Source organism: Pseudomonas sp. FW215-R2 (assembly GCF_058789255.1).
Genome location: NZ_JBYTBO010000032.1, coordinates 1 through 53,730, shown reverse-complemented (window position 1 = coordinate 53,730; position 53,730 = coordinate 1). Strand labels below are relative to the sequence as shown.

Below are 53,730 nucleotides of genomic sequence, written 5' to 3'. Positions count from 1 at the left end.
TGGGTGACATGGCCGTCGGGATCGACCGCTTCGGTGACATCGCCCTGGGCATTACGCCGGTAGGTCCACTGCGCATCGCCACGTGAGCGGCTGTGCAGGAAACCGTTGCGGTACTCGTAGGATGTCGGTGCATCGTCCGGCGGAATCAGCGCGATCAGCCGTCCGACGTCGTCGTAGCGGTATTCGGTGACCGCCCCCAGCGCATCCTGCTCGGCGACCAAGCGGCCCTGCGCGTCGTAGGCCTTGAGCTGCTCGCCACCGTCAGCGGCGACCTGACGCACCAGCCGCGCGGTGTCGTCGTGGACGTAAACCTCTTCGCGACCGTCGACGTACTGCACGGTAACGCTGCCGGCGTCATCCCAGACGTAACGCGTATCCATCTGCGAGAACGACGCCCAGTGCCGCACGCAACGCGCCGCCTTGCCAGCACGCTCCCACTCCCAGAAGAAGCTCGCGCCACCGCTCAGTTGCCGTTGCAGGATGACGTGCTGGTCGTCGTAGTCGTAACGCTCGCTTTCACCGACGGCGTTGGTCGCTTCGATCAGTCGATGACGCGCATCAAAGCGGTAGCTGACCAGCGTCTGCTCGGTGCGCCAGGCCGCATCGCGCCAGACTTGATAATCGACCGCGACCAGATGCGCCCGCTCATAGCGCAGCAACAGCGAACGACCGACGCCGTTATCCAGCCGCTCAACCCGATCCTGACGATCACGCGCAATCCGCAGCCGGTTGCCGTACGCATCGCTAATGAGCGTCAGACGCCCAGCCCGAAAGTGATAAAACCGCGCCGTATCCCCCGCCAGCGCAACAATCAACTCCTCCGGCTCATCCCCGAGAAAAATCGCCGCCCGCGACAAGCTGTTGTGAATCGCCGGCCGCTCGACACTCGGCAACGGAAACCGCGTGCGCCGGTTCTCATGGTCAACCCAGACCACGCCATCACCCTCGACCTCCAGCCGATGCGCCAGCGAATGGCTCCAGCCAAACCCCAGCCCGACATCGATCTCGACCGCACTGGTGCGATACAACCGGCTGAACTCAAACGACAGCAACCCGTCGAGTACGCCATCGGTCAGCGTCAGCAGCTCTTCGCCAGTGACCATCGACACCGGGCAGCCATTGGTGCAGGTCCTGGGCACGCAGTCGGCGCTGTCGCCGTTGGGGTTTTTCGCCTGATCAGGCTTGTCGTCGTGAGGCTCATGCCGCTTCATTTGCGTCATGCCCTGAGACTTGTTGCGTGCAATGGCCGCCGGATTGGGCACCGTCAGTACCAGTGCATCCGCCGTGCGAATCTCCAGCGGAATGGCAGGTGTCGGTCGCAGCGGTGCCGGACGTGCATTGATCATCAGCGGTTTCAAAGCACTCGCATGCCGGGTCAGATCGGGCGCCGAAGTCAGCTCTGCCAACCGCAACGCCGACGCCGCCAGCCACTCCCGTGCACGCGGCGACTTGATCTTGCCCAGCACTTTGGCACTCAACCGCAGCGGCACACCCATGCCACCCGACACACACATCAGCAAAAAACTGATCAGCAGTTCGGCGCGAACTTCAGCCACCACCTCGGCCAGGTACTGCGGCGGCAGCATCTTCAGCCAACTGGTGAAGGCCGCCAGATGAATGAACAGCAACGGTTCGTCGCTGAGCATCAGCAAGCCATTGGCGATGGCCTCCGTGGACGCCTTGAGCAGGGCTTCCAGCTCAGCGGCGGACAGGTACTGCAGAAGCTTTTCGCTGTTGGCCTGCCAATCGGCGAGCAGGGCAAACAGCTGTTTCACGTCATCCCAGACGCCGTTCAGGGCGGATTCGAAACCGCGCCAGTCAGCCCGTTGCAACTGCCCGTAACGCTCGGTGAAACCAGCGCTGGAAAACTCCGTCCACTGTGGTTGAAAACCTTTCCATTCCTCACGCAGCCAGCCTTCGAGACCATCGATGAGGCCCTGATACGAGGCGTACAGCGTCTGGACATGCGAACTGGAAACATCGGGAAAGAAGGTGATGCGATAACGCTGGCCCCGGTCGCAATCACTGACCTCGAGAATGCCGCTGGGGCCGATGGTGTAATGCTGTGGTTCACCGAAAGCCAGGACACCGTCGACATCGGAAATGACCGGTTCCAGGGTCACCGGCGTATCGCCGATCGGCACGAAGCGTGCGGCTTCGAACATGTGCACCAGTGTCAGGGAGCCGGTGGCGGAACACATGGCCACGGAGGAACTGATGGGTTTGCGGCTGCCAACCGGCGCACTGAGCCGGACATCGTTGCCGATCTGGAACACTTGCTCGACATCCAGCGCGGTTCCTGTCCAGAACTGCTCGGCCCAGCTTTCATAGTTGTTGAGGCAGAGGCGGAATTCCTGGAACAGCTTCTCGGCGTCGGGCTGGTCAGGGTTCAGCGCAGCGACCACCAGCAAACCAATGCTGTTGTTCAGGTACAGGAGCCGATCGGATGGAAGCATTCGCAGTCACTCGCGCGCATCAAGGGAATGGCGCGAAACTTTGCGGGGGATCAAACAGGAAAGAAGTCAGGCAAGTAGGCGATGTCTGTAGGGCAATTCTCTAAATGTGCCTGGCAACGTTCGGCGGACAACCGACATTGCCCGTTGCTCAACCTCGGCGGCGCTCGTTATGCTGCTGAACCCTTTAATCAGATCCGAGCAGCGGTACCCGATGCCGCCTGGGATGTTTTTGATAACGGATCCGATGATGAATGCACCGCTGAAGGCGTTCGGCCCGATCAAGGCCGTGATTTTCGATATGGACGGTTTGCTGCTGGACACCGAGGGCATCTACACCGAGGTCACCTCGCTGATTGCCGAGCGTTACGGGCGGACTTTCGACTGGAGTATCAAGCAGAACATCATCGGGCGTGGCGCCGGCGATCTGGCCCGTTATGTGGTCGAAGCGCTGGACCTGCCAATCACCGCCGAAGAGTTTCTGGTGATTCGCGAGCCGCTGATGCGCGAGCGTTTTCCGACCGCGCAAGCGATGCCTGGGGCCGAGGAACTGATCCGCCATCTCAAGGCGCACAACATTCCGATTGCCGTCGGCACCAGTTCGTCGCGCCAGTCGTTCGGTCAGAAAACCACGCTGCACCGTGATTGGTTCGCGTTGTTCGACTTCATCGTCACAGCCGATGACCCGGAAGTTGGCGCGGCCAAACCAGCCCCGGACATTTTCCTCACCGCCGCTCGCCGTCTCGGTGTGGCGCCGGAAGATTGCCTGGTGTTCGAGGATTCGCCGTTCGGCGTGACGGCAGCGAAAGCCGCGGGCATGACCGCCATCGCGATTCCCGATGCGGCCATGGCCGATGAAAAATACGCACACGCCGACGGGATTCTTCGTACGTTGAAAGCGTTCACACCGAGTGCATGCGGGTTGCCGGCGCTGGACTGGGCCTGATCAAACCGCAGACAAAAAAACGCCGCCCCTCAGTTAAAGGAGGGGCGGCGTTTTTCGTTATCGACAATCTGATCAATCAGGCGCCGAAACCACCGTCGATGCTCAGGCTGGCACCGGTGATGTAACCGGCTTCCGGGCCTGCGAGGTAGGCGACGAAGCTGGCGATTTCCTCGGCTTTGCCGTAACGACCGACCGCCATCAGCGGAATCAGGCTTTCGGCAAAGTCACCGTGGGCCGGGTTCATGTCAGTGTCCACCGGGCCGGGCTGCACGTTGTTGATGGTGATGCCCCGTGGGCCGAGGTCGCGGGCCAGGCCTTTGGTCAGGCCGACCAGCGCGGATTTGCTCATCGCATACACGCCGCCACCGGCGAAGGGCATGCGGTCGGCGTTGGTGCTGCCGATGTTGATGATGCGTGAGCCTTCGCCCATGTGTCTGGCGGCTTCCTGACTGGCGATGAACACGCTGCGCACGTTGATTGCCAGGGTCTGGTCGAAGTCTTCCAGTTTGAAGTCTTCCAGCGGGGCGACGGCCAGCACACCAGCGTTGTTGACCAGGATGTCGAGGCGGCCAAAGGTTTCGACCGTCGCGTTCACGGCGTTGCGGATGGCGCTGGCGTCGGCGCTGTCAGCCTTGATCGCCAGGGCTTTGCCGCCGGTGGCGGTGATGCTGTTTTGCAGTTCTTCAGCCTTGGCAGCGGAACTGACGTAAGTAAAGGCAACCGCGGCGCCTTCAGCGGCCAGGCGTTTGACGATGGCGGCACCGATGCCGCGAGAGCCGCCTTGAATCAGAGCGACTTTACCGCTGAGGTGTTGAGTGGTCATGTTCGATCTCCAGAAATTTCAAGGCAGGCTGCCTTGTTGTGGTGTCGAGTATCTGCCCCTCGCCCATAGGCGGGTAGACCGTGGTTGCTATAGTCTGTGTAAACCAAAAGTTTATAGTGGCGGCCATGGAAACCTTCAGCAGTATCGAATGCTTCGTGCGTAGCGCCGAAGTCGGCAGCTTTGCCGAGGCCGCGCGCCGCCTGAGCCTGACACCGGCCGCGGTGGGTAAAAGCGTGGCGAAACTGGAAGCGCGCCTCGGCGTGAGGCTGTTCCAGCGTAGCTCCCGTCGGTTGACCCTGACGGAAGCGGGGCAACTGTTTCTGAGTGAGGTCAGCGGCAGCCTTACCACCATCCAGAACGCGGTGAACAATCTGGCCAGTGCCGGTGGTCAACCGGCGGGCACGTTGAAGGTCAGCATGGGCACGGTGTTCGGCCGCTTATACATCGTGCCGTTGCTGGGTGAGTTCCTGACAAGGTTTCCGGCGATCAACCCGGACTGGCACTTCGATAACCGCCAGGTCGATCTGATCGGCCAGGGTTTCGATGCGGCGATTGGCGGTGGCTTCGAGCTGCCACAAGGCGTGGTGGCGCGCAGGCTGACGCCGGCACATCGAGTATTGGTGGCTTCCGCAGATTATCTGGATCGGCACGCGCCGATCAGCGAACCGGACGACCTCAAGCTGCACGAGGGCATCCTGATCCGCTCACCGCAGACCGGTCGCGTGCGCTCCTGGCAGTTGACGCATCGCACCCAGCAGCACAGCCCGCTGACCCTCAAGGCGCGAATGACCATGAGTGATTCCGAAGCCGCCTGCGCCACGGCGGCGCAGGGGCTGGGGATTGCACTGGTCAGCATGCCGTTTGCCGTCAGTTATCTTGAGGCGGGAACGTTGCAGCGCGTCTTGCCCGACTGGTACGTCGACGACGGCAACATCTCCATCTATTACGCCGAACACAAACTGCTGCCGGGCAAGACCCGGGCGTTTGTCGACTTCATCATCGAGCAGTTTTCAGCCCAGGGGCTCGCAGAGCGGTTCAACGCGCAAAACGTGCTGGCCAGCCGATGATGGTTTTCGGACGTGGCGTCGCATAGGTCCGCACCTTGGACGTCGACAGACCCAGGCGCACCAGCGATTCGGCGATGGTCACAGCGGCGGTGACGCCATCGATCACCGGCACGCCGGTACGCTGACGGATCTTCTCATCGAGCCCCGCCATGCCGCCGCAACCGAGGCAGATCACTTCAGCTTTATCCTGAGTCACCGCCAGTTCCGCCTGATGTACGATCGCTTCCAGCGCCCGCTGTGGCTCGTGTTCCAGCTCAAGAACCGCCAAGCCACTGGCACGCACCGAGGCGCAGCGGTCCCACAGACCGGACAGTTTCAGTCGATCCTCAATCAGCGGAACGGTTCGATCCAGCGTGGTGACCACCGAATAGGCATGGCCGAGGAACATCGCGGTGCTGGCCGCCGCATCGGTGATGTCTACCACCGGCACATTGAGCAACTCCTGCAAACCTTCACGGCCGTGCTCGCCGTAGCCGGCCTGGATCACCGCGTCGAACGGCTGGTCGTAGGACATCACCCGGTCCATCACGGCGATGGCGGCCAGGTAACTTTCGAAATTGCCTTCCACCGAATCGGCGCCGAAGTACGGCGTGAGGCCGACGATCTCGGTGCCGGGGGAAGCCACAGCCTGTGCCGAGCGGGCGATGGCCTGGGTGATGGATTCGGTGGTGTTGACGTTGACCACGAGAATACGCATGGGAAGTCCTTATTACGGTTGGTTCTGCGGCCCCGCGAAGGGCCGCCAAAAGTTTCAGTGGCTGACGTTTTCGACGGCGATGGCTTCACCGTCCACATCGGCGTAGTGCGGTTGGCGTTTGGCGATGATCAGGTAGAGCATTCCGGCGATCCCGGCACCGATCAGCCAGGAGAAGGGCGAAACGCTGTGGAAGCCCGGCACCAATGCCAGGACGATGGCGATCAGCGCGGCCGGAATGAACGCTGCCACCGCCCGCAGATTGACCCCGCGGCTGTAGTAATACGCGCCGTTCGGGTCTTCGCTGTACAGCTGCGGTACGTGGATCCGGCCTTTGCGGATCAGCCAGTAGTCGACCATGATCACGCCGTACAGCGGGCCGAGCAGGGCGCCGAGGCCGGACAGGAAATACACGATCACCAGTGGGCTGTTGTAGAGATTCCACGGCAGGATCAGCACGGCAATCGTCGCGCTGATCAGCCCGGCGCGGCGAAAGGTCAGGTACTTCGGCGCCAGGTTGCTCAGTACGAAGGCCGGGGCGACAAAGTTGGCCATGATGTTCACCGCCACGGTGACGATCAGGAACGCCAGGCAACCGAGCACCAGGAAGAACGTGTTGGGGATCGAGGCGATGATTTCGGTCGGGCTTTCGATGATCCGGCCGTTGATCTGAAATTGCGCACCGCACAGCAGGACGGTGATCCCGGCGAACACCAGAATATTCACCGGCAGGCCCCAGAAGTTTCCGACCTTGATGGTTTTGCGGCACGGCGAAGAACGGGCGAAGTCGCAGAAGTTGAGGATCAGCGTGCCGTAGATCGCCAGCCACAAAGCGCCGCCGGCAAAAATATTGCGCCACATCTCGCCGCCGGTCAGCGGTTCGCGGATCGACCAGGCAATGGTCGCGTTGGCCTGGGTGTACATCCACGCGGCGAGGCAGGCGACGGTCAGCAGAATCACCGGCCCGGCGAACGCTTCGTAGCGACGAACCATCTCCATGCCGTAGGCCAGAATCCCCAACTGCACGAACCAGATCGCCACGAAACACACCCAGCCCAGGCTCGACAGACCGAGAATCGAGTTGTGGTCGTAGTCGGCGAAACCGGGGTGAACTGCCGTGAGCAACACGCGAAACACCACCGACGCCAGGTACGTCTGAATCCCGAACCAGGCGATGGCGATAATTGCCCGGATCAACGCAGGAATCTGCGCCCCGTGGATACCGAAACTGATCCGGCTGATGACCGGAAACGGCACCCCGGTTTTCTGCCCCATATAACCGGACAGGTTCATGAAGAAATACACCAGCGCCGCGCCGATCCCCAGCGACAGCAGAATCTGCCAGCCGCCCAGACCCAAGGCGTACAGACCGATGGCAAACGAATAGTTGGCGATGTTGTGCACATCGTTGGTCCACAGGGCAAAAATGCTGTATTTGCCCCAGCGCCGTCCTTCGACCTTGGTCGGTGCGAGGTCACTGTTGTGCAGACGCGGGCTCAATTGCAGCGGTTCGGCGATGCCGTCACCGGGCACGGTGTGATCGAGGGTTGAGGAGGAGGGCAGATTCAGCGCGATGTTGTTGTTCGAGAGACTCGTACGCATTCCGGCAGGCTCCTGATGTTCGGGCCGCGATGACTGTGCATGAGCGCTCTGGCCCGGCAGATCTTCGTCGCAGCGGTGAAACATCACAGGTTAGGGGCATCTGCAGCCTGTACGGGATAGGGCGCTTCAGGCTTGCGGATCGAAAGTGTGGGTTCATGTTTCGCAGTTTTGTATACAAAACATGTATGCACTAAAGCCAGATCTGTGCCAGTCAGCGATCTATGAAAATCGCCGTTGATTTCGAATAGTTATTGAATGGCGCTAAGTCGCTGAAATTCAGGCGATATAAATTGACCGGTTGAACAGGTATTTATTTTTCGGGAGGGATTTTGGCGGACGCCGGGAGGGATCGCTTTGGGAGCGGGATGTAACTTTTCAGGGCGCGGAAATGAAAAGTGCACACATAAATGGCACCGATGGTGACATTCGTGTGTACACATTTTTCATGTCTGGCAGAGACAACTGTGGGTCGAACGGTTTACGCCTTGCTGATGATATTCCCGGCATGCAACCCGCATTCTTTCTGGGTCGCCTCTTCCCACCACCAGCGGCCTTCGCGCTCGTGCTGGTTTGGCAGCACAGGGCGGGTGCACGGTTCGCAGCCGATGCTGATGAACCCGCGCTCATGCAGGCTGTTGTACGGCAGCTCCAGCATGCGGATGTAGCCCCAGATTTCCTCGCTGGTCATCTGCGCCAGCGGGTTGAACTTGTACAGGGTGCGCTCCGGGGTGGAGAACGCGCTGTCGATTTCCATTACCGCGACCGCGCTGCGGGTGCCAGGGCTCTGGTCACGGCGCTGGCCGGTGGCCCAGGCTTTGACACCGGACAGTTTGCGGCGCAGCGGCTCGATCTTGCGGATGCCGCAGCACTCGCCATGGCCGTCCTTGTAGAAGCTGAACAGGCCTTTTTCCTTCACGAACGGTTCGAGTTTCGTGTAGTCCGGCGAGACCAGTTCGATGTCGATCTTGTAGTGCTCGCGCACCTGATCGATGAATCGGTAGGTTTCCGGGTGCAGACGGCCGGTGTCGAGACTGAACACCTTGACGTTCTTGTTCAGCTTCCAGGCCATGTCCACCAGCACCACATCCTCGGCGCCGCTGAAAGATATCCACAGGTCATCACCGAACTCGGCGAACGCGAGCTTGAGGATGTCTTGCGCGGATTTGTTGGCATAGGTCGTGGCGAGTTCCACGACGTCGAACGTTGGGCTCATCAGGGCGGCTTCCTACAGGTCGGTGGCGCTGGGCGCTCTATATGGCGGCGATGTTAACAAAAAGCGGCGCAGGCCGGGGGCCACTCTGCGTTGCGTGGCCCGGAACGAGCCGCTAGAGTTCGGGCTCGCTCGACTCAATAAACATTACAAACGGAGTGTCCTGTGGAAATTGCCTGTCTTGATCTTGAAGGGGTGCTGGTACCGGAAATCTGGATCGCCTTCGCCGAAAAAACCGGAATCGAATCGCTCAAGGCCACCACCCGGGACATTCCCGACTACGACGTGCTGATGAAACAGCGCCTGCGCATCCTCGACGAGCATGGCCTCAAGCTTTCAGACATTCAGGAAGTGATCGCCACCCTCAAGCCGCTGGACGGTGCGGTGGAGTTCGTCAACTGGCTGCGCGAGCGGTTTCAGGTGGTGATTCTGTCGGACACGTTTTATGAGTTTTCCCAGCCGCTGATGCGTCAGCTGGGCTTCCCGACCTTGCTCTGCCACCGTCTGATTACTGATGAAAGCGGGCGGGTGACGAGCTATCAGTTGCGTCAGAAAGATCCGAAACGTCAGTCGGTTCTGGCCTTCAAAAGCTTGTATTACCGGGTGATTGCGGCGGGGGATTCCTACAACGACACCAGCATGCTGGGCGAAGCGGATGCGGGGATTCTGTTCCATGCGCCGGATAACGTGATTCGGGAATTCCCGCAGTTTCCGGCGGTGCACAGCTTTGGTGAATTGAAGCAGGAGTTTCTCAAGGCTTCGAATCGCGACTTGAGCCTGTAAGTCATACTGTGGCGAGGGCGCAACCACCCTCGCCGCAAGCGTCAGAGGTTCTGCAAGGTTTCGAGCAGGACCCTGACCTTGGTGATCGACTCCTGATACTCCGCCTCCCAATCCGAGTCGGCCACAATCCCGCCACCGCCCCAGCAACACACCTGCCCATCCTTCACCAGCAGACTGCGAATGGCGATGGAACTGTCCATCTCGCCGCGCACATCCAGGTACAGCAACGAGCCGCAATACAAACCGCGTCGTGTCGGTTCCAGTTCGTCGATGATCTGCATCGCGCGGATTTTCGGCGCTCCGGTGATCGAGCCGCCGGGGAAGCTGCCGGCAATCAGGTCCAGGGCATCGCGATCATCCGCCAGTTCGCCGGTCACGCTGCTGACCAGGTGATGCACGTTCGGATAACTTTCCAGGCTGAACAACTCCGGCACTCGCACGGAGCCGATTCGGCAGGTGCGGCCCAGGTCGTTGCGCAGCAGGTCGACGATCATCAGGTTTTCCGCGCGATCCTTGGGGCTGGCCAGCAGTTCGGCGGCGTTGGCGGCGTCTTCGGCCGGGGTCGCGCCACGGGGGCGGGTGCCCTTGATCGGGCGGGTTTCCACCTGACGCTGGCTGACTTTGACGAAGCGCTCGGGCGACAGGCTCAGCACCGCATTACCGTCGGGCAGGCTCTGGAATCCGGAAAACGGTGTCGGGCAGGCTTCGCGCAATTTGCAGTAGGCCAGCCATGGATCGCCCTGGCACGGCGCGCGAAAACGCTGGGCGAAATTGACCTGATAGCAGTCACCGGCCTGGATGTATTGATGAATGCGTTCGAGTGCTTGGCGGTATTCATCGGCCGAGAGGTCGGCTGCCATCGGGCTGTTCAGTTTGAACGGGGTCAGCTTGCCGACTGCCGGTTGGCTGAACACATCGATCAGGCGTTGTTTTTCGCTGGCGCTGACCGACGGGTGAAACACCAGCTGGCTGGTGGCCTTGTGGTGATCACTGATTAAAGCCCAGTCGTACAGACCAAAACGCGCATCCGGCAGCAGCAGATCATCCAGCGCCTGACTCGGCATGTTTTCCAGATGCCGGCCGAAGTCATAGCTCAGGTAACCGATCAGGCCACCGGCGAACGGCAGTTCATAGGCGTCAGGCAATTGCGCGTCGCCCAACCGCGTCAGATTATCCCGCAGGCGTTGCAGGAAACTCTCGCCGCGCTCGTCTGGCAACACCGCCAGTTGTTCCAGCGGCCAGGCGCTGAGCAGGTCATAACGGCCACGGTCGGCACTGGGCCGGCCACTGTCGAGCAGCACGGCGCCGGGCGCATGGCGGACGGCTGCGAAATAGTCGGCGGGGTTGGCGCGGTAGGGCAGCGGGTGTACGGAACAGGTCAACATGGGCGGGGCAGATCGGCCATCGAGGCGGGGTGGGGATTGTAGTCCCCTCGGGGAATTGCTCCTAGAGGGGATGTCGGGGATTGGCAGATCAGAGGCCGGTAACGCGACTCAGCCCTCGACCGCCGGAATATGCCCAAACAACTCCTGAGCAAACGCCACGCGCTCTTCAACCGTTTCAGTCACGCCACGTGCCTTGAGGTCTTCCAGATGCGCTTCCACCGCATGGGTGCGCGAGGTCAGGCCGCAGTCGTTGGCAATCTGGATATTCAGCCCCGGTCGCGCATTCAGCTCGAGAATCAGCGGGCCTTTCTCCTGGTCCAGCACCATGTCCACGCCGATGTAACCCAGGCCGCACAACTCATAGCAACCGGCCGCGAGCCTCATGAAACCGTCCCAGTAGGGCAGTTGCACGCCGTCCACCGCGTTGGTGGTGTCCGGGTGTTTGGCGATGATGTTGTTCAGCCAGGTGCCGCGCAGGGTCAGACCGGTCGCCAGGTCGACCCCGACGCCGATGGCGCCCTGGTGCAGGTTGGCCTTGCCGCCGGACTGACGGGTCGGCAGGCGCAGCATGGCCATCACCGGGTAGCCCATCAGCACGATGATGCGGATGTCCGGCACGCCTTCGTAGCTGATGCTCTTGAAGATCTGGTCCGGGGTCACCCGGTATTCGATCAGCGCCCGGTCGCGGTGGCCGCCCAGCGAATACAGGCCGGTGAGGATGCTGGATATATGGTGCTCCAGCTCTTCGTGAGTGAGGATCTTGCCCGATACCGTGCGATAGCGACCCTCGAAACGGTCAGCGATGACGATGATGCCGTCACCGCCGGCGCCCTGGGCCGGCTTGATCACGAAATCGCTGCGCCCGCCGATGATCTCGTCGAGATTGTCGATTTCCTTCTCCGTGGAAATCACGCCATACAGTTCCGGCACATGAATGCCGGCCTTGATCGCGCGTTCCTTGGTGATGATCTTGTCATCGACGATCGGGTACAGGCTGCGCTTGTTGTACTTGAGCACGTAGTCCGCGTTACGCCGATTGATGCCCATGATGCCCCGGGCTTCCAGGGCCTTCCAGGTCTTCCAGAAACCGAACATCAGGCGTCAGCCTTCTTCAGGAAAGCCTTGAAGCGCACCAGTTCGGTCAGGCGATAACCGCGATAGCGACCCATGGCCAGCATGAAGCCCACCAGGATCAGCAGGATCGCCGGGAAGGTGAACACGAAGTACACCAGCTCCGGAACGGTCATGATCAGGTGCGCCAGGGACGCCGCGAACAGCGTGCCGATCGCCACTTTCAAGGCATGGCTGGCGCCGCGTTCTTCCCAGGTGATCGACAGGCGTTCGATGGTCATGGTCAGAATCACCATCGGGAACAGCGCCACCGACAGGCCGCGTTCCAGGCCGAGCTTGTGACTGAACAGGCTGATCGCCGCGATCAGCACCACCACGAACGTCAACACCACCGACAGACGCGGCAGCATTTGCAACTTCAGGTGTTCCAGATACGAACGCAGCGACAGGCCCAGCGCCGTAATCACGGTAAACAGCAGGATGCCGAAGCCCAGCTGTGTTTCGCGGAAGGCCAGGGCGATCAGCACCGGAGTGAACGTGCCGAGGGTCTGCAGGCCGATCAGGTTGCGCAGGATCAGGATCACCAGCACGCCGATCGGGATCATCACCATGATCATGAACGTCTGCTGGGTTTGCAGCGGCAGGCCGTACAGCGAGTATTCGAGGAAGTTGGCGTCGGTGTTTTCGTCAGTCAGCTTGGCCAGACGAATCGCGTTCATCTCGCTGTTGTTCAGGCTGAAGGTCACGTTGGCTTTCTTGCCGCCGTCGACGGTGATCAGGTTTTCATCGCCGCTCCACCACAGCAGGCGGTCGGTCGGCAGGCCTTGTTCGCCGGTTTCCGGGTTGAAGTACAGCCAGTCGGTGCCATTGAAGCTGCGCAGCCACAGTTCAGGGGTTTGCGGCTGATCGGCGACGAGGCGGATGGTGTGGACCTTTTCCACCGGCACGTGGGCGATGGACAGCAGCAGTTCAACGATTTTCGCCTTGTGCGGCGTCGACGGATCGCCCGCCAGCAGCAGTTTCACGTTGTCGTCGTTGACGTTGTTGACGCGTTTGATTGCCTCGCCAATAAAGGTTTCGACGTCGGCCGAGTGTTGGCGGATCGGCGCAAGCAGGGCTTCGGCGGCGATTTTTTCCGGGCCTTCGATAGCGATGCTGTCGCGGAAGGTCGGGCCTTTGATCTTGGTTTTTTCAGCGGTGTAGCGCTTGGTCAGCACCAGACGGTAATAAAGGGTCTGGTTGCCCTTGGCCCGGCGTGCCGACCACGTGACCTTGCGGTTGCCGTCGACACGGTTGACCGCCACGCCGTAGTTGTTGGAGATAAAGCTTTCATTGAGGCTGACGTAATCGCGGCTCAGGGGCGGCACGAACATCTGGATCTTCACCGGATCCTTGGTGCTGGCGACGAACTCGACCTTGGCGTCGATGTTCCACAAGTCGTCGGTGGCGTCTTCGGTCACCGGGATGCCGAGCACGAAAATCTGATAGGCCGTAACCGAAACGCCCAGGAGCACCAGAATGGTGATCAGGATTTTCAGGTGGAAGGTTAGAGAACGCATGGAAATTACTCGGCGGTATGAGCGGCGATGGCGCAGGCGGGTTTGCCGGCAGCGTATTTAAGACTGGGATCGACCAGCGCATCGAAGCGTTTCAGCGCCTCGGAGCCGATCAAAAGCGGGTATTGGAACGCACTGCGGTCGGTCAGGTTCACTTCGATGCTGCGCATTGCCGTACCCATGCAGATATCCAGCTCGATCACCGGGCGGGCGGTGTACTTCTTGCCTTCTTCCGGGTCGTAGTCGCCGGCGCGGCGCTTGATCTTGCTGACCCGGGCCAGCGGCCGTTCGATCGGGTGCGAATGCGCGGCGTCGATGGCCAGGTAGAAACGCACCCAGGACTCGCCGTTGCGCTTGAAGCGTTTGATGTCGCGAGCGCTCAGGGAGGCGGTTTTCGCCCCGGTGTCGAGTTTGGCCGCCACTTCCAGGTTGATCCCGTCGAGGGCGGCGTATTCGTTGAGGCCGTACACAGTCTTTTCCCCCGCCACAGCCAGGCTGGGCAGGCAAAACAGATAGAAAAAGGTGGGGAAGGGCTTGAGTCTCATAAATCCTGGCGAGCAGCGGTCCGTTCTCGGTTCAGGGCCACGGCGTCAGGAGATCCTGTCTGCGCGCGCCTTCGTGTGCCTATCAGCTTTTTATGACAAGCCGTGCAAGTGACCAGCAAATGCGGGCGGCATTCTAGCACGGTGGTTTTATGGCGCCAGCGCCCGAGCGGGTCTATAACCCTTGGGGTTGATGCTGGGGGTTATTAGACGATTGTCGACAATATCCATTTATCCTTTGACTGATGAAGGCTGATTCGCTAGTTTTTGCCGAATTGGTTTTAAAGGTGTCGACAATATGCTGGATCAACTCGATCCCCCGGTCATCAGCGGCGACGATTCGGAAACCCTGTCCGAAAACGTCTTCCGACGTATCCAGGCCGCCATCGTCAAAGGCGAGATCGCCCCGGGCAGCAAGATCTCCGAGCCGGAACTGGCGCGCACCTACGGCATCAGTCGCGGGCCGCTGCGCGAGGCGATTCACCGGCTCGAAGGCCAGCGCCTGCTGGTGCGCGTGCCGCACGTCGGTGCGCGGGTGGTGTCGCTGAGCCACGCCGAACTGCTCGAACTCTACGAAATCCGCGAATCCCTCGAAGGCATGGCCTGCCGTCTGGCGGCTGAACGCATGAGCGTCGAAGAAATCGACGAACTGCGCCGGGTGCTGGAAACCCACGAACGCGATGCCGCATTCCAGGCCGGCGTCGGCTACTACCAGCAGGAAGGCGATTTCGACTTTCATTACCGGATCATCCAGGGCAGCGGCAACCGCACCCTGACCCAGATGCTCTGCGGCGAGCTCTATCAACTGGTGCGCATGTACCGCATTCAGTTTTCCACCACGCCCAACCGCCCACGCCAGGCCTTTGCCGAACACCACCGGATTCTCGATGCCATCGCCGACCGTGACGGCGAACTCGCGGAATTGTTGATGCGCCGCCACATCGGCGCCTCGAAACGCAACATCGCCCGTCATTACCAGGACGGCGCCGACAATAAGACAGCCACTGAACGAGGTGAGTCATGAGTTCCAACAAGAGCACTCCAGGCCAGCGTTTCCGCGATGCGGTCGCCAGCGAACATCCGCTGCAAGTGGTCGGCGCGATCAACGCCAACCACGCGCTGCTGGCCAAGCGCGCCGGCTTCAAGGCGATCTACCTGTCGGGTGGCGGGGTGGCCGCCGGCTCCCTCGGTGTGCCGGACCTGGGCATCACCGGCCTGGATGACGTGCTGACCGACGTGCGCCGCATCACCGATGTCTGCGACCTGCCGCTGCTGGTGGACGTGGACACCGGTTTCGGCGCCTCGGCGTTCAACGTGGCCCGCACCGTGAAGTCGATGATCAAGTTCGGCGCCGCGGCGATCCACATCGAAGACCAGGTCGGCGCCAAGCGCTGCGGCCACCGTCCGAACAAAGAGATCGTCACCCAGCAGGAAATGGTCGACCGCATCAAGGCTGCCGTCGATGCCCGCACCGACGACAGCTTCGTGATCATGGCCCGTACCGATGCGCTGGCCGTTGAAGGTCTGGAGTCGGCACTGGATCGCGCCGCTGCGTGCATCGAGGCCGGCGCCGACATGATCTTCCCGGAAGCCATCACGGAACTGGACATGTACAAGCTGTTCGCCAACCGCGTGAAAGCGCCGATCCTGGCCAACATCACCGAGTTCGGCTCGACGCCGCTGTACACCACCGAGCAGTTGGCCGGTGCCGATGTGTCGCTGGTGCTGTACCCGCTGTCGGCGTTCCGCGCGATGAACAAGGCCGCGGAAAACGTCTACACCGCGATCCGCCGCGACGGCACCCAGCAGAATGTCATCGACACCATGCAGACTCGCATGGAGCTCTACGATCGCATCGATTACCACACCTTCGAGCAGAAGCTCGACGCGTTGTTTGCGGCGAAGAAGTAAGCCGCAACCGTACTCCCTAACAAATTCAAGATTGGAGACAACAATGGCCGAAGCAAAAGTACTCAGTGGCGCCGGGCTCCGGGGCCAGGTTGCCGGGCAAACCGCACTGTCCACCGTGGGCCAGGCCGGTGCCGGGCTGACCTATCGCGGCTACGACGTGCGCGAACTGGCGGCAGACGCACAATTTGAAGAAGTCGCGTACCTGCTGCTCTACGGAGAACTGCCGACCAAGGCACAACTCGCTGACTACCAGAGCAAACTGAGCAAGCTGCGCGACCTGCCGCAAGCGCTGAAAGAAGTGCTGGAACGCATCCCCGCCGATGCCCATCCGATGGACGTGATGCGCACCGGTTGCTCGTTCCTGGGCAACATCGAGCCGGAGAAAGACTTCTCCGAACAACGCGACAAGACCGACCGCCTGCTGGCCGCGTTCCCGGCGATCATGTGCTACTGGTATCGCTTCAGCCACAACGGCAAACGCATCAACTGCGTGACGGACGAGCCGTCCATCGGCGGTCACTTCCTGCATCTGCTGCACGACAAGAAGCCGAGCGAGCTGCACGTCAAGGTGATGAACGTGTCGCTGATCCTCTACGCGGAGCACGAATTCAACGCCTCGACCTTCACCGCTCGGGTGTGCGCTTCGACCCTGTCCGACCTGTATTCCTGCGTCACGGCGGCCATCGGTTCGCTGCGCGGCCCGCTGCACGGCGGTGCCAACGAAGCGGCGATGGAAATGATCGAGCGCTTCTCGTCGCCGGAAGAGGCGATCAAAGGCACCCTCGGCATGCTCGAGCGCAAGGACAAGATCATGGGCTTCGGCCACGCGATCTATAAGGACAGCGATCCGCGCAACGAGGTGATCAAGGGCTGGTCGAAAAAACTCGCCGACGAAGTGGGCGACAAGGTGTTGTTCGCGGTTTCGGAAGCCATCGACAAGACCATGTGGGAGCAGAAGAAACTGTTCCCCAACGCCGACTTCTACCATGCCTCGGCGTACCACTTCATGGGCATCCCGACCAAGCTGTTCACCCCGATCTTCGTCTGCTCGCGCCTGACCGGCTGGGCAGCGCACGTGTTCGAACAGCGTGCCAACAACCGCATCATCCGTCCGAGCGCCGAGTACGTCGGCGTCGAACAGCGCAAGTTCGTGCCAATCGAACAGCGCTGACCGGGGAGGGCGCCGGTACAGGCGCCCCCTCTTTGAAACTACCGTGACCGAGTCCTGACCGATGAACACAGAATTTCGCAAGAACCTGCCCGGCACGCCGCTGGATTTTTTCGACGTCCGTGCGGCTGTCGATGCGATCCAGCCCGGCAGCTACGACACCCTGCCGTACACCTCTCGCGTGCTGGCGGAAAACCTCGTGCGTCGCTGCGACCCGGCCACGCTCACCGATTCCCTGAAACAACTGATCGAGCGCAAACGCGACCTCGACTTCCCGTGGTTCCCGGCCCGCGTGGTGTGCCACGACATTCTTGGCCAGACCGCGCTGGTGGATCTGGCCGGCCTGCGTGACGCGATTGCCCAGCAGGGCGGCGACCCGGCGCAGGTCAACCCGGTGGTGCCGACGCAACTGATCGTCGACCACTCGCTGGCGGTGGAAGCGGGCGGTTTTGACAAGCAGGCGTTCGAGAAGAACCGCGCCATCGAAGACCGTCGCAACGAAGACCGTTTCCACTTCATCAACTGGACCAAGAAGGCGTTCAAGAACGTCGACGTGATCCCGCCGGGCAACGGCATCATGCACCAGATCAACCTGGAGAAAATGTCTCCGGTGATTCAGGTGCGCGACGGCGTGGCGTTCCCGGACACCTGCGTCGGCACCGACAGCCACACCCCGCATGTCGATGCGCTGGGCGTGATTGCCATTGGTGTCGGTGGTCTCGAAGCCGAGAGCGTGATGCTCGGCCGCGCGTCGTGGATGCGCCTGCCGGAAAGCGTCGGCGTCGAACTGACCGGCAAGCTGCAACCGGGCATCACCGCCACCGACATGGTGCTGGCGTTGACCGAATACCTGCGCAAACAGAAAGTGGTCGGCGCGTGGCTGGAATTCTTCGGCGAAGGTGCTTCGGCACTGACCCTCGGGGACCGCGCGACCATCTCCAACATGGCCCCGGAGTACGGCGCCACGGCCGCGATGTTTTACATCGACCAACAGACCATCGATTACCTGAAACTCACTGGTCGCGAAGACCAGCAAGTGCAGCTCGTCGAGCAATACGCCAAGCAGATCGGTCTGTGGGCCGACAGCCTGAAAGGTGCGCAATACGAGCGCGGTTTGACCTTCGATCTGTCCTCGGTAGTGCGCAACATGGCCGGCCCGAGCAACCCGCACGCCCGTGTGGCGGTGTCGGATCTGGCGGCCAAAGGCATCGCCGGTCAGTGGGAAGACGTGCCGGGGCAAATGCCCGACGGCGCGGTAATCATCGCCGCCATCACCAGTTGCACCAACACCAGCAACCCGCGCAACGTGATCGCCGCCGGCCTGCTGGCGCGCAATGCCAACAAGCTCGGCCTGACTCGCAAACCGTGGGTCAAGTCGTCGCTGGCGCCGGGCTCGAAAACCGTGGCGCTGTACCTCGATGAAGCAGGGCTGACCACAGAACTGGAGCAACTCGGTTTCGGCGTCGTCGCGTTTGCCTGCACCACTTGCAACGGCATGTCCGGCGCGCTGGATCCGGTGATTCAGCAAGAAATCATCGACCGTGATCTGTACGCCACCGCTGTGCTGTCCGGCAACCGCAACTTCGACGGCCGGATTCACCCGTACGCCAAGCAGGCGTTCCTCGCTTCGCCGCCGCTGGTGGTGGCTTACGCGATTGCCGGCACCATCCGTTTCGACATTGAAAAAGACGTGCTCGGCGTGGTCGACGGCAAGGAAATCCGTCTGAAGGACATCTGGCCGAGCGACGAAGAAATCGACGCAGTGGTGAAATCCTCGGTCAAGCCCGAGCAGTTCCGTCAGGTCTACATCCCGATGTTCGCCATCCATGAAGACACCGGCCCGAAAGTCACGCCGCTGTATGACTGGCGCGAAATGAGCACCTACATCCGCCGTCCGCCGTACTGGGAAGGCGCGCTGGCCGGGGCACGTCCGCTCAAAGGCATGCGCCCGCTGGCGGTGCTGCCGGACAACATCACCACCGATCACCTGTCGCCGTCGAACGCAATCATGCTCGACAGCGCCGCCGGCGAATACCTGGCGAAAATGGGCCTGCCGGAAGAGGACTTCAACTCTTACGCGACCCACCGTGGCGACCACTTGACCGCGCAGCGCGCGACGTTTGCCAACCCGAAACTGTTCAACGAAATGGTCGTGGAGAACGGCAAGGTCAAACAGGGTTCGCTGGCGCGTGTGGAGCCGGAAGGCAAAGTGATGCGCATGTGGGAAGCCATCGAAACCTACATGGAGCGCAAGCAGCCGCTGATCATCATCGCCGGCGCCGACTACGGCCAGGGTTCGTCCCGGGATTGGGCGGCCAAAGGCGTGCGTCTGGCGGGTGTGGAAGCGATTGCCGCCGAAGGTTTCGAGCGCATTCACCGCACCAACCTGGTGGGCATGGGCGTGTTGCCGCTGGAGTTCAAACCGGGCACCGACCGCAAGACTCTGGGCATCGACGGCAGCGAAATCTACGACGTGATCGGCGACCGCAAGCCACGCGCTGACCTGACGCTGGTGATCCATCGCAAGAACGGCGAACGCGTCGAAGTGCCGGTGACCTGCCGCCTCGACACCGCCGAAGAAGTGTCGATCTACGAGGCCGGCGGCGTGCTGCAACGCTTCGCCCAGGACTTCCTCGAAGAGTCGGCGGTTGCCGTTTAAATCAATCGATGTGGGCATGGGACTTCAAGTCCCATGCTTTCGTTAAGGAGCACCATGGCTCACGCACCGCAAATAAAGATCCCCGCCACCTACATGCGCGGCGGCACCAGCAAAGGCGTGTTTTTCAGTCTCAAGGATCTGCCCGAAGCGGCGCAGATTCCCGGCCCGACTCGCGATGCGCTTTTGCTCCGGGTGATCGGCAGCCCCGATCCGTACGACAAACAGATCGACGGCATGGGCGGCGCCACGTCCAGCACCAGCAAAACCGTGATCCTGTCGAAAAGCATCAAGGCCGATCACGACGTCGATTACCTGTTCGGTCAGGTGTCCATCGACAAGCCTTTCGTGGACTGGAGCGGCAACTGCGGCAACCTGTCGGCGGCGGTCGGTTCGTTCGCCATCAGCAACGGCCTGGTGGACGCCAGCCGCATTCCGCACAACGGCGTGGCGGTGGTTCGCGTGTGGCAGGCCAATATCGGCAAAACGATCATTGCCCACGTGCCGATCACCAATGGCGAAGTCCAGGAAACCGGTGATTTCGAACTCGACGGCGTGACCTTTCCGGCCGCCGAAGTGCAGGTCGAATTCATGGACCCGGCGGCGGAAGAAGAGGGCGGCGGTGGCTCGATGTTTCCCACCGGCAACCTGATCGATGAGCTGGAAGTGCCGGGTGTCGGTACGTTCAAGGCGACCATGATCAACGCGGGTATCCCGACGATCTTCGTCAACGCCGAAGACATCGGTTACACCGGCACCGAACTGCAGAGCGCGATCAACAGCGATCCGAAAGCCTTGCAGATGTTCGAGACCATTCGTGCCTACGGTGCGTTGCGCATGGGGCTGATTTCCAATCTGGATGAAGCGGCCAAGCGTCAGCACACGCCGAAAGTGGCCTTCGTCGCCAAACCTGCGGATTACGTGGCGTCCAGTGGCAAGGCGATAGCCGCCGGGGATGTGGATTTGTTGGTGCGGGCGTTGTCGATGGGCAAGCTGCACCACGCGATGATGGGAACGGCGGCAGTGGCGATTGGCACCGCCGCAGCGATCTCCGGCACCTTGGTAAACTTGGCGGCCGGTGGCGTAGAGCGCAATGCCGTGCGGTTCGGGCATCCGTCCGGGACGTTGCGTGTGGGGGCTGAGGCCAGCCTTGAAAACGGCGAATGGGTTGTGAAGAAAGCGATCATGAGCCGTAGTGCGCGGGTACTGATGGAAGGTTTCGTCCGCGTGCCTGGAGATTCGTTCTAACGCACAGTCGCTGAGAGCGAACCTGATCGTTCTCAGCGCTTTACGCATTTCAATAACAAGAAAAATTAGCCCTGAACCGAGGTCCCATCAACGAACCACTTTCAAGAGTGAATCGAACATGAGCGCCAACGTCGACCTGAACAACCGCCCCGACTACGACCGTGTCCTGCAGGACATCGCCGATTATGTCCTCACCTATAAGATCGAATCTGCCGAAGCTCTCGACACCGCCCGCAACTGCCTGATGGACACGCTGGGCTGCGGCCTGCTGGCTCTGCGTTTCCCCGAATGCACCAAACACCTTGGCCCCATCGTTGAAGGCACCGTCGTGCCGTTCGGCGCGCGAGTCCCCGGCACCTCCTATCGCCTCGACCCGGTAAAAGCCGCGTGGGACATCGGCTGCATCGTGCGCTGGCTGGATTACAACGACACCTGGCTCGCCGCCGAATGGGGGCATCCATCGGACAACCTCGGCGGGATTCTCGCGGTGGCCGATCACCTGTCGCAGAAACGTCTGGCCAATGGCGAAGCGCCGCTGACGGTGCGCGATGTGCTCGAAGCAATGATCATGGCCCACGAGATTCAGGGCGTGATCGCGCTGGAAAACTCCTTCAATCGTGTAGGCCTCGACCACGTGATTCTGGTGAAAGTGGCTTCAACGGCGGTTGTCGCCAAACTCATGGGTGCCAATCGCGAGCAACTGTTGTCGGCGTTGTCCCACGCGTTCGCCGACGGTCAGGCGTTGCGCACTTACCGCCATGCGCCGAATGCCGGTTCACGTAAATCCTGGGCGGCGGGGGATGCGTCCAGTCGTGGCGTGCGTCTGGCGGATATCGCGATGCGTGGCGAAATGGGCATTCCCGGTGTGTTGACGGCGAAACAGTGGGGCTTCTACGACGTGCTGTTCAGCCACACCAATAACGACCTGGCGCTCAAGCCTGAAGACAAACGCGCCTTCAGCTTCTCGCGACCCTTCGGCAGTTACGTAATGGAAAACGTGCTGTTCAAGATCAGCTTCCCCGCCGAATTCCACGCGCAAACTGCCTGCGAAGCCGCCGTGACCCTGCATCCGCAAGTGCGCAATCGTCTGCATGAAATCGATCGGATCGTCATCACCACCCACGAATCGGCGATCCGCATCATTTCCAAGGTCGGGCCGCTGGCCAATGCCGCCGACCGCGATCACTGCATCCAGTACATGACCGCCGTGCCGCTGGCGTTCGGCAATCTGGTGGCGGAGCAGTACGAAGACGATTTCCACGCGGCCCATCCGGTCATCGATGTGCTGCGCGAGAAAATGGTCATCGTCGAAGAACCGCGTTTCACCCGCGAATACCTCGAAGCCGACAAGCGCTCGATTGCCAACGCGGTGCAGGTGTTTTTCAAGGACGGTTCCAGCACGGAGAACGTGGTGGTGGAATACCCGATCGGTCACCGTCGGCGCCGGGCCGAGGGCATTCCGTTGCTGGAGGACAAGTTCAGGGCGAACCTGGCTACGCGTTTCACCGGCCAGCGCAGCGCCGAGATCCTTGCGCTGTGCAAGGATCAGGCGCGGCTTGAGGCGACGCCGGTGAACCGTTTTGTTGACTTGTTCGTGATCTGAATCGCCGGGATGGTCGAGGGCTACAGGCTGCCCTCGACATCCTCCAGGCTGAACGTTTCGGTGTGGTCGTCGTAGGAGAAAATCTCCGCATAACGGCCCCAGGCAATCACGATTTCCAGGTTTTTCTCGACGAAGGCTTCGGTCAGCGAATCTTCCAGTTCCTGCTCGAAACGTACCCGTGGCGCCCGATGGCCGTTGCGTTCCAGCAACACCTGGCGGATGCGTGCGGCCAGCGGTATGTAACGGATCAGATGTTCGGCAAACAGGGTCTTGCGTTCCTGGGTGCCGTAGTCCGCAAACAGTTTGCCGGCGTCGGTCAGGGTAATGTCGGCGCCCTTGAGTTCGGCGAAACCCAGGTACTCGAGCATCTCGGCCACCGGAAACAGGTCGTCCACTTCCAGCAAGCGCCGCTCGGCCACGGTGGGCAGGCCGGCGTGGCCGTTGTGGGGTTCGGCCGCGAGGGTTTCGATCAGGCCGGCCATCAGGTTGGTGGACACTTCCTGCAACGGGCTGCTGATCTTCAGCTCGGGTTTGCCGCTGCTGGCGTCGGCGCTGCGGCGGTCGGTCATCTGCGCGTAAATGTCATCGACCATCTGCCGGAAGGCCGGGTCCAGGCGATTGCGCGGGTGGGCGAAGGGCACCTTGATTTCCGCCACCAGCCGCCCGGGGTTGGACGACAGCACCATAATGCGGTCGCACATCAGCACCGCTTCTTCGATGTTGTGGGTGACGATCAGGATCGATTTGATCGGCAGTTGCTTGCCACTCCACAGGTCCAGCAGGTCGTTTCTCAGGGTTTCGGCGGTCAACACGTCCAGTGCCGAGAAGGGCTCGTCCATCAGCAGCAGCGTCGGGTTGACCACCAGCCCGCGAGCGAACCCCACGCGCTGGCGCATGCCGCCGGACAATTCGCGAGGGTAGGCGTTTTCGAAACCGTCCAGGCCGATCAGGTCGATGGCGGCCAAGGCACGCTTGCGCGCTTCCTTGCGTTCGACTTGCAGGGCTTGCAGGCCGGCTTCGACGTTTTCCAGCACGGTCAGCCACGGGAACAGCGCAAAGGTCTGGAACACCATGGCCACGCCTTCGGCCGGGCCGTCCAGCGGTTTGCCGTGATACAGGACTTCGCCGGACGAAGGCTCGATCAGGCCCGCGATGATCCGCAGCAGGGTCGATTTGCCCGAGCCGGAGCGGCCGAGCATGCCGACGATCTCGCCTTCGTGCAGGGCCAGGTCGACCCCGCTGAGCACTTGCAGCTCGTCCTTGCCCTTGCCAAACAGCCGGTTGACGTTGGTGAGCGAGTAGATTTCGGGTGTGGCGCCAGCGTGTTCGGTAAAGGTATTCATCACATCGAATCCCGTCAGTTCAGGCGAAGTTTGTTTTCGGCCATGGCGTACATCGGCCGCCAGACCAAGCGATTGAAGGCCACGACAAAGAACGACATCACCACCACGCCGAGGGTGATTTTCGGGAAGTCACCTGCAGCCGTGGTTTGCGCGATGTAGGCGCCGAGGCCGTGGGCGACGACCTTGTCCTGCCCCCAGGACACGAATTCGGAGACGATGCTGGCGTTCCACGCACCGCCCGAGGCGGTGATGGCGCCGGTCACGTAATACGGGAAGATCCCCGGCAACATGACCTTGCGCCACCACAGCCAGCCGCGAATGCGGAAGTTGGCGGCGGCTTCCTTGAAATCATTGGGGAAGGCGCTGGCCCCGGCGATCACGTTGAACAGGATGTACCACTGGGTGCCGAGCACGATCAGCGGACTGAGCCAGATGTCCGGGTTCAACTGGTAACGCAGGATCACAATGACGAACACCGGGAACAGCAGGTTCGCCGGGAACGCCGCGAGGAACTGCGCCAGCGGCTGGATTTTTTCTGCCAATGCCGGTCGCAGGCCGATCATCACGCCCAGCGGCACCCAGATCAGCGAGGCGATGAAGATCAACCCGGCCACTCGCAGCAGGGTAAACAACCCCATCAACAACACATGCCCGACCTCGGCCAACGTCACTTCGGTGCCGACGTACAGCGCGATGTGGTAGAGCGCATAGGCGGTCAGCAACCCGATAAACGAGCCCCAGATCCAGTCAATCGCCTTGGTGGTGGCGGGGCTTTCCGAGGCCATGACCTTGCGCGCTGAACGCGGCAAGCTCAGGCGCATGTTGCCGAGCCGGCTGATGACGCGGGTGACGGGGCGCAAAATGCGCTGGATCAACCGGGTGCGCTGGATCAGATTCAGTACCCAGGACTCCGGCGCGGCGGTCTGCGATGCGGTGTTTTCCATGCGGAACTTGTCGGCCCACGCCACCAGCGGGCGGAACAGGAACTGGTCGTAGATCAGGATGACCACGACCATCGTCAGGATGACGTAGCCCACCGCGTGCATGTCTTTTTGCGCGATGGCCATGGCCAGGAACGAACCGATCCCCGGCAGGGTGATGGTCTGGTCGCCGACGGTGATCGCTTCGGACGCCACCACGAAGAACCAGCCGCCGGACATGCTCATCATCATGTTCCAGACCAGTCCGGGCATGGCGAAGGGTACGTCGAGCTTCCAGAATTTCTGCCAGCCGGACAGTTGCAGGTTGGTCGATACCTCCACCAGGTCCCGCGGCAGCATGCGCAGCGACTGGTAGAAGCTGAAGGTCATGTTCCATGCCTGGCTGGTGAAAATGGCAAAGATCGCGGCGAGTTCCGCGCCCAGCACCCGGCCTGGAAACAATAATAGAAAGAAGGTCACGGTGAAGGAGATGTAACCCAGCACGGGCACCGATTGCAGGATGTCCAGCACCGGCACCAAGAGTTTTTCGGCCCGACGGCTTTTCGCCGCCAAGGTGCCGTAAAGCAGGGTGAACACCAGTGCCGCGACCATCGCCGCGAGCATGCGCAGGGTGGTGCGCATGGCATATTCGGGCAGGTTGCTTGGGTCCAGGGACACCACTTCACTTTGCAGGGAGCCGATCGGGGCCCAGGTTTCCCGGGCACCGATGGAGAAAAACAGCAAAAAGCCGATCACCAGCGGCAGGGCGATCAAGTCCCAGCGATTGGGCAGCAGGCGCCGTGTCGTGGCCGGGATGTAGTGACGGAACACTTTATTCATAAGCAGTGAGTCCTGCAGCGTTCTGAATGGAGGCGCGGCTGTCTGAGCGTAGCTTCTGTCTGCATTGCGCACCCGGGAACGAGCGGGCGCTCATTCCATGACTTCAAGCAGGAAGTGGATGCTGCGGACCCGGTGAATTCACCGGGTCGAGAGGGTTGGCGTATCCGGTTTCGGGCCGGATACGCAACTTGCGCGGATTGTATATTTCGGAATGTTACAGGGGCGTAAAAAACACCGCCCGCGAGGACTTTGCGTTAGTTCATTCAGCGTGCGTACAGGTTGAGGAACCAGGGGGTTACTTGAACCGCCGCTCCACACCTTTTTCCACCAGGATCTTCGCCGAAATCTCTTCCACCGAAAAATGCGTGGAGTTGATGTGCGGGATGTTCTCGCGGCGGAACAGGTTCTCCACTTCGCGTACTTCGAATTCGCACTGGGCGTAGCTCGAATAGCGGCTGTTGGGCTTGCGCTCGTTGCGGATCGCGGTAAGGCGGTCCGGGTCGATGGTCAGGCCGAACAGCTTGTGCTGGTGGGCGCGCAGGGCGGCCGGCAGTTGCAGGCGTTCCATGTCGTCTTCGGTCAGCGGATAGTTGGCCGCGCGGATGCCGAACTGCATCGCCATGTACAGACACGTCGGCGTCTTACCACAACGCGACACGCCCACTAGTATCAGGTCGGCCTTGTCGTAATAGTGGGTGCGGGCGCCGTCGTCGTTGTCGAGGGCGAAGTTCACCGCCTCGATCCGCTCCATGTAATTGGAGTTATGACCGATCGAATGGGATTTGCCGACGGTGTAGGAAGAATGCTCGGTCAGTTCCTGCTCGAGCGGGGCGAGGAAGGTCGAGAAGATGTCAATCATGAAACCATTGGAGGTTGCGAGAATCTCACGAATGTCCTGATTGACGATGGTGTCGAAGATGATCGGCCGGAAACCGTCGGTTTCAGCGGCTTTGTCGATTTGTTGTACCATGGCCCGCGCTTTTTCCACGCTGTCGATGTAGGGCCGCGTGAATTTGCTGAAGGTAATGTTTTCGAACTGCGCCAGAAGGCTTTGACCCAGGGTTTCGGCGGTGATGCCGGTGCCATCGGAGATAAAGAAAGCAGATCGTTTCATTTGCACCTTGGGCCTTAAGCTAGTGACGAATCTTGGATATGATAGGCGCGATTTGCCGGCCGCCATTGGCCCGCATTCTCACTTATTTTCCAGGTCCAGGCCATACAGCCGGCCAACGCTCCCCCGAGCCGCCGGTTTCTGAGCTTTTCCAACACAGTTAGTGGAGAGATCACCTTGGTAGAGTACGTAGTTTCCCTCGATAAGCTCGGCAAACACGATGTTGAGCATGTGGGGGGCAAGAACGCATCCCTGGGCGAGATGATCAGTAACCTGGCCGGTGCCGGTGTTTCGGTCCCCGGCGGCTTCGCCACGACGGCGCAGGCCTATCGCGACTTCCTGGAACTGAGCGGTCTGAACGATCAGATCCACAAGGCCCTCGATGCCCTGGACGTCGATGACGTCAATGCCCTGGCCAAGACCGGCGCCCAGATCCGCCAATGGATCATGGAAGCCGAATTCCCTGAAAAACTGAATGCCGAGATCCGCACCGCGTTCGCCGCGCTGTCGGCCGGCAATCCTGACGTGGCCGTGGCCGTGCGTTCCTCCGCCACCGCCGAAGACTTGCCGGACGCATCGTTCGCCGGTCAGCAGGAAACCTTCCTGAACATCCGTGGCGTTGAAAACGTCATCCGCGCGGCCAAGGAAGTGTTCGCTTCCCTGTTCAACGACCGTGCCATTTCCTACCGCGTGCACCAGGGCTTCGACCACAAACTGGTCGCCCTGTCGGCCGGCGTGCAGCGCATGGTGCGTTCGGAAACCGGCACCGCCGGCGTGATGTTCACCCTCGATACCGAATCCGGCTTCCGTGACGTGGTGTTCATCACCGGCGCCTACGGCCTGGGCGAAACCGTCGTACAAGGCGCGGTGAACCCGGACGAATTCTATGTCCACAAGGGCACGCTGGAGGCCGGTCGCCCGGCAATCCTGCGCCGCAACCTGGGCAGCAAGGCCATCAAGATGATCTACGGCGACGAGGCCAAGGCCGGTCGTTCCGTGAAAACCGTTGATGTCGACAAGGCCGAGCGTGCGCGTTTCTGCCTGACCGACGCTGAAGTCAGCGAACTGGCCAAGCAAGCGATGATCATCGAGAAGCACTACGGCTGCCCGATGGACATCGAGTGGGCCAAGGACGGTGACGACGGCAAGCTGTACATCGTGCAGGCCCGTCCGGAAACCGTGAAGAGCCGCACTCAGGCCAACGTCATGGAACGTTACCTGTTGAAAGAAACCGGCACCGTGCTGGTGGAAGGCCGTGCCATCGGCCAGCGCATCGGCGCCGGCAAGGTGCGGATCATCCGCGACGTGTCCGAGATGGACAAAGTCCAGCCGGGCGACGTGCTGGTCTCCGACATGACCGACCCGGACTGGGAACCGGTCATGAAGCGCGCCAGCGCCATCGTCACCAACCGTGGCGGCCGTACCTGCCACGCGGCGATCATCGCCCGTGAACTGGGGATTCCAGCCGTTGTAGGTTGCGGCAACGCCACCCAGCTGTTGAAAGATGGCCAGGGCGTGACCGTGTCCTGCGCCGAAGGCGACACCGGTTACATCTTCGAAGGCGAACTGGGCTTCGACATCAAGAAGAACTCCGTCGACGCCATGCCGGAGCTGCCGTTCAAGATCATGATGAACGTCGGCAACCCGGACCGCGCCTTCGATTTCGCGCAACTGCCGAACGCCGGTGTGGGCCTGGCCCGTCTGGAATTCATCATCAACCGCATGATCGGCGTCCACCCGAAAGCGCTGTTGAACTACGACGGCCTGCCGCAGGAAATCAAGGACAGCGTCGACAAGCGCATCGCCGGTTACGACGATCCGGTCGGCTTCTATGTCGAAAAACTGGTTGAAGGCATCAGCACCCTGGCGGCGGCGTTCGCACCGAAGAAGGTCATCGTGCGTCTGTCGGACTTCAAGTCCAACGAATACGCCAACCTGATCGGCGGCAAACTGTACGAGCCGGAAGAAGAAAACCCGATGCTGGGCTTCCGTGGCGCGTCGCGTTACATCAGCGAATCGTTCCGTGACTGCTTCGAACTCGAGTGCCGTGCGCTGAAACGCGTACGCAACGAGATGGGCCTGACCAACGTCGAAATCATGGTGCCGTTCGTCCGTACCCTGGGCGAAGCCAGCCAGGTGGTCGATCTGCTCGCCGAAAACGGCCTGGCCCGTGGCGACAACGGCCTGCGCGTGATCATGATGTGCGAACTGCCGTCCAACGCGATCCTGGCCGAAGAATTCCTCGAATTCTTCGACGGTTTCTCGATCGGTTCCAACGACCTGACTCAGCTGACACTGGGTCTGGACCGTGACTCCGGGATCATCGCGCACCTGTTCGACGAGCGTAACCCGGCGGTCAAGAAGCTGTTGGCCAACGCGATTGCCGCGTGCAACAAAGCCGGCAAGTACATCGGCATCTGCGGTCAGGGTCCTTCGGACCACCCGGACCTCGCCAAGTGGCTGATGGAACAAGGCATCGAAAGCGTTTCGCTGAACCCGGACTCCGTGCTGGAAACCTGGTTCTTCCTGGCTGAGGGTCAGGCGCAGGCCTGATCGGTGAGTGAAGAGGCCGGTCCCTGACCGGCCTCTTTAGGATTCAAGTAGGGCGAGCTCTCCGGATGCCGCCCTTTTTTGTGCAAGAGCATTATGCAAAGCAGCAGTGACCTATTTCCTGTCGCCCTGATCAGCGCCGAACGACGCGGTGATCTGAGCGAAGACGTATACCGCTTGAAACCGGGCAACAGCCCTGACTGGTCCGTGGAAATCGCGGTGACCCGTCTCGGCATGGCCGATGAACCGGCGACACGCGGCGTACCGGTAATTTTGCTGCATGGCAGCTTTTCCAATCGGCGCTTCTGGTTCTCCCCGAAAGGGCTGGGGCTGGGCGCCTACCTGACGCGTCTGGGTTTCGATGTGTGGATCCCGGAAATGCGCGGCCACGGTCTGTCCCAGCGTAACGAGGACTACCGCCGCAACCGCGTCGCCGACTATGCCCGTTACGATTTGCCGGCCATCGCTGCGTTCGTGCGTGAGCAGAGCGGGCAGGTACCGCACTGGATCGGCCATTCGCTGGGCGGCATCACCCTGGCAGCAGCGCTGGGCGGCGAATACCTCGGTGAACCGGCTGTGGCGTCGGCGGCGTTTTTCGGCACGCAGGTCAGCCGCACGTACTGGCCGTTGAAAATTCCGCCGGTGGAGTGGAGCGGACGCTTCATTCTCAAGCGTTTTGCCCAGTTGTCTGGCTCGCGGCTCAAGCGTGGCCCCGAAGATGAGCCGATCGGCCTGGCGCTGGAAAGCATGCGCTGGTACGGCCTGTTCGGGCGTTTTGGCGACAAGGACAAGGATTGGTGGGCGGGGCTCGCCGATGTTCAGGTGCCTGTCTTGGCAGTGACGGCGGCTGGCGATCATCAGGATCCGGCGTGGGCCTGTCGCAAACTGTTCGATCAGATCGGTTCCGAGCACAAGCAATTCATCAATCTGGGACGCGAGCAGGGCTTCAACGACAATTTCGGTCATGTCGAGATGTTGGTGAGCAAGGCCGCCCAGGCTGAAGTCTGGCCGCTGGTGGCGCGCTGGCTGGCGGATCAGCACTCGCCGTTGCTGGGCGAAAAGCCCGATCTGGCAGCGGCGGTGTGATCGGAACACGCTGAAAAGGGCATTTCGTTCGAGTCGGCTTGCGGCTAAGATATGACGCATTGGACGGTTCTGGTCATATTTAGTGACTGTTTCGCTATTACGTTTCAGCCTTTGTTCAGGTTCGGTCAGCGACCATTGCATGGACTAAGGTAAACAGCGACCGCCGGGACTCGTTTCAAAAGAGTGCGACATCCTTGATCGTCTTCCTTGTTACAGGAGTTTTTCGATGAACCATTACCTTACGCCTGACCTGTGCGACGCCTATCCGGAGCTGGTGCAGGTGCTGGAACCGATGTTCAGCAATTTCGGCGGCCGTGATTCCTTCGGCGGCGAAATCGTGACCATCAAGTGCTTCGAAGACAACTCGCTGGTCAAGGAACAAGCCGAACTCAAGGGCAACGGCAAGGTGCTGGTGGTCGATGGCGGTGGTTCCCTGCGCTGCGCGCTGCTGGGTGACATGATCGCCGAGAAAGCCGCGAAAAACGGTTGGGAAGGGCTGGTGATCTACGGTTGCATCCGTGATGTGGATGTCATCGCCCAGACCGATCTCGGTGTCCAGGCGCTGGCCAGCCACCCGAAGAAGACCGACAAGCGCGGTCTCGGCGACCTCAACGTGCCGGTGACGTTTGCGGGTGTCACGTTTCATCCGGGCCAATACATCTATGCGGACAACAACGGCGTGATCATCTCGCCGAGCCCGCTGAAGATGCCTGAATAAAATCGCGGTAAGCACTGGGGTGAGGATGTTCGAGGAAGAAAACGCGCAATGGGGGCTGGTGCATGCCCTGGTGCTGGACGGTAAAGGCGGTGCGCGTTCGATAGCCCGGACTGATCTCGACAGTTTGCAGCTGCAGGCACACGAAAGCCTGTGGCTGCACTGGGATCGCAGTCACCCGCAGACCCAGACCTGGCTGCGCAAATCCAGCGGACTCAACGAATTCACCTGCGACCTGCTGCTGGAAGAGAACACCCGTCCACGGCTGTTGCCGCTGCCCGATTCCGAATTGCTGCTGTTTTTGCGCGGGGTCAATCTCAATCCGGGTGCCGAGCCGGAAGACATGGTGTCGGTACGGATTTTCGCTTCGGCCCAGCGTGTGATTTCCCTGCGTTTGCGCCCATTGCGCGCCACCGATGAACTGTTGGCGATGCTGGGGGAGGGCAAAGGCCCGAAAACCTCGTCCGAACTCATTCTCTATCTCGCTCAATACCTCACCAACAAGGTGCAGGATCTGGTCACTTGCCTCTCGGAAGTGGTCGATGAAGAGGAAGAAAAACTGGATGCCGACGAACGGTATACTCCCGAGCACGGTGCCATTTTGCACATCCGTCGCAGGGCGGCCGGACTGAAGCGTTTTCTTGCGCCGCAGCGGGATATTTTCGGACAGCTGACGCGGATAAAACTGCCCTGGTTCGTCGATGACGACGCCGACTACTGGAACGAATTGAACAACAGCCTGACCCGCTATCTCGAAGAGCTCGAATTGACCCGAGAGCGCGTGGGGCTTGTGCTGGACACCGAAGACCGGCGTTTGAGCGTGCGCATGAATCGCACGATGTACCGCTTCGGGATCATCACCGGGATCTTTTTGCCGATGAGTTTTCTCACCGGCCTGCTGGGGATCAATGTCGGCGGAATTCCGCTTTCCGGGAGCCCCTACGGATTCCTTGTGGCGTGCCTGCTGATGGTCTCGGTGGCGCTTGGACAATGGTGGTTGTTCCGCCGTTTGCGCTGGGTATGACGATGCGCCATGTGACCCGACCAAATTTGCCCGCGTCTTTCACAGACATCACGAGAGGTGCGTATGCACGATCCGTTTGAACAGTCTTTGCGCGACATGCTCAACGCCTCGCCGTCCGGCCGCGACGACGACGCCTGTCTGGGCCGCGTACTCAAAACCGCCAACCGCCAGGTCGGCGCCGGCGATCTGTTCAGCCTGCTGGGCCGCTGGCTGCCCGCGCTGATGATCGCCCTGAACAACGGCTCGGCCCATGTCGCGCCGGTTTCCCGTCTTCGTAAACCTACCGCTCGCACTGCTGATAAGGCTGATTGAATATGGAACTTGATCTCTGGACTCAGAGCCTCGTCACGGCAATGACTGCGTTGTGGACCAAAGTCGCTAATTTCATCCCGAACCTGTTCGGCGCACTGGTGGTGCTGCTGTTGGGCTTCGTCGTGGCCAAGCTGCTGGACACCCTGTTGTCCAAACTGCTGGCCAAGCTCGGTCTTGATCGCCTGATGGGCGGCACCGGCCTGACCAAATTGATGTCCCGTGCGGGACTGCAAGTGCCGATCTCGACCCTGATCGGAAAAATCGTGTATTGGTTCGTTCTGCTGATTTTCCTGGTTTCTGCAGCAGAATCCCTTGGGCTTGAGCGGGTTTCAGCTACGCTGGACATGCTGGCGCTATATGTTCCGAAAGTTTTCGGCGCAGCCTTGGTGCTGCTGGTCGGTGTATTGCTGGCGCAGCTGGCCAACGGTCTGGTGCGCGGTGCGGCAGAAGGCGTGGGTCTGGACTACGCTTCAGGGCTTGGGCGAATTGCCCAGGGCCTGGTGATCATCATCAGTATCTCGGTCGCGATCAGTCAGCTCGAGGTCAAGACCGACCTGCTGAACCATGTGATCGTCATCGTATTGATTACCGTTGGTCTGGCGGTTGCGCTGGCCATGGGCCTGGGAAGCCGGGAAATTGCCGGTCAGATTCTTGCGGGAATCTATGTGCGTGAGTTGTATCAGGTTGGGCAACAAGTGCGTGTTGGCGAGGTCGAAGGCCAGATCGAAGAGATCGGCACGGTTAAGACTACATTGCTGACCGATGAGGGTGAGCTAGTCTCACTCTCCAATCGGATCCTGCTGGAACAGCATGTGAGTAGCCGCTAACCCGGCAAACCCTGCTAATGTATGCCGCCGCAAAATGCCAGCTGATGCTGGCAGCGGTGGACATTGACCTGACTGTCGGCACGACTTGTTTTGAATAAAGCCCAAACGCTATCCACGCGCTACGACCCCCGCGAGCTCTCTGATGAGGAGTTGGTCGCGCGCTCGCATACCGAGCTGTTTCACGTGACGCGCGCCTATGAAGAACTGATGCGGCGTTACCAGCGAACATTATTTAACGTTTGTGCGCGGTATCTTGGGAACGATCGCGACGCAGACGATGTCTGTCAGGAAGTGATGTTGAAGGTGCTGTACGGCCTGAAGAACTTCGAGGGGAAATCGAAGTTCAAGACATGGCTATATAGCATCACTTACAACGAATGCATCACGCAGTATCGGAAGGAACGGCGAAAGCGTCGCTTGATGGACGCACTGAGTCTTGACCCCCTCGAGGAAGCGTCTGAAGAAAAGGCGCCGAAACCCGAGGAGAAGGGCGGACTCGATCGCTGGCTGGTGTATGTGAACCCGATTGACCGTGAAATTCTGGTGCTTCGATTTGTCGCAGAGCTGGAATTTCAGGAGATCGCAGACATCATGCACATGGGTTTGAGTGCTACAAAAATGCGGTACAAACGTGCTCTAGATAAATTGCGTGAGAAATTTGCAGGCATTGCTGAAACTTAGTTCAGCGCAAATATCTCTTACGTGTAGGCAAGTTCTGATAGACTTGCCGCCGAGTTGTCCCCCGGTTTGCGGGACTGCTTCACAATCACCAGATGGGGATTTAACGGATGAAACTGAAAAACACCTTGGGCTTGGCCATTGGTTCTTTGATTGCCGCTACTTCGTTCGGCGCACTGGCACAAGGCCAAGGCGCAGTTGAAGGCGAACTGTTCTACAAGAAGCAGTACAACGACAGCGTTAACCATGTCGAAGACGGCTTCAACCCAGGCGCCTCTATCGGTTACTTCTTGACCGACGACGTATCGTTGAACTTGACCTACGACAAGAACAACCACACCCGTTCGAACGACGGCACCGGCAGCCAGAAGCTGGGTGGCGACAACTTCGGTCTGAACGCTCAGTACCACTTCAACAACGCTGGTGACGCTCTGCGTCCTTACGTTGCTGGCGGTGTGAAGCACGGCAGCCTGACCAACGTAGCTGCTGACGGCCACACCGGTCGCGATCAGTCGACCTACCTGACTGCTGGCGCTGGCGTTAAGTACTACTTCGCTGAAAACTTCTACGCCCGTGCTGGTGTAGACGCTGACTACAAACTGGACAACGGTCGCTGGAACTACGCTCCAGTAATCGGTCTGGGTGTGAACTTCGGTGGCGGCAACAAGCCTGCTGCTGCTCCAGTTCCAGCACCAGCTGAAGTCTGCTCCGACAGCGACAACGATGGCGTTTGCGACAACGTTGACAAGTGCCCAGACACCCCAGCCAACGTAACTGTTGACGCTGATGGCTGCCCGGCAGTTGCTGAAGTTGTTCGTGTTGAGCTGGACGTGAAATTCGACTTCGACAAGTCGGTCGTCAAGCCAAACAGCTACGGCGATATCAAAAACCTGGCTGACTTCATGAAGCAGTACCCATCGACTCGCACCACTGTTGAAGGTCACACTGACAACGTCGGTCCTGACGCTTACAACCAGAAACTGTCCGAGCGTCGTGCAAACGCCGTTAAACAAGTTCTGGTTAACCAGTACGGTGTTGAATCGTCCCGCGTTGGTTCGGTTGGCTACGGCGAATCCCGCCCAGTTGCTGACAACAAAACCGAAGCTGGTCGTGCTGTTAACCGTCGCGTAGAAGCGCAGGTTGAAGCTCAAGCTAAGTAATTAGCTCGCCGCTTTGAGAAAAGCCCGGCTTATGCCGGGCTTTTCTTTGTCTGCGATTTGGTGAAAACCAGATGATCAGGCTGACTGATCGGCTGGCCAGGCGAGTAAATCGGCTCGGGCCGCAGAAGCTGCCACCGCACCAATCACCAGAATGGCAGGGCTCTTGAGCTCAAACCTGCAGGCGTCTCCCTCCATTCTCGTCAGATCGCTCCGGCATTCCCGTTGTTGCGGCAGGGATGCGTTCTCGATCATCGCCACGGGCGTATCCGTCGCCATCCCGCCGGCCAATAACTGCTCACGAATCTCGCTGAGCTTGGCCACTCCCATATAGATCACCAATGTCGTGCCGCTTTGCGCCAGCGCCTGCCAGTTCAATTGGCTGTCGTCCTGAGTGTGCGCAGTGACCAGCGTTACGCCCCGTGCCACGCCGCGCAAAGTCAGCGGAATGTCACACTGCGTCGCCCCGGCCAGCCCGGCGGTGATGCCATTGACCAGCTCCACTTCAACCCCGCGCTCACGCAACCACTGCGCTTCCTCGCCGCCACGGCCGAAGATGCAGGGATCGCCGCCCTTGAGACGAACCACGCATTTGCCCTGGCGCGCATAACGCAGCATCAGCCGATGGATGAATGCCTGTGGTGTCGAACGACAGCCGCCGCGCTTGCCGACCGGAATGATCCGCGCGCCAGGACAGTGCTCCAGCACCGCGTCGTTGACCAGATCGTCGATCAGCACCACATCCGCTTCGCGCAAGGCCCGCACGGCTTTGAGCGTCAGCAATTCAGGATCGCCGGGACCCGCGCCCACCAGCCAGACTTTTGCATTCATGGTGTTTTCCTCTTCAGATTACGGCGACCGGCCGCGCTTCGGCGGCCAGCAAACGCTTGATTTCCGGGACGCAGGAACCGCATTGCGTGCCGCAGCCCAGTGTGTTTTTCAAACCCTGCAAATCCAGACCTTCTCGAATGCCGGCGCAGACCGCGCTGTGGCTGACGTTTTTGCAATTGCACAGGGTCTTGTCAGCAACGCTCTGCACACCGGCATTACCCGGCGGCGCACTCATCGGCGCCAGCAGCCAGCGCCGCAGTTGTTCGTCTGCGCGGCCCTCCAGCCACAAGCCTTGCAGCCAATGCTGGGCGAGGGTTTCGCCAGCGAGGCGGATGGCCGTGATTCGCCCGTTCTCGATGCGTACCCGTTTGCCGATAGCCCGGCGAGGATCGTCATAGGCCAGTACCGGACCGTCGATCAGGGCCAGGCACTGGTCGATTTCGCGCAGCAACTGCGGCTCGGGTGCGGCGGCGCTGGCAGCGCGTATCAGCAGCGCCGGACGCTCGCGACCGACGAGGCTGAGGCTGGCGTAGGAAAACGCCTCACACAGCGGTCGAAGCGCCTCAAAGTGCCGTTGAACATCGCCCTCGATCAGTGCGAAAAGCTGCCAGGGCAGATTCACCGGTTCCAGACGTACCCCGCTGTGCTTGAGTTCCGGTTGCTTCGACAAGGGATCGAAGGCGGGCAGGGTCAGGCAGTTCACGCCGCCCTTGAGAAAACGATCGCCCCAGTGCATCGGCAGAAAGGCCTGGCCCGGACGCACACTGTCATCGCTTCCGACCGCCACGATCACCGCGCCCCGGCGGCTCTTCAGACTCACCAGATCCCCCGGCTGCAAACGGTGCCGACGCAATTCGTCCGGGTGCAGGCTCAGCACAGCTTCGCTGACATGCCCGAATAACTGTGCCGCCGTGCCAGTGCGGCTCATACCGTGCCATTGATCACGCAGGCGACCGGTGATCAGTGTCAGTGGAAAACGCGCGTCCCGTTGCTCTTTTGCAGCGCGATAGGGATCGGCAACAAACTGCGCGCGACCGCTGGCCGTAGGAAATATGCCGTCGCAGTACAGGCGCGGAGTGCCTTGTCGGGCGCCCTCAGGAAACGGCCATTGCTGCGGTCCGATTTCATCAAGCAACCCATGGCTGATGCCGCACACGTCCAGATCGCGGCCACGGGTCAGTGCTTTGAATTCATCGAACAGCTGAGCGGGCTGATCGAACGCAAACAGGCTCGGCTTTTGCGGGCGCAGACGTTTCTCCAGGCGTTGTGCGAAATCAACCGTGATCGCCCAGTCCGGTCGCGCTTCACCCGGTGCGGTAATGGCTTTGCGGACGTGGGAAATCCGCCGTTCGGAGTTGGTCACTGAACCTTCCTTCTCGCCCCAACTGGCCGCCGGCAGCAGCAGATCGGCAAACGCTGCGGTTTCAGTGGTGCGAAACGCCTCCTGCAACACCACGAACGGACAAGCCTCCAGCGCCGCGCGTACGGCGTTCTGATCCGGCATCGATTGCGCCGGGTTGGTGCAGGCAATCCACAGCGCCTTGATCTTGCCGCTGCGCACGTGTTCAAACAGTTCGATGGCACTGAGCCCGGTGTTTTCCGGCAGCGAATCTACGCCCCAATACGCCGCCACTTCTGCGCGGTGCTCCGGATTGGCAGCCTCACGATGACCGGGCAACAGGTTGGAGAGGCTGCCGGTTTCCCGCCCGCCCATGGCATTCGGCTGACCGGTCAGGGAGAAAGGTCCTGCACCGGGCCGGCCGATTTGCCCGGTGGCCAGGTGCAGGTTGATCAGCGCACTGTTCTTCGCGCTGCCGGCGGTGGACTGGTTCAGGCCCATGCACCACAGCGACAGAAAACTCGGCGCAGTGCCGATCCATTCGGCGCATTGCTGCAACTGCTCGACGCTGATCCCGCATAGCTGCGACACCATGGCCGGGGTGTAATCACGCACCAGGCTTTTCAGCTCGGCGAGGCCTTCGGTGTGGGCCTTGATGAAGTCACGGTCGATCCAATCTTCCCACAACAGCAGATGCAAAATCCCATGGAACAACGCGACATCGGTGCCCGGCAGAATCGCCAGGTGCAGGTCGGCAAGATCGCAGGTGTCGGTGCGCCGTGGGTCGATGACGATGACTTTCATCTGCGGACGACGGGATTTGGCCTCTTCAAGACGACGAAAAAGCACCGGGTGGGCGTAGGCCATGTTACTGCCGACGATCATCACGCAATCGCTCAGTTCCAGGTCTTCATAGCTGCACGGTGGCGCGTCGGCGCCGAGGCTGCGCTTGTAGCCGACCACTGCCGAAGACATGCAAAGCCGCGAGTTGCTGTCGATGTTATTGGTGCCGACCAGCGCCCGCGCCAGTTTGTTGAAGGCGTAGTAGTCCTCGGTCAGCAACTGCCCGGAGATGTAGAACGCCACGCTGTCCGGGCCATGTTCGGCGATGGTTTCGGCGAATACGTTGGCGGCGTGCTCCAGCGCGGTGTCCCAGTCGCAACGACTGCGCGCCAAACCTTTGCCCAAGCGCAGTTCCGGATACAGCGCGCGCGCTGCCAGATCACCGGTCAGGTGCAGGGTCGAGCCTTTGCTGCACAGTTTGCCGAAGTTGGCCGGGTGCGCCGGATCACCGCTGACGCCGAGAATGCGCTCGCCGTCATGCTCGATCAGCACGCCGCAGCCGACCCCGCAATAACAGCAGGTCGAGGCGGTCGTCTGGCGGTTCATCAGACGGCGTCCCGCAGGGCCAGCTGGACGCGGCCGTTTTCGACCCGGGCCGGGTGATGGTGCGCGCAACCGATGTCCGGCGCCTGGGCTTCGCCGGATTGCAGGTCGATCTGCCAGTTGTGCAGCGGACAGGCCACGCGCTTGCCGTAGATCAGGCCTTGGGACAGCGGGCCACCCTTGTGCGGGCAGCGGTCATCGAGCGCGAAAACCTCATCGTCACTTGTGCGAAAGATCGCAATGTCACCCTTGGGCCCGGCAATGATCCGCGAACCGAGGGCATTGATCTCTTCCAGGGCACAGATATCGAGCCAGTTCATGCCGGCACCTCCAGGTTTTTCACGGGGATCACGTCGAACTCTTTCTTCAGTTGCGGCTGCGCGAGGCGCTCTTTCCACGGGTCCTGTTCGAACGACAGGGAGAATTGCAGGCGCTCGTTCAGGGCCTTGCGGCGCTCGGGATCTTCCAGCACGGCTTTCTTGATGTGCTCCATGCCGACCCGTTGCAAGTAGTGCACGGTGCGTTCGAGGTAAAAGGCTTCTTCGCGGTACAGCTGCAGGAACGCGCCGTTGTATTCGCGGACTTCCTCGGCGGTCTTGAGCTTGACGAAGAACTCGGCGACTTCGGTCTTGATCCCGCCGTTGCCACCGATGTACATCTCCCAGCCGGAGTCGACACCGATGATTCCTACGTCCTTGATCCCTGCTTCCGAGCAGTTGCGCGGGCATCCGGAGACCGCCAGTTTCACTTTGTGCGGCGACCACATGTTGAACAGGTCATGTTCGAGGTCGATGCCCAACTGGGTCGAATTCTGCGTGCCGAAGCGGCAGAACTCGCTGCCGACGCAGGTTTTTACGGTGCGGATCGATTTGCCGTAGGCGTGGCCGGACGGCATGTCGAGGTCTTTCCACACACCGGGCAGGTCCTGCTTCTTGATCCCCAGCAAGTCGATGCGCTGGCCGCCGGTGACCTTGACCATTGGCACCTGATATTTGTCCGCCACGTCGGCGATTCGCCGCAGTTCCGACGGGTTGGTCACGCCGCCCCACATCCGTGGCACCACCGAGTAGGTTCCGTCCTTCTGAATGTTGGCGTGGGCCCGCTCGTTGATCAGGCGCGACTGCGGATCGTCCTTGGCTTCGCCGGGCCAGGTGGAAATCAGGTAATAGTTGAGCGCCGGGCGGCAGGTGGCGCAGCCGTTCGGGGTGCGCCAGTTGAGGTAGCTCATGGTGCCGGCGATGGTCAGCAGGTGTTGCTCGCGAATGGCTTGACGGATCTGGCCGTGATTGAGGTCGCTGCAGCCGCAGATGGCTTTTTCGCTTTTCGGTTTGACATCCGCCGCGCCGCCGACGGTGTTGATCAGGATCTGCTCGACCAGACCGGCGCAGGAGCCGCAGGAACTGGCCGCCTTGGTGTGTTTCTTCACTTCGTCGACGCTGAACAGACCGTGTTCCTGAATCGCCTTGACGATGGTGCCCTTGCACACGCCGTTGCAGCCGCAGACTTCGGCGTTGTCGGCCATGCTCATGGCTTTGTCCTGGCCCTGATGTCCTACGTCGCCGAGGGCGTTTTCACCAAACATCAGATGATCGCGGATCTCGCCGATGGCGTGATTCTCACGAATTTGTCGGAAATACCAACCGCCATCTGCCGTATCGCCGTACAGACAGGCACCGACCAGCACGTCATCCTTGATCACCAGTTTTTTGTACACCCCGCCGATCGGGTCGGAGAGGGTGATGGTCTCGGTGCCTTCGCCGCCCATGAAATCGCCAGCGGAAAACAGGTCGATGCCGGTGACTTTCAATTTGGTCGAAGTCACCGAGCCTTGATAACGGGCGAAACCCAGTTGCGCCAGGTGGTTGGCGCAGACCTTGGCCTGTTCGAACAGCGGCGCGACCAGGCCGTAGGCAATGCCACGGTGGCTGGCGCATTCGCCGATGGCATAGATGCGCGGGTCGTAGGTTTGCAGGGTGTCGTTGACCAGAATCCCGCGATTGCACGGGATGCCGGCCTTTTCTGCCAGTTCGGTATTGGGGCGGATGCCGGCGGCCATCACCACCAGATCGGCGGGGATGGTGTCGCCGTTCTTGAATTGCACCGAGCCGACGCGACCGTTGCCGGCGTCGTGCAGGGCCTGGGTCTGTTCGCACAGGCGAAAGTGCAGGCCACGGGATTCGAGGGCGGTTTGCAGGAGCTGGCCGCTGGTCTTGTCCAGTTGCCGCTCCAGCAGCCATTCACCGAGGTGCACCACGGTGACGTGCATGCCGCGCAGCATCAGGCCGTTGGCCGCTTCGAGGCCGAGCAGGCCGCCGCCGATCACCACGGCGTGCTTGTGGGTCTTGGCGGTGTCGATCATGGCCTGGGTGTCGGCGATGTCGCGGTAACCGATCACGCCCTGCAAGGTGTTGCCGGGGATTGGCAGGATGAACGGGGTCGAGCCGGTGGCGATCAGCAGGCGATCGTATTCGGCCTCGGTGCCGTCTTCGGCGATCACCCGGCGCTTGACCCGGTCGATCTCCACCACTTTGCGGTTGAGCAGCAGTTTGATGTTGTTTTGCAGATACCAGTCGAGATCGTTGAGCACGATCTCTTCGAACGTCTGTTCGCCGGCCAGCACCGGCGACAGCAGGATGCGGTTGTAGTTGGTGTGCGGTTCGGCGCCGAAGACCGTGATGTCATACAGCTCGTTGCTCAGCTTGAGCAATTCTTCCAGGGTACGGACCCCGGCCATGCCATTGCCGATCATCACCAGTTTGAGTTTTTTCATCAGGTTCTCCGCAAGCTTCGGGTTTGCCTCTTGTGGGCAGTCAGGCCTTGCTCGACAAAAATGGCGCAAACAAAAAAGGCGTCCCGCCAGTTACCTAGCGAGGACGCCTTTGTCCTTGTCCCGTTCTCTCGGGAAGCCTGGCCTTCGTCGTTGAAGGTCGGGCTTTATGTCAGTTGAAAACGTTAATGCAGTGGTTGTGCCAAGTCGCGGTGAGCCCCGAATTCACTGGGGTAGTGCTGGAATTGGCCAGATGTTCATTGTGGTTTTTGCACTGAATGGAAGCGGCACGCCCGTTAATGGAGCGCTGGATTAGCCATGAAACAACAGAAACATCAGCACCAGATTGCCCAGCAGCGCCAGCAGCGCCAAGGTTCGCCAGACCTTCAGCGGTTCCCGTTCGAGCAAGGGGCGAGGGCGTACATTCAGGCTGCGGCGTTCACCCTGTTCCAGCGTCAGTAGCCATTCTTCGGCGGTTTCATAACGTTGCAGAGGATCGGCCGAGACGCCACGTTCCAGACACTGCGCCAGCCATTCCGGCAGATCCGGTCGATAACGCGCTGCACTTACCGGCACCCCGAAACGCGGACGCTGAAAGGCTTCGATTTCTCCGTAGGGGAAATGCCCGGTGAGCAGGAAATACAACGTCACGCCCACCGCATACAGATCCTGACGAGCCTCGGGCGCATCACCCCGAAAGGACTCCGGAGCGATGAAACTCGGGGTTCCCGGTAGCGTCGACGGTGTGTCCTGCGAAAGACCGGGGCAATACGCCAGACCGAAATCCAGCAGGCGCAATTCGCCGTCATCCCCCAGCAGCAGGTTCTCCGGCTTGATGTCGCGGTGCAGAATCTGCCGCCGATGCAGCAGGCCGACGGCCCGCAACAGGCGTTCGGCCACGTCCTGCCACTGAGCCAACGGTAGTGGGCCGGCTCGCTCGAACAACTGAGCCAGGGTTGTCCCCGAATATTCACGCATCACGTAGTACAAATGCTGACGCTGACTGGCGCTATGGACTTCAGGGAAATGTCGCCCGGCCACGCGTTTGAGAAACCATTCTTCCGCCAGTAAGGCCTGACCTGCGTGGGCATCGTCCGCCAGCCGTGTGGGCAAGGTTTTCAACAGCCACGCCTGGCCTTGGCTATCGAGGACGCGATACAGCAACGATTGCTGGCTCTGGCCGACGATGCCTTGCACCTGCCAGCCTTCGAAGGTCTGGCCCGGTTTGAGCACCGGGGGCAGCGGCCATTGCTGCAACTGGATCAGCGCATCGCCGATGCTCGCTTCCCCCACGGCATCCACCCGCACCAGCAGGGCGCTGGCGTTGTCCTGACTGCCGGCCAGATGCGCGGCGTTGACCAGTGTTTGTGCCGCACCGTGCAGATCCGGTTGATCACGCAGGATCCCGGCGATGGTCGTGTCGCCGAGCGCGGCCCAGACACCGTCGCTGAGCAGCACGAAGCTTTCGCCTTCACGCAGTTCGCCGTCGAGAAAGTCCAGCACCAGATGCTGGTCCAGGCCCAGTGCGCGTTTGAGCACGTGCTGCATGCCCGGTTGCTCCCAGACGTGATCCTCGGTGATGCGCTGCAGGGTGTCGGCGTGCCAGCGATAGACCCGGCAATCCCCCACATGCGCCAGCGTGAAGCGTCTGCCGCGCAGGACCAGCGCGCTGACGGTGGTGAGCAGCGGCTGGCCCCCGCCATTGGCCTGCAACCAGCGGTTTTGCGCGAGCAACAGGCGATCCAGCGCCTGAGCCACGCTCCAGGTCTGCGGGGTGGCGTAGTAGTCCAGCGCCAGCGCCTGCAAGGTCGAGCGCGCAGCCAGACCGCCATCGGCGCACTGGCTGACGCCGTCGGCGATGGCGAACAGAAACCCTTTGCTGGCGGCCAGCGCCGGGGCCGGCGTGACCAGGCGCAGGGCGTCCTGATTCTCCGCGCGTGGTCCGGTGGCGCTGGCTTCAGCGAAGCTCAGTTGCAGGGCCATTCGGGCCTCAGACCCGGGCAGCGGTCACGGCCGCCGAACCCCAGGTGGTTCTCCAGCGACGTTTGACGCCGTGCAGGCCGAACCACGCCAACACGCCAAGACTGGCAAACAACCACAGCGCCAGTTGATAGCTGCCGGTGCTCTGTTTGATTGCGCCCATACCGGCGGCGAGGGCAAAACCGCCGATGCCGCCGGCCATGCCGATCAGCCCGGTCATCACGCCGATCTCCCGGCGAAAGCGCTGCGGCACCAATTGGAACACCGCGCCGTTACCGGCACCGAGACCGAGCATGGTGCAGACGAACAGTGCCAGTGCCGCGTAGGAACTCGGCAGGTTGAAGCCGACCGCTGCGATACAAACTGCGGCCACCGTGTACATCGCCAACAGCGTGCGAATTCCACCGAAACGGTCAGCCAGCGCGCCACCCAGCGGCCGCATCAGGCTGCCGCCGAACACGCAGGCGGCGGTGTAGTAACCGGCGGTGACCGGGCTCAAACCGTATTGATCGTTGAAGTAGCCGGGCAGGGCGCTGGCCAGGCCGATGAAGCCGCCGAAGGTGACGCTGTAGAAAAACATGAACCACCAGCTGTCGCGGTCGCCCAGGGCCTTGAAGTAGTCGGCCATGGATTTGGCTTTTGGTCGTTCCGGGGCGTTTTTCGCCAGCCACGCAAACAGCACCAGCGTCAGGATCAGCGGAATCAGGGCGAAACCGAACACGTTGCTCCAGCCGAACGACGCGGCCAGTACCGGGGCGATCAACGCAGCGAACACGGTGCCGGAGTTACCGGCGCCGGCGATGCCCATCGCCTTGCCCTGATGCTGCGGCGGATACCACTGCGAGGCCAGCGGCAGCGCCACGGCGAACGAAGCGCCGGCCATGCCGAGGAACAGGCCAAGCAGCAGGGCCTGTTCGTAACTGTGAATGCCGAGTTTCCAGGCGCCGAACAGTGCACAGATCACGATCACCTGACCGATCAGCCCGGCGGTTTTCGGCGACAGGCGATCGGCAAGCATGCCCATCGCAAAGCGCAGTACTGCACCAGCGAGAATCGGCGTGGCCACCACGAGGCCGCGTTGTTGGGTGGTCAGGTGCAGGTCGGCAGCGATCTGCACTGCCAACGGGCCGAGCAGGTACCAGACCATGAAGCTCAGGTCGAAATACAGGAAGGCCGCGAACAGGGTCGGGGTGTGGCCGGATTTCCAGAAGCTTTTATTCATCGCGCACCTCAGCGGTAGAGAATCTCGAGAAGGAGTCAGAACCAGCACAGTGGGGCGCCGCCACGGCCGCACCACCGGCCCCGGTCAATGGGGCCAAAACGCAAAAACGCCGCTACCCGGATCGCCGAAAGGGGCGAAGAAGGTGAGCGACGTCTTTGTCGTGGGTGGGGCAACCGCCGTTGGTTACCTGTAGGGATTGCTTAGCGAGATCTGTGCCAGCTCAGCCGAGCAACTCGCTCATGGCAATAATCTGCTCCGCCACCTGAATCAGTTTCTGCTGGCGGCTCATGGCCTGGCGGCGCATCAGGGTGTAGGCCTCTTCTTCGTTGCAGTCCTTCATTTTCATCAACAGACCCTTGGCCAGTTCGATGCGTTTGCGCTCGGCCAGTTGCTGGTCGCGGGCCTGAAGCTGGGCGCGCAGGGCCTGATCGCTTTCGAAGCGGGCCATGGCCACGTCGAGAATCGGCTGCAAGCGTTGTGCGTGAATGCCTTCGACGATGTAGGCACTGACCCCGGACTTGATCGCCTGACGCATCACGCCGGGGTCGTGCTCGTCGGTGAACATCACGATCGGCCGGGGCTGGTCGCGGCTGACCAGCACCACTTGTTCCATCACATCACGGCTCGGTGACTCGGTATCGATCAGAATCACGTCCGGGCGCACCGTTTCGACGCGCGCGGGCAGGTCGATGGTCAGGCCGGACTCGTCGATCACCTCGAAACCGGCCTCGGTCAGCGCAGCTTTCAGGCGCCCGACTTTTTTCGCGGTGTCGTTGATCAGCAGAATGCGCAACATGTTCGCGGTCTCCTGTCAGCGGCGGGCGAGAAGGGGGGCGTTGTTGCTCAACGCATGCAGCTTGAAACTCTGCGCGTAAGCGGCCGGGTCGCTGCCGTCCCAGACCTTGCCGTCGATCAACTGGCTGCTGCGCATGTCCTCGGTACCGACCGGCACACCGACAGCGCTGGCCGCGTCGCGGTACAGCGCCAGTTGCTGCACCTGACGGGCGACGGCGAGGTAGTCCGGGTCGTCGCGCAGCAACCCCCAGCGGCGGAACTGGGTCATGAACCACATGCCGTCCGACAGGTACGGCAGGTTCACCGCGCCATCGCCGTGAAAGCGCAGGGCGTGCGGGTCCTGCCAGCGATTGCCCAGACCGTCGTCGTAATCGCCGAGAAAACGCGGTTCGATGCAGGAAATCGGGGCGTCCAGATACTCGGCGGCGCTGAGCAGCTGCGCGGTGCTGCGGCGGTTTTCCGGGCTCTCTTCGATGAAACGGCTGGCTTCGAGGATCGCCATCACCAGTGCGCGGGCGGTGTTGGGGTATTGCTCGACGAAGGCGCGGGTGCAGCCGAGGACTTTTTCCGGATGGTCGGGCCAGATGGTCTGGCTGGTCGCCATGGTGAAGCCGATATTCAGCTGCACCGCGCTGGCTGCCCACGGCTCGCCCACGCAGAAACCGTCGATGCGACCGGCCTGCAGGTGCGCGACCATTTGCGGCGGCGGTACGACCACGCTGTCGACATCCTGCAACGGATGGATGCCCTGACTTGCGAGCCAGTAATAAAGCCACATGGCGTGGGTGCCGGTGGGGAAGGTCTGGGCAAAGGTCAGCCTTGCGCGGGTTTGGTGCACGTGGCGGTCCAGCGCCTCAGGACCGGTCACGCCCAGGCTCTGCAAACCGTGGGACAGGTTGAGGCTCTGACCGTTCTGGTTCAGGCCCATCAGCACCGCCATGTCGGTCGGCGCGACGCCACCGATGCCCAAGTGCACCGCGTAGATCAAGCCGTACAGGCTGTGGGCGGCATCGAGTTCGCCGCTGACCAGATTGTCGCGCAGGTTGGCCCAGGAACTCTGGCGCTTGAGGTTCAGGGTCAAGCCGTAAGGCTGCGCAAAGCCCTGAGTGGCGGCGACCACCACCGAAGCGCAGTCGCTCAGGGCCATGAAGCCGAGGTTGATCGCGCTTTTTTCCGGGGCATCGCTGCCGTTGACCCAGGCCAGTGGCCCGATGGAGGTTTGAGTCATGAAAAGCCATCCTCAAAAAAAACGTCGTCACGGACTTTGTCGAGGCCAAACCCGGTGACGACGCCATTGTCCTTGCCTGCCTGCCGTCATTGGCCTGCGGGCTGATGCAGGGGAAGGTGCAAGGCATATGCCAGTGCAGGGGATTTGCGTGTGCGCCTCGCGCGGCGGGGCGATGCCCGGCTATAATCGCCGCCTCTTTTCGCCGCCTCGAGTCATACCCGCCCATGTACACCCTGGCCCGTCAGCTGTTGTTCAAACTTTCCCCGGAAACCTCCCACGATCTGTCGCTGGATCTGATCGGCGCGGGCGGGCGTTTGGGCCTCAACGGCTTGCTGTGCAAGGCCCCGGCGTCGCTGCCGGTGAATGTCATGGGCCTGGACTTCCCGAACCCTGTGGGTCTCGCGGCCGGTCTGGACAAGAACGGCGCGGCCATCGACGGCTTCGCGCAGCTGGGTTTCGGTTTTGTCGAAATCGGCACCGTGACCCCGCGTCCACAGCCGGGCAACCCGAAACCACGGATTTTCCGCCTGCCGGAAGCCGAGGCGATCATCAACCGCATGGGTTTCAACAACCTCGGTGTGGATAACCTGCTGGCGCGGGTCGCGGCGGCCAAATACAAAGGCGTGCTGGGGATCAATATCGGCAAGAACTTCGACACGCCGGTCGAGCGTGCGGTCGATGACTACCTGATCTGCCTGGACAAGGTTTACGCCCACGCCAGCTACATCACGGTCAACGTCAGTTCGCCGAATACCCCGGGCCTGCGCAGCCTGCAATTCGGCGACTCGCTCAAGCAATTGCTGGCAGACCTGGCCACGCGCCGCGCCGAACTGGCCCTGCGCCACGGTAAACATGTACCGCTGGCGATCAAGATCGCGCCGGACATGACCGACGAAGAAACCGCGCAAGTCGCGCAAGCACTGATCGAAACCGGGATGGACGCGGTGATCGCCACCAACACCACCCTTAGCCGCGTGGGCGTCGAAGGTATGGAGCACGGCGACGAGGCGGGCGGTCTGTCCGGCGCGCCGGTTCGCGAGAAGAGCACCCACACGGTCAAAGTGCTGTCGTCCGAGCTGGGTGGCAAACTGCCGATCATCGCGGCGGGCGGTATCACCGAAGGCAAGCATGCGGCCGAGAAGATCGCTGCCGGCGCGAGCCTGGTGCAGATCTACTCCGGCTTCATCTATAAAGGCCCGGCGCTGATCCGCGAATCCGTGGACGCCATCGCCGCCAAGCGCTGATTGGCAGATATAAAAAGGCAGGCATAAAAAAGGGCTCCTCGAAGGAGCCCCTGGGCCGTAGCCCGCCGTCCGGGAAGGACGTGCATGGTGATCAGGGTGTTGCGAAATCAGATTGTCGTGTCGGAATAAGTGCCCTGTGTCAGCCGACGGCGTGAAGTTCGTTGAGTCTGTGGATTCCCGCAGTGCCGGTCATACCGTCCCAGTTGTCGCCGCGTCCTTCTCGCCAGCCGTTGATCCAGGCTTGACGTACCGACGGTAGAGTAAATGGGCAAAGCTCACGGGATTTGCCACCAACGCCATATTGATATCCGCGCAAAAATGCTCTTTCCAACGGATCACGCTTAAGTCTTCTCATAGGGTGTTTCCCTCACTTGTTGACTGTTTTTGTCGCGTCGACCTCAATTGAGGTCTGGCAGAAAAACTCTGCCGTTGGCGGCTCGCTGCCGGCGTGGCGAGCCAAGGTGTTGACGCCGTTGCGACGTCAACCTGTGTCCAGTTCTAACCAATGAGTCACATCGAGGGAATGACCGTTTTGTCATAAGGACGTAACGAAAAGGATGCTATGGCGATAAGTAACGCCAGGTTTCATGAATGTTTATTCACCAAACCCCGGTATGATCGGCCCTGCACTGTATGACAGGTTTAATTCCTTAGTGAGAATGACCCACGTTTACCGTCGGGTACTTTTCGACGAAGGGTTGCTTTGAGTCATTTTGTTGCATCAACTTTTTTATCTGTCCCGGCATCTAAGCTCTTTTAACCCGAGCAGCGGGGATGGAACGGCACACCTTCGTGCCACGCGGGCGCTCTTGTAGAAAAGCGCCTGATTGAAAACCGGATCGGCAATGCGTTGCCGGTTCATTAGCCAAAGGCTCTGGAAAAACCATGTCCGACCGTTTCGAACTCTTCCTCACTTGCCCCAAAGGCCTTGAAGGCCTGCTCATCGAGGAAGCCGTCGGGCTTGGCCTTGAAGAAGCCCGCGAGCACACCTCCGCCGTGCGTGGCATGGCGACCATGGAAACCGCCTATCGCCTGTGCCTCTGGTCGCGTCTGGCCAACCGTGTGTTGCTGGTGCTCAAGCGCTTCCCGATGAAAGATGCCGAGGACCTGTATCACGGCGTGCTCGACGTCGAGTGGCAGGATCACATGCTGGCCGACGGCACCCTCGCCGTTGAATTCAGCGGCCACGGCTCGGGCATCGACAACACCCACTTCGGCGCCTTGAAGGTCAAGGACGCCATCGTCGACAAACTGCGCACCCCGCAGGGTGACCGCCCAAGCATCGACAAGCTCAACCCGGACCTGCGCATTCACCTGCGTCTGGATCGCGGCGAAGCGATCCTGTCCCTCGACCTCTCCGGCCACAGCCTGCACCAGCGCGGCTACCGCTTGCAGCAGGGCGCTGCGCCGCTGAAGGAAAACCTCGCGGCGGCGATCCTGATCCGTTCCGGCTGGCCGCGCATTGCCGCCGAAGGTGGCGCGCTGGCTGACCCGATGTGCGGTGTCGGCACGTTCCTGGTCGAAGCCGGCATGATCGCCGCCGACATGGCGCCGAACCTGCGTCGCGAGCAGTGGGGCTTCACCGCCTGGCTCGGTCACGTACCGGCGCTGTGGAAGAAACTGCATGAAGAAGCTGCTGAGCGTGCTGCTGCCGGTCTGGCCAAGCCACCGCTGTGGATCCGTGGTTATGAAGCCGACCCACGGCTGATCCAGCCGGGCCGCAACAACGTCGAGCGCGCCGGCCTGAGCGAGTGGATCAAGATCTACCAGGGCGAAGTGGCGACCTTCGAACCGCGTCCGGACCAGAACCAGAAAGGTCTGGTGATCTGCAACCCGCCGTACGGCGAGCGTCTGGGTGACGAAGCCAGCCTGTTGTACCTCTACCAGAACCTCGGCGAGCGTCTGCGTCAGGCCTGCCTGAACTGGGAAGCGGCGGTGTTCACCGGCGCGCCGGACCTGGGCAAGCGCATGGGCATCCGCAGCCACAAACAGTATTCGTTCTGGAACGGCGCGCTGCCGTGCAAGCTGCTGTTGATCAAAGTGCTGCCGGATCAGTTCGTCACCGGCGAGCGTCGTACTCCTGAGCAACGCCAGGCCGAGCGCGAGCAAGCCGCTTACGATCAGACGCCGGACGAGCCGCAAGAGCGCAAGTACAACAAGAACGGTAACCCGATCAAACCGACGCCGGCCCCGGCTCCGGTGATCGAGCAGCCGCGCCTGAGCGAAGGCGGGCAGATGTTTGCCAACCGCCTGCAAAAGAACCTCAAGGCGATGGGCAAGTGGGTCAAGCGCGAAGGCATCGACTGCTACCGCGTCTACGATGCGGACATGCCGGAATACGCCATGGCCATCGACCTGTACCACGACTGGGTGCACGTTCAGGAATACGCCGCGCCTAAATCGATCGACCCGGAAAAGGCCTCGATCCGCATGTTCGACGCCCTGGCTGCCATCCCGCAGGCGCTGAACATCGACAAGAGCCGCGTGGTGGTCAAGCGCCGCGAGCGTCAGAGCGGCACCAAGCAGTACGAACGTCAGGCGGCTCAGGGCAAATTCAACGAAGTCACCGAAGGCGGCGTGAAGCTGCTGGTGAACCTCACCGACTACCTCGACACCGGGTTGTTCCTCGATCACCGGCCAATGCGCATGCGGATCCAGAAAGAGGCGGCCGGCAAGCGCTTCCTCAACCTGTTCTGCTACACCGCGACCGCCAGTGTGCACGCCGCCAAGGGCGGTGCGCGCAGCACCACCAGCGTCGACCTGTCGAAAACCTACCTCGACTGGGCACGCCGCAACCTGTCGCTCAACGGCTTCTCCGACAAGAACCGTCTGGAGCAGGGCGACGTGATGGCGTGGCTGGAAAGCTGCCGGGAAGAGTACGACCTGATCTTCATCGACCCGCCGACTTTCTCCAACTCCAAGCGCATGGAAGGGATCTTCGACGTGCAGCGTGACCAGGTGCAGTTGATCGACCTGGCCATGGCCCGACTGGCACCGGGCGGGGTGTTGTACTTCTCCAACAACTTCCGCAAGTTCCAGCTGGAAGACAACCTGGCCGAGCGTTATGCGGTCGAGGAAATCACCGCCAGCACCATCGATCCGGATTTCGCCCGCAACGGCAAGATCCACCGCGCCTGGAAAATCACGGCCCGTTGACACTCTGATCAGTTGGATCCACAGAGCCTTGATTTTTAAGGCTCTTGGATCCGATCAGAGCTAGCCAAATTAGTGGCTAATAGCTATAACTCACTCACGGCCAATGGGGTTATCCCGCAAGTACTGGCGTAGTGAGTGGCCCTTATGTCGTTGCACCCCGTGCGCCCAAAGATCCTGGGTTTTATCAGCGAAGAAGTCTCGGCCTGGCTGGTCGCGCTGCTGGTATTGCTCGCCGGCGGGATTCTCACGGGGCTGCTCGCCTGGGCCACCCTCAATCAGTTTCACAGCCAGTTGCGCCAGCGTTTTCAACTGCTGGCCAATGAGCGCTACAGCCGCATCGAAGAACGTTTTCAGGATCAGGAGCAACGCCTCGATGGCCTGCGCCGGTTCTTCGCCAACTCCGAATCGGTGTCCCGCGCCGAGTTCGACGGCTACACCCAACCTTTATTACTGCGCACCCAGGCCTATTCGTTCGCCTTGCGGGTGAGCGGTTCCGAGCGCGCCGCGTTCGAGCAGCGGGTGCGTGACGAAGGCCTGCCCACCTTCAGCGTGCGTGAATTGAATGCCCGCGGTGAGCTGCAACTGGCGGCGGCCCGGGATGAATACGTCGTCGTGGTGTACAGCCAGACCCAGAGCCGGCTCGGTTCACCGCTGGGTTATGACTTGCTGGCCCAGCCGTTGCGTCGCTCGACGCTGGAACGCGCCGATCAGCTCGGCGGCCTGGCGGTGTCGCAGCCAATGCACCTGGTCAGCATCGAACCGGCCTATGCGCGGGGCGTGCTGCTGGTGGCGCCGGTACTGCGCGAGGGCGAGCCCAAGTCGTTCGGTTATGTGATGGCGGTGATCAGCATGCGCCAGTTGCTCGCCGATGGCCTGCCGGACGCGCTGCATGATTACCTGTCGGTACGGATCCTCGATCTGTCGACCAACGATCAGCATGAGGTACTTTTCGAGTCGACCAATGAACCGGCGCCGAGTGATCTGTCAGCCACGCGGCTGGTGCGCATGGCCGACCACGACTATCAGGTCGATATCTCGCCCAGCGAGTCCTTCCTGCAGGCCAACCATTCGTCGGTTGGCAGCGTGGTGGTCCTCGGCGGTTTGCTCAGCCTGCTGCTCAGTGCGTTGCTGTATGTGCTGGTCAGTCAGCGCCAGCGGGCCCTGCGCATGGTCGAGTTGCGCACCCAGGAACTGCATGAGCGTGAACAGGAACTGCGAGGCACCCACGGCCAGTTGCGCGGGGTGCTCAACGCGGCGACTCAAGTGGCGATCATCGCCACCGACCTGCGCGGCGTGATCAACACCTTCAACCCCGGCGCGGAGCAGATGCTCGGTTACCGCAGCGCCGAGGTGGTCGGCCACATGACCCTGGAAAACCTGCATTTCCCCCGGGAGCTGATCACCCGTGCGGCGGAACTGAGCGCCCGCTATGGCAAGAGCATTCCGACCTGCCAGGCGATGCTGGTGGAGGGTGGTGAAGTCGGCGGGCATGAGGCGCGCGAGTGGACGCTGGTGCGCAAGGACGGCAGTCATCTGCCGGTAAACATGCTCGCCACCCCGGTGCTCGATGAGCAGGGGCTGTGGGTCGGGCACCTGGCGATCTGCATCGATATCACCGAGCGCAAACGCGTCCACGAAGCGTTGGCGGCGCGGGATGTGCTGTTGAAGAAACTCAGCGCCCACGTTCCGGGCGGGATCTATCAGTTCAAGATGGAATTCGACGGGCGCTTCAGCGTGATCTACGCCAGCGACGGCATCCGCGAGATCTACGAGCTGGAACCCGATGTGTTGCTGCTCAATGCCGAATCAATCTTTACCCGCATTCATCCGCAGGACGTCAGCCGCGTACGCAAATCGATCCGCGCCTCGGCGGACAACCTCAGCCCGTGGCGCGAGGAATACCGCGTGCAATTGCCCGAGCGCGGCCTGCGCTGGGTGCGCGGCGAAGCGACTCCCGAGGAACTGCCGGGCGGCGGCGTGCTGTGGCATGGCTACATCTCGGACATTTCCGACCTGAAACGGGTGGAAGAAGAGTTGCGCGCACTGTCGGTGACCGACGCGCTGACCGGCATCCACAACCGGCGTTATTTCCAGGAGCGCCTGACCACTGAAATGGCCCGGGTCGAGCGCGGAGGCGGCGAACTGTCGGTGATCATGCTCGATATCGATCACTTCAAACGGATCAACGATCAGTATGGCCATGCGGTCGGCGACCGGGTGTTGCAGGCGGTGTGCGAGCGCATCGGCCATCGCCTGCGGCGTACCGACGTGTTCTGTCGCCTGGGCGGCGAGGAGTTCATGGTGCTGTGCCCGGACATCGACGGTGATCACGCGTACATGCTGGCCGTGGAGCTATGGCAAGGCCTGCGCGGTGCGCCGGTGGATGTGGTGGGCGTGGTGACGGCCAGTTTCGGGATTGCCAGTTGGCGGCCGGGGGAGGGCGCGGATGCGCTGTTGCTGCGGGCGGATTCGGGGGTTTACGCGGCGAAGCAGGGTGGGCG

Annotated in this window: 41 protein-coding genes; 20 read left to right on the top strand and 21 right to left on the bottom strand. The window is 61.2% G+C overall.

Annotated features, from left to right (window positions below; all coding sequences use genetic code 11):
• Positions 1-2,456: DUF6531 domain-containing protein (locus tag AC3WRD_RS28405; RefSeq protein ID WP_492574061.1), on the bottom strand; the 2,456-nt coding region annotated here is incomplete at its 3' end.
• A 247-nt stretch (positions 2,457-2,703) separates the two neighbouring features.
• Here AC3WRD_RS28405 and AC3WRD_RS28400 point away from each other — a divergent pair.
• Positions 2,704-3,399, top strand: a complete 696-nt coding sequence (locus AC3WRD_RS28400; protein ID WP_007960113.1) for an HAD-IA family hydrolase — start codon at positions 2,704-2,706, stop codon at positions 3,397-3,399.
• A gap of 76 nt (positions 3,400-3,475) precedes the next feature.
• On the opposite strand, the gene AC3WRD_RS28395 is transcribed toward AC3WRD_RS28400, so the two are convergent.
• Positions 3,476-4,222: a 3-oxoacyl-ACP reductase family protein gene (locus AC3WRD_RS28395; protein WP_102622781.1), complete on the bottom strand. Its 747-nt coding sequence runs from the start codon at positions 4,220-4,222 to the stop codon at positions 3,476-3,478.
• A gap of 125 nt (positions 4,223-4,347) precedes the next feature.
• Between AC3WRD_RS28395 and AC3WRD_RS28390 the strand changes: the two genes are divergently transcribed.
• Positions 4,348-5,289, top strand: coding sequence for a LysR family transcriptional regulator (locus tag AC3WRD_RS28390; protein ID WP_102622782.1), 942 nt, complete (start codon positions 4,348-4,350; stop codon positions 5,287-5,289).
• On the opposite strand, the gene AC3WRD_RS28385 is transcribed toward AC3WRD_RS28390, so the two are convergent.
• The 3 genes from AC3WRD_RS28385 to AC3WRD_RS28375 all read right to left on the bottom strand — a co-directional run bounded on the left by AC3WRD_RS28385 (position 5,258) and on the right by AC3WRD_RS28375 (position 8,798).
• Positions 5,258-5,986, bottom strand: coding sequence for an aspartate/glutamate racemase family protein (locus AC3WRD_RS28385; protein WP_085711883.1), 729 nt, complete (start codon positions 5,984-5,986; stop codon positions 5,258-5,260). The two genes, AC3WRD_RS28390 and AC3WRD_RS28385, sit on opposite strands and share 32 nt — an antisense overlap.
• Positions 5,987-6,040: 54 nt before the next feature.
• Positions 6,041-7,585, bottom strand: coding sequence for an NCS1 family nucleobase:cation symporter-1 (locus AC3WRD_RS28380; protein ID WP_102622783.1), 1,545 nt, complete (start codon positions 7,583-7,585; stop codon positions 6,041-6,043).
• A 478-nt stretch (positions 7,586-8,063) separates the two neighbouring features.
• Positions 8,064-8,798 (bottom strand): phosphoadenylyl-sulfate reductase, encoded by a 735-nt coding sequence (locus tag AC3WRD_RS28375; protein ID WP_085711886.1) that lies wholly within the window; start codon positions 8,796-8,798, stop codon positions 8,064-8,066.
• Between the two features lie 162 nt (positions 8,799-8,960).
• Between AC3WRD_RS28375 and thrH the strand changes: the two genes are divergently transcribed.
• Positions 8,961-9,578: a bifunctional phosphoserine phosphatase/homoserine phosphotransferase ThrH gene (thrH, locus tag AC3WRD_RS28370; protein ID WP_096822532.1), complete on the top strand. Its 618-nt coding sequence runs from the start codon at positions 8,961-8,963 to the stop codon at positions 9,576-9,578.
• Between the two features lie 41 nt (positions 9,579-9,619).
• Here the strand turns inward: thrH and pabB are convergent, their stop codons facing one another.
• From pabB to rloA, 4 genes are all read right to left on the bottom strand, one after another.
• Positions 9,620-10,963: an aminodeoxychorismate synthase component I gene (gene pabB / locus AC3WRD_RS28365; protein ID WP_102650877.1), complete on the bottom strand. Its 1,344-nt coding sequence runs from the start codon at positions 10,961-10,963 to the stop codon at positions 9,620-9,622.
• A 108-nt stretch (positions 10,964-11,071) separates the two neighbouring features.
• The gene (locus AC3WRD_RS28360; RefSeq protein ID WP_096822530.1) at positions 11,072-12,058 is read right to left on the bottom strand and encodes an alpha-L-glutamate ligase-like protein; all 987 of its coding nucleotides are present in this window, start codon (positions 12,056-12,058) and stop codon (positions 11,072-11,074) included.
• Positions 12,058-13,593 (bottom strand): osmotic stress tolerance membrane protein RloB, encoded by a 1,536-nt coding sequence (gene rloB, locus AC3WRD_RS28355; RefSeq protein WP_096822529.1) that lies wholly within the window; start codon positions 13,591-13,593, stop codon positions 12,058-12,060. Before rloB ends, AC3WRD_RS28360 begins: the two co-directional genes overlap by 1 nt.
• A 5-nt stretch (positions 13,594-13,598) precedes the next feature.
• Positions 13,599-14,135, bottom strand: coding sequence for a retropepsin-like aspartic peptidase RloA (rloA, locus tag AC3WRD_RS28350; RefSeq protein ID WP_096822528.1), 537 nt, complete (start codon positions 14,133-14,135; stop codon positions 13,599-13,601).
• Between the two features lie 298 nt (positions 14,136-14,433).
• Here rloA and AC3WRD_RS28345 point away from each other — a divergent pair, with 298 nt between their 5' ends.
• The 6 genes from AC3WRD_RS28345 to prpD all read left to right on the top strand — a co-directional run bounded on the left by AC3WRD_RS28345 (position 14,434) and on the right by prpD (position 22,718).
• Positions 14,434-15,156, top strand: coding sequence for a GntR family transcriptional regulator (locus AC3WRD_RS28345; RefSeq protein ID WP_169432611.1), 723 nt, complete (start codon positions 14,434-14,436; stop codon positions 15,154-15,156).
• A complete protein-coding gene (prpB, locus tag AC3WRD_RS28340; protein ID WP_102622616.1) occupies positions 15,153-16,043 on the top strand; it encodes a methylisocitrate lyase in 891 nt (296 codons plus the stop codon). Before AC3WRD_RS28345 ends, prpB begins: the two co-directional genes overlap by 4 nt.
• Before the next feature lie 43 nt (positions 16,044-16,086).
• The gene (gene prpC / locus AC3WRD_RS28335; protein ID WP_102622615.1) at positions 16,087-17,214 is read left to right on the top strand and encodes a bifunctional 2-methylcitrate synthase/citrate synthase; all 1,128 of its coding nucleotides are present in this window, start codon (positions 16,087-16,089) and stop codon (positions 17,212-17,214) included.
• 61 nt (positions 17,215-17,275) lie between these two features.
• Positions 17,276-19,870: a Fe/S-dependent 2-methylisocitrate dehydratase AcnD gene (gene acnD, locus AC3WRD_RS28330; protein ID WP_102622614.1), complete on the top strand. Its 2,595-nt coding sequence runs from the start codon at positions 17,276-17,278 to the stop codon at positions 19,868-19,870.
• A 54-nt stretch (positions 19,871-19,924) separates the two neighbouring features.
• Positions 19,925-21,115 (top strand): 2-methylaconitate cis-trans isomerase PrpF, encoded by a 1,191-nt coding sequence (prpF, locus tag AC3WRD_RS28325; RefSeq protein WP_102622613.1) that lies wholly within the window; start codon positions 19,925-19,927, stop codon positions 21,113-21,115.
• Positions 21,116-21,233: 118 nt separating this feature from the next.
• The gene (gene prpD, locus AC3WRD_RS28320) at positions 21,234-22,718 is read left to right on the top strand and encodes a 2-methylcitrate dehydratase (protein ID WP_102622612.1); all 1,485 of its coding nucleotides are present in this window, start codon (positions 21,234-21,236) and stop codon (positions 22,716-22,718) included.
• 20 nt (positions 22,719-22,738) lie between these two features.
• On the opposite strand, the gene AC3WRD_RS28315 is transcribed toward prpD, so the two are convergent.
• The 3 genes from AC3WRD_RS28315 to ppsR form a co-directional block, all read right to left on the bottom strand.
• On the bottom strand, positions 22,739-24,061 hold the full coding sequence (locus AC3WRD_RS28315) for an ABC transporter ATP-binding protein (RefSeq protein ID WP_102622611.1): 1,323 nt from the start codon (positions 24,059-24,061) through the stop codon (positions 22,739-22,741).
• 14 nt (positions 24,062-24,075) lie between these two features.
• Positions 24,076-25,821, bottom strand: a complete 1,746-nt coding sequence (locus tag AC3WRD_RS28310) for an ABC transporter permease (protein ID WP_102622610.1) — start codon at positions 25,819-25,821, stop codon at positions 24,076-24,078.
• 295 nt (positions 25,822-26,116) lie between these two features.
• Positions 26,117-26,935 (bottom strand): posphoenolpyruvate synthetase regulatory kinase/phosphorylase PpsR, encoded by an 819-nt coding sequence (gene ppsR, locus AC3WRD_RS28305; protein ID WP_096822521.1) that lies wholly within the window; start codon positions 26,933-26,935, stop codon positions 26,117-26,119.
• A 174-nt stretch (positions 26,936-27,109) separates the two neighbouring features.
• Here ppsR and ppsA point away from each other — a divergent pair, with 174 nt between their 5' ends.
• From ppsA to AC3WRD_RS28265, 8 genes are all read left to right on the top strand, one after another.
• Entirely contained in the window at positions 27,110-29,485 is a 2,376-nt protein-coding gene (gene ppsA / locus AC3WRD_RS28300) for a phosphoenolpyruvate synthase (RefSeq protein WP_096822520.1), read from the top strand.
• A gap of 93 nt (positions 29,486-29,578) precedes the next feature.
• A complete protein-coding gene (locus AC3WRD_RS28295) occupies positions 29,579-30,568 on the top strand; it encodes an alpha/beta fold hydrolase (RefSeq protein ID WP_096822519.1) in 990 nt (329 codons plus the stop codon).
• 226 nt (positions 30,569-30,794) lie between these two features.
• Positions 30,795-31,286, top strand: a complete 492-nt coding sequence (gene rraA / locus AC3WRD_RS28290; protein ID WP_096822518.1) for a ribonuclease E activity regulator RraA — start codon at positions 30,795-30,797, stop codon at positions 31,284-31,286.
• Between the two features lie 25 nt (positions 31,287-31,311).
• On the top strand, positions 31,312-32,307 hold the full coding sequence (locus tag AC3WRD_RS28285; protein WP_085732397.1) for a zinc transporter ZntB: 996 nt from the start codon (positions 31,312-31,314) through the stop codon (positions 32,305-32,307).
• A gap of 63 nt (positions 32,308-32,370) precedes the next feature.
• Positions 32,371-32,619, top strand: coding sequence for a CrfX protein (locus AC3WRD_RS28280; RefSeq protein ID WP_085700244.1), 249 nt, complete (start codon positions 32,371-32,373; stop codon positions 32,617-32,619).
• Positions 32,620-32,621: 2 nt separating this feature from the next.
• Positions 32,622-33,446, top strand: a complete 825-nt coding sequence (locus tag AC3WRD_RS28275; RefSeq protein ID WP_065259736.1) for a mechanosensitive ion channel family protein — start codon at positions 32,622-32,624, stop codon at positions 33,444-33,446.
• Positions 33,447-33,536: 90 nt separating this feature from the next.
• The gene (sigX, locus tag AC3WRD_RS28270; protein WP_011333251.1) at positions 33,537-34,127 is read left to right on the top strand and encodes an RNA polymerase sigma factor SigX; all 591 of its coding nucleotides are present in this window, start codon (positions 33,537-33,539) and stop codon (positions 34,125-34,127) included.
• 107 nt (positions 34,128-34,234) lie between these two features.
• Positions 34,235-35,284, top strand: coding sequence for an OmpA family protein (locus AC3WRD_RS28265; protein WP_096822517.1), 1,050 nt, complete (start codon positions 34,235-34,237; stop codon positions 35,282-35,284).
• A 75-nt stretch (positions 35,285-35,359) separates the two neighbouring features.
• On the opposite strand, the gene cobA is transcribed toward AC3WRD_RS28265, so the two are convergent.
• The 8 genes from cobA to AC3WRD_RS28225 all read right to left on the bottom strand — a co-directional run bounded on the left by cobA (position 35,360) and on the right by AC3WRD_RS28225 (position 46,829).
• Complete coding sequence (cobA, locus tag AC3WRD_RS28260; RefSeq protein WP_102622609.1) at positions 35,360-36,112, bottom strand: uroporphyrinogen-III C-methyltransferase; 753 nt, start codon at positions 36,110-36,112, stop codon at positions 35,360-35,362.
• A 13-nt stretch (positions 36,113-36,125) separates the two neighbouring features.
• Positions 36,126-38,840: a nitrate reductase gene (locus AC3WRD_RS28255; protein ID WP_102622608.1), complete on the bottom strand. Its 2,715-nt coding sequence runs from the start codon at positions 38,838-38,840 to the stop codon at positions 36,126-36,128.
• Positions 38,840-39,157, bottom strand: coding sequence for a nitrite reductase small subunit NirD (gene nirD, locus AC3WRD_RS28250; RefSeq protein ID WP_064586764.1), 318 nt, complete (start codon positions 39,155-39,157; stop codon positions 38,840-38,842). Before nirD ends, AC3WRD_RS28255 begins: the two co-directional genes overlap by 1 nt.
• Positions 39,154-41,607, bottom strand: coding sequence for a nitrite reductase large subunit NirB (gene nirB / locus AC3WRD_RS28245; RefSeq protein ID WP_102622607.1), 2,454 nt, complete (start codon positions 41,605-41,607; stop codon positions 39,154-39,156). Before nirB ends, nirD begins: the two co-directional genes overlap by 4 nt.
• A gap of 309 nt (positions 41,608-41,916) precedes the next feature.
• Positions 41,917-43,587, bottom strand: coding sequence for a bifunctional protein-serine/threonine kinase/phosphatase (locus tag AC3WRD_RS28240; RefSeq protein ID WP_102622606.1), 1,671 nt, complete (start codon positions 43,585-43,587; stop codon positions 41,917-41,919).
• Between the two features lie 7 nt (positions 43,588-43,594).
• Positions 43,595-44,806, bottom strand: a complete 1,212-nt coding sequence (locus AC3WRD_RS28235) for a nitrate/nitrite transporter (protein ID WP_096822513.1) — start codon at positions 44,804-44,806, stop codon at positions 43,595-43,597.
• 220 nt (positions 44,807-45,026) lie between these two features.
• On the bottom strand, positions 45,027-45,602 hold the full coding sequence (locus tag AC3WRD_RS28230) for an ANTAR domain-containing response regulator (RefSeq protein WP_007916390.1): 576 nt from the start codon (positions 45,600-45,602) through the stop codon (positions 45,027-45,029).
• 15 nt (positions 45,603-45,617) lie between these two features.
• Complete coding sequence (locus AC3WRD_RS28225) at positions 45,618-46,829, bottom strand: CmpA/NrtA family ABC transporter substrate-binding protein (protein ID WP_102622605.1); 1,212 nt, start codon at positions 46,827-46,829, stop codon at positions 45,618-45,620.
• Between the two features lie 224 nt (positions 46,830-47,053).
• Here AC3WRD_RS28225 and AC3WRD_RS28220 point away from each other — a divergent pair, with 224 nt between their 5' ends.
• Positions 47,054-48,073 (top strand): quinone-dependent dihydroorotate dehydrogenase, encoded by a 1,020-nt coding sequence (locus tag AC3WRD_RS28220; RefSeq protein WP_102622604.1) that lies wholly within the window; start codon positions 47,054-47,056, stop codon positions 48,071-48,073.
• A gap of 139 nt (positions 48,074-48,212) precedes the next feature.
• On the opposite strand, the gene rmf is transcribed toward AC3WRD_RS28220, so the two are convergent.
• Complete coding sequence (rmf, locus tag AC3WRD_RS28215) at positions 48,213-48,428, bottom strand: ribosome modulation factor (protein WP_003223300.1); 216 nt, start codon at positions 48,426-48,428, stop codon at positions 48,213-48,215.
• Between the two features lie 530 nt (positions 48,429-48,958).
• On the opposite strand from rmf, the gene rlmKL reads away from it, so the two are divergent.
• Positions 48,959-51,229, top strand: a complete 2,271-nt coding sequence (gene rlmKL / locus AC3WRD_RS28210; protein WP_102622603.1) for a bifunctional 23S rRNA (guanine(2069)-N(7))-methyltransferase RlmK/23S rRNA (guanine(2445)-N(2))-methyltransferase RlmL — start codon at positions 48,959-48,961, stop codon at positions 51,227-51,229.
• A gap of 144 nt (positions 51,230-51,373) precedes the next feature.
• A partial coding sequence (locus AC3WRD_RS28205) for a sensor domain-containing diguanylate cyclase (RefSeq protein WP_102650876.1) occupies positions 51,374-53,730 on the top strand: 2,357 nt, incomplete at its 3' end.

Excerpts from the sequence above, each read along its gene's own strand:
- AC3WRD_RS28400 (WP_007960113.1), top strand. The coding sequence starts at position 2,704 with ATGAATGCACCGCTGAAGGCGTTCGGCCCGATCAAGGCCGTGATTTTC.
- AC3WRD_RS28395 (WP_102622781.1), bottom strand. The coding sequence starts at position 4,222 with ATGACCACTCAACACCTCAGCGGTAAAGTCGCTCTGATTCAAGGCGGC.
- AC3WRD_RS28390 (WP_102622782.1), top strand. The coding sequence starts at position 4,348 with ATGGAAACCTTCAGCAGTATCGAATGCTTCGTGCGTAGCGCCGAAGTC.
- AC3WRD_RS28385 (WP_085711883.1), bottom strand. The coding sequence starts at position 5,986 with ATGCGTATTCTCGTGGTCAACGTCAACACCACCGAATCCATCACCCAG.
- AC3WRD_RS28380 (WP_102622783.1), bottom strand. The coding sequence starts at position 7,585 with ATGCGTACGAGTCTCTCGAACAACAACATCGCGCTGAATCTGCCCTCC.
- AC3WRD_RS28375 (WP_085711886.1), bottom strand. The coding sequence starts at position 8,798 with ATGAGCCCAACGTTCGACGTCGTGGAACTCGCCACGACCTATGCCAAC.
- pabB (WP_102650877.1), bottom strand. The coding sequence starts at position 10,963 with ATGTTGACCTGTTCCGTACACCCGCTGCCCTACCGCGCCAACCCCGCC.
- AC3WRD_RS28360 (WP_096822530.1), bottom strand. The coding sequence starts at position 12,058 with ATGTTCGGTTTCTGGAAGACCTGGAAGGCCCTGGAAGCCCGGGGCATC.
- rloB (WP_096822529.1), bottom strand. The coding sequence starts at position 13,593 with ATGCGTTCTCTAACCTTCCACCTGAAAATCCTGATCACCATTCTGGTG.
- rloA (WP_096822528.1), bottom strand. The coding sequence starts at position 14,135 with ATGAGACTCAAGCCCTTCCCCACCTTTTTCTATCTGTTTTGCCTGCCC.
- prpB (WP_102622616.1), top strand. The coding sequence starts at position 15,153 with ATGAGTTCCAACAAGAGCACTCCAGGCCAGCGTTTCCGCGATGCGGTC.
- prpC (WP_102622615.1), top strand. The coding sequence starts at position 16,087 with ATGGCCGAAGCAAAAGTACTCAGTGGCGCCGGGCTCCGGGGCCAGGTT.
- acnD (WP_102622614.1), top strand. The coding sequence starts at position 17,276 with ATGAACACAGAATTTCGCAAGAACCTGCCCGGCACGCCGCTGGATTTT.
- prpF (WP_102622613.1), top strand. The coding sequence starts at position 19,925 with ATGGCTCACGCACCGCAAATAAAGATCCCCGCCACCTACATGCGCGGC.
- prpD (WP_102622612.1), top strand. The coding sequence starts at position 21,234 with ATGAGCGCCAACGTCGACCTGAACAACCGCCCCGACTACGACCGTGTC.
- AC3WRD_RS28315 (WP_102622611.1), bottom strand. The coding sequence starts at position 24,061 with ATGAATACCTTTACCGAACACGCTGGCGCCACACCCGAAATCTACTCG.
- AC3WRD_RS28310 (WP_102622610.1), bottom strand. The coding sequence starts at position 25,821 with ATGAATAAAGTGTTCCGTCACTACATCCCGGCCACGACACGGCGCCTG.
- ppsR (WP_096822521.1), bottom strand. The coding sequence starts at position 26,935 with ATGAAACGATCTGCTTTCTTTATCTCCGATGGCACCGGCATCACCGCC.
- AC3WRD_RS28295 (WP_096822519.1), top strand. The coding sequence starts at position 29,579 with ATGCAAAGCAGCAGTGACCTATTTCCTGTCGCCCTGATCAGCGCCGAA.
- rraA (WP_096822518.1), top strand. The coding sequence starts at position 30,795 with ATGAACCATTACCTTACGCCTGACCTGTGCGACGCCTATCCGGAGCTG.
- AC3WRD_RS28285 (WP_085732397.1), top strand. The coding sequence starts at position 31,312 with ATGTTCGAGGAAGAAAACGCGCAATGGGGGCTGGTGCATGCCCTGGTG.
- AC3WRD_RS28280 (WP_085700244.1), top strand. The coding sequence starts at position 32,371 with ATGCACGATCCGTTTGAACAGTCTTTGCGCGACATGCTCAACGCCTCG.
- AC3WRD_RS28275 (WP_065259736.1), top strand. The coding sequence starts at position 32,622 with ATGGAACTTGATCTCTGGACTCAGAGCCTCGTCACGGCAATGACTGCG.
- AC3WRD_RS28265 (WP_096822517.1), top strand. The coding sequence starts at position 34,235 with ATGAAACTGAAAAACACCTTGGGCTTGGCCATTGGTTCTTTGATTGCC.
- cobA (WP_102622609.1), bottom strand. The coding sequence starts at position 36,112 with ATGAATGCAAAAGTCTGGCTGGTGGGCGCGGGTCCCGGCGATCCTGAA.
- AC3WRD_RS28255 (WP_102622608.1), bottom strand. The coding sequence starts at position 38,840 with ATGAACCGCCAGACGACCGCCTCGACCTGCTGTTATTGCGGGGTCGGC.
- nirD (WP_064586764.1), bottom strand. The coding sequence starts at position 39,157 with ATGAACTGGCTCGATATCTGTGCCCTGGAAGAGATCAATGCCCTCGGT.
- nirB (WP_102622607.1), bottom strand. The coding sequence starts at position 41,607 with ATGAAAAAACTCAAACTGGTGATGATCGGCAATGGCATGGCCGGGGTC.
- AC3WRD_RS28240 (WP_102622606.1), bottom strand. The coding sequence starts at position 43,587 with ATGGCCCTGCAACTGAGCTTCGCTGAAGCCAGCGCCACCGGACCACGC.
- AC3WRD_RS28235 (WP_096822513.1), bottom strand. The coding sequence starts at position 44,806 with ATGAATAAAAGCTTCTGGAAATCCGGCCACACCCCGACCCTGTTCGCG.
- AC3WRD_RS28230 (WP_007916390.1), bottom strand. The coding sequence starts at position 45,602 with ATGTTGCGCATTCTGCTGATCAACGACACCGCGAAAAAAGTCGGGCGC.
- AC3WRD_RS28225 (WP_102622605.1), bottom strand. The coding sequence starts at position 46,829 with ATGACTCAAACCTCCATCGGGCCACTGGCCTGGGTCAACGGCAGCGAT.
- AC3WRD_RS28220 (WP_102622604.1), top strand. The coding sequence starts at position 47,054 with ATGTACACCCTGGCCCGTCAGCTGTTGTTCAAACTTTCCCCGGAAACC.
- rmf (WP_003223300.1), bottom strand. The coding sequence starts at position 48,428 with ATGAGAAGACTTAAGCGTGATCCGTTGGAAAGAGCATTTTTGCGCGGA.
- rlmKL (WP_102622603.1), top strand. The coding sequence starts at position 48,959 with ATGTCCGACCGTTTCGAACTCTTCCTCACTTGCCCCAAAGGCCTTGAA.